Source organism: Providencia sp. PROV175 (assembly GCF_032707045.1).
GTDB lineage: Bacteria > Pseudomonadota > Gammaproteobacteria > Enterobacterales > Enterobacteriaceae > Providencia > Providencia hangzhouensis.
The window spans coordinates 57,672-115,342 of sequence record NZ_CP120533.1; the positions used below are offsets into that span (position 1 = coordinate 57,672).

General features: G+C 41.1%; 45 protein-coding genes, 2 tRNA genes, 3 rRNA genes and 1 pseudogene (2 of these 51 cut by a window edge). 22 read left to right on the forward strand and 29 right to left on the reverse strand.

What is annotated here, in order from left to right; genetic code table 11:
• Both viaA and ravA read right to left on the reverse strand, forming a co-directional pair.
• Positions 1 to 905, reverse strand: partial view of an ATPase RavA stimulator ViaA gene (gene viaA / locus P3L44_RS00235; protein ID WP_272662511.1) — the 5' portion only. Its footprint begins 553 nt before the window's first position; only the first 905 of its 1,458 coding nucleotides appear in the window; the start codon lies at positions 903 to 905; the stop codon falls past the left edge of the window.
• A 2-nt stretch (positions 906 to 907) separates the two neighbouring features.
• Positions 908 to 2,425 (reverse strand): ATPase RavA, encoded by a 1,518-nt coding sequence (gene ravA, locus P3L44_RS00240; RefSeq protein WP_096863683.1) that lies wholly within the window; start codon positions 2,423 to 2,425, stop codon positions 908 to 910.
• Positions 2,426 to 2,705: 280 nt separating this feature from the next.
• On the opposite strand from ravA, the gene rbsD reads away from it, so the two are divergent.
• The 6 genes from rbsD to rbsR all read left to right on the forward strand — a co-directional run bounded on the left by rbsD (position 2,706) and on the right by rbsR (position 8,530).
• Positions 2,706 to 3,125, forward strand: coding sequence for a D-ribose pyranase (rbsD, locus tag P3L44_RS00245; protein WP_004906336.1), 420 nt, complete (start codon positions 2,706 to 2,708; stop codon positions 3,123 to 3,125).
• Positions 3,126 to 3,132: 7 nt separating this feature from the next.
• Positions 3,133 to 4,647 carry a ribose ABC transporter ATP-binding protein RbsA gene (rbsA, locus tag P3L44_RS00250; RefSeq protein ID WP_096863684.1) on the forward strand — a complete coding sequence of 505 codons (1,515 nt, stop codon included), beginning with the start codon at positions 3,133 to 3,135 and terminating at the stop codon, positions 4,645 to 4,647.
• Entirely contained in the window at positions 4,644 to 5,606 is a 963-nt protein-coding gene (gene rbsC, locus P3L44_RS00255) for a ribose ABC transporter permease (protein ID WP_004906340.1), read from the forward strand. The genes rbsA and rbsC overlap by 4 nt, the downstream gene beginning before the upstream one ends.
• An 18-nt stretch (positions 5,607 to 5,624) precedes the next feature.
• On the forward strand, positions 5,625 to 6,515 hold the full coding sequence (gene rbsB, locus P3L44_RS00260) for a ribose ABC transporter substrate-binding protein RbsB (RefSeq protein WP_004906343.1): 891 nt from the start codon (positions 5,625 to 5,627) through the stop codon (positions 6,513 to 6,515).
• A gap of 80 nt (positions 6,516 to 6,595) precedes the next feature.
• A complete protein-coding gene (rbsK, locus tag P3L44_RS00265; RefSeq protein WP_004906346.1) occupies positions 6,596 to 7,525 on the forward strand; it encodes a ribokinase in 930 nt (309 codons plus the stop codon).
• A 3-nt stretch (positions 7,526 to 7,528) separates the two neighbouring features.
• Positions 7,529 to 8,530: a ribose operon transcriptional repressor RbsR gene (gene rbsR, locus P3L44_RS00270; protein ID WP_164564183.1), complete on the forward strand. Its 1,002-nt coding sequence runs from the start codon at positions 7,529 to 7,531 to the stop codon at positions 8,528 to 8,530.
• Here rbsR and mdtD read toward each other — a convergent pair.
• Both mdtD and P3L44_RS00280 read right to left on the reverse strand, forming a co-directional pair.
• Positions 8,527 to 9,930 carry a multidrug transporter subunit MdtD gene (gene mdtD, locus P3L44_RS00275; protein WP_272662513.1) on the reverse strand — a complete coding sequence of 468 codons (1,404 nt, stop codon included), beginning with the start codon at positions 9,928 to 9,930 and terminating at the stop codon, positions 8,527 to 8,529. The genes rbsR and mdtD overlap by 4 nt on opposite strands.
• A 47-nt stretch (positions 9,931 to 9,977) precedes the next feature.
• A complete protein-coding gene (locus P3L44_RS00280; RefSeq protein WP_004906351.1) occupies positions 9,978 to 10,676 on the reverse strand; it encodes a FadR/GntR family transcriptional regulator in 699 nt (232 codons plus the stop codon).
• A 547-nt stretch (positions 10,677 to 11,223) separates the two neighbouring features.
• Between P3L44_RS00280 and P3L44_RS00285 the strand changes: the two genes are divergently transcribed.
• The 7 genes and pseudogenes from P3L44_RS00285 (at position 11,224) to P3L44_RS00315 (ending at position 19,561) form a co-directional block, all read left to right on the forward strand.
• Positions 11,224 to 12,764: ribosomal RNA gene (locus tag P3L44_RS00285) — 16S ribosomal RNA — on the forward strand.
• Between the two features lie 65 nt (positions 12,765 to 12,829).
• Positions 12,830 to 12,906, forward strand: a tRNA-Ile gene (locus tag P3L44_RS00290).
• 138 nt (positions 12,907 to 13,044) lie between these two features.
• Positions 13,045 to 13,120: transfer RNA gene (locus P3L44_RS00295), tRNA-Ala, on the forward strand.
• Between the two features lie 325 nt (positions 13,121 to 13,445).
• Positions 13,446 to 16,641: ribosomal RNA gene (locus P3L44_RS00300) — 23S ribosomal RNA — on the forward strand.
• Positions 16,642 to 16,790: 149 nt separating this feature from the next.
• Positions 16,791 to 16,906: ribosomal RNA gene (rrf, locus tag P3L44_RS00305) — 5S ribosomal RNA — on the forward strand.
• The 16S, 23S and 5S rRNA genes sit together here with 2 tRNA genes alongside, the layout of an rRNA operon.
• A 481-nt stretch (positions 16,907 to 17,387) precedes the next feature.
• Positions 17,388 to 18,605, forward strand: a pseudogene (locus P3L44_RS00310) (IS3 family transposase).
• Positions 18,606 to 19,132: 527 nt separating this feature from the next.
• On the forward strand, positions 19,133 to 19,561 hold the full coding sequence (locus P3L44_RS00315; RefSeq protein WP_215954321.1) for a hypothetical protein: 429 nt from the start codon (positions 19,133 to 19,135) through the stop codon (positions 19,559 to 19,561).
• Positions 19,562 to 19,676: 115 nt separating this feature from the next.
• Here P3L44_RS00315 and P3L44_RS00320 read toward each other — a convergent pair whose 3' ends face one another.
• From P3L44_RS00320 to acs, 7 genes are all read right to left on the reverse strand, one after another.
• Positions 19,677 to 21,065 (reverse strand): 3-deoxy-7-phosphoheptulonate synthase class II, encoded by a 1,389-nt coding sequence (locus tag P3L44_RS00320; protein ID WP_215954322.1) that lies wholly within the window; start codon positions 21,063 to 21,065, stop codon positions 19,677 to 19,679.
• Positions 21,066 to 21,109: 44 nt separating this feature from the next.
• Entirely contained in the window at positions 21,110 to 21,505 is a 396-nt protein-coding gene (locus tag P3L44_RS00325; RefSeq protein ID WP_094962899.1) for a cupin domain-containing protein, read from the reverse strand.
• 34 nt (positions 21,506 to 21,539) lie between these two features.
• Positions 21,540 to 22,067 carry a prephenate dehydratase domain-containing protein gene (locus P3L44_RS00330; RefSeq protein WP_215954323.1) on the reverse strand — a complete coding sequence of 176 codons (528 nt, stop codon included), beginning with the start codon at positions 22,065 to 22,067 and terminating at the stop codon, positions 21,540 to 21,542.
• A gap of 18 nt (positions 22,068 to 22,085) precedes the next feature.
• Positions 22,086 to 22,784 (reverse strand): RraA family protein, encoded by a 699-nt coding sequence (locus P3L44_RS00335; protein ID WP_272662754.1) that lies wholly within the window; start codon positions 22,782 to 22,784, stop codon positions 22,086 to 22,088.
• Between the two features lie 313 nt (positions 22,785 to 23,097).
• Complete coding sequence (gene actP / locus P3L44_RS00340; RefSeq protein ID WP_215954325.1) at positions 23,098 to 24,747, reverse strand: cation/acetate symporter ActP; 1,650 nt, start codon at positions 24,745 to 24,747, stop codon at positions 23,098 to 23,100.
• The gene (locus P3L44_RS00345) at positions 24,744 to 25,055 is read right to left on the reverse strand and encodes a DUF485 domain-containing protein (protein ID WP_004906633.1); all 312 of its coding nucleotides are present in this window, start codon (positions 25,053 to 25,055) and stop codon (positions 24,744 to 24,746) included. The genes actP and P3L44_RS00345 overlap by 4 nt, the downstream gene beginning before the upstream one ends.
• A 195-nt stretch (positions 25,056 to 25,250) precedes the next feature.
• The gene (gene acs / locus P3L44_RS00350) at positions 25,251 to 27,206 is read right to left on the reverse strand and encodes an acetate--CoA ligase (protein WP_096863473.1); all 1,956 of its coding nucleotides are present in this window, start codon (positions 27,204 to 27,206) and stop codon (positions 25,251 to 25,253) included.
• Positions 27,207 to 27,623: 417 nt separating this feature from the next.
• Between acs and sodA the strand changes: the two genes are divergently transcribed.
• Together sodA and yiiM are read left to right on the forward strand one after the other, a co-directional pair.
• Complete coding sequence (sodA, locus tag P3L44_RS00355; protein ID WP_094962904.1) at positions 27,624 to 28,250, forward strand: superoxide dismutase [Mn]; 627 nt, start codon at positions 27,624 to 27,626, stop codon at positions 28,248 to 28,250.
• A 138-nt stretch (positions 28,251 to 28,388) separates the two neighbouring features.
• A complete protein-coding gene (gene yiiM, locus P3L44_RS00360) occupies positions 28,389 to 29,066 on the forward strand; it encodes a 6-hydroxyaminopurine reductase (RefSeq protein WP_125894594.1) in 678 nt (225 codons plus the stop codon).
• 65 nt (positions 29,067 to 29,131) lie between these two features.
• On the opposite strand, the gene P3L44_RS00365 is transcribed toward yiiM, so the two are convergent.
• Together P3L44_RS00365 and P3L44_RS00370 are read right to left on the reverse strand one after the other, a co-directional pair.
• On the reverse strand, positions 29,132 to 30,751 hold the full coding sequence (locus P3L44_RS00365; protein ID WP_252728644.1) for an ATP-binding cassette domain-containing protein: 1,620 nt from the start codon (positions 30,749 to 30,751) through the stop codon (positions 29,132 to 29,134).
• A 7-nt stretch (positions 30,752 to 30,758) separates the two neighbouring features.
• The gene (locus P3L44_RS00370) at positions 30,759 to 32,444 is read right to left on the reverse strand and encodes an ABC transporter ATP-binding protein (RefSeq protein ID WP_272662752.1); all 1,686 of its coding nucleotides are present in this window, start codon (positions 32,442 to 32,444) and stop codon (positions 30,759 to 30,761) included.
• Positions 32,445 to 32,621: 177 nt separating this feature from the next.
• On the opposite strand from P3L44_RS00370, the gene P3L44_RS00375 reads away from it, so the two are divergent.
• Positions 32,622 to 33,527: a LysR substrate-binding domain-containing protein gene (locus tag P3L44_RS00375; RefSeq protein ID WP_272662751.1), complete on the forward strand. Its 906-nt coding sequence runs from the start codon at positions 32,622 to 32,624 to the stop codon at positions 33,525 to 33,527.
• A gap of 44 nt (positions 33,528 to 33,571) precedes the next feature.
• Here the strand turns inward: P3L44_RS00375 and P3L44_RS00380 are convergent, their stop codons facing one another.
• On the reverse strand, positions 33,572 to 34,447 hold the full coding sequence (locus P3L44_RS00380; RefSeq protein ID WP_215954329.1) for a pirin family protein: 876 nt from the start codon (positions 34,445 to 34,447) through the stop codon (positions 33,572 to 33,574).
• 266 nt (positions 34,448 to 34,713) lie between these two features.
• On the opposite strand from P3L44_RS00380, the gene P3L44_RS00385 reads away from it, so the two are divergent.
• A complete protein-coding gene (locus P3L44_RS00385) occupies positions 34,714 to 35,391 on the forward strand; it encodes a hydrolase (RefSeq protein WP_140171896.1) in 678 nt (225 codons plus the stop codon).
• Positions 35,392 to 35,486: 95 nt separating this feature from the next.
• On the opposite strand, the gene trpS is transcribed toward P3L44_RS00385, so the two are convergent.
• The 11 genes from trpS to P3L44_RS00440 form a co-directional block, all read right to left on the reverse strand.
• A complete protein-coding gene (gene trpS, locus P3L44_RS00390; RefSeq protein ID WP_004263211.1) occupies positions 35,487 to 36,527 on the reverse strand; it encodes a tryptophan--tRNA ligase in 1,041 nt (346 codons plus the stop codon).
• Positions 36,528 to 36,543: 16 nt separating this feature from the next.
• Positions 36,544 to 37,236 carry a phosphoglycolate phosphatase gene (locus P3L44_RS00395; RefSeq protein WP_140171897.1) on the reverse strand — a complete coding sequence of 231 codons (693 nt, stop codon included), beginning with the start codon at positions 37,234 to 37,236 and terminating at the stop codon, positions 36,544 to 36,546.
• Entirely contained in the window at positions 37,233 to 37,907 is a 675-nt protein-coding gene (gene rpe / locus P3L44_RS00400) for a ribulose-phosphate 3-epimerase (protein WP_004263207.1), read from the reverse strand. The genes P3L44_RS00395 and rpe overlap by 4 nt, the downstream gene beginning before the upstream one ends.
• 15 nt (positions 37,908 to 37,922) lie before the next feature.
• The gene (gene dam / locus P3L44_RS00405; protein WP_004263205.1) at positions 37,923 to 38,825 is read right to left on the reverse strand and encodes an adenine-specific DNA-methyltransferase; all 903 of its coding nucleotides are present in this window, start codon (positions 38,823 to 38,825) and stop codon (positions 37,923 to 37,925) included.
• Between the two features lie 82 nt (positions 38,826 to 38,907).
• Entirely contained in the window at positions 38,908 to 39,813 is a 906-nt protein-coding gene (locus P3L44_RS00410; RefSeq protein ID WP_140171898.1) for an SPOR domain-containing protein, read from the reverse strand.
• Between the two features lie 261 nt (positions 39,814 to 40,074).
• On the reverse strand, positions 40,075 to 41,163 hold the full coding sequence (gene aroB / locus P3L44_RS00415; protein ID WP_004263201.1) for a 3-dehydroquinate synthase: 1,089 nt from the start codon (positions 41,161 to 41,163) through the stop codon (positions 40,075 to 40,077).
• A gap of 45 nt (positions 41,164 to 41,208) precedes the next feature.
• Entirely contained in the window at positions 41,209 to 41,730 is a 522-nt protein-coding gene (gene aroK, locus P3L44_RS00420; RefSeq protein ID WP_004263200.1) for a shikimate kinase AroK, read from the reverse strand.
• Between the two features lie 507 nt (positions 41,731 to 42,237).
• Positions 42,238 to 43,302: a transporter gene (locus tag P3L44_RS00425; protein WP_410480041.1), complete on the reverse strand. Its 1,065-nt coding sequence runs from the start codon at positions 43,300 to 43,302 to the stop codon at positions 42,238 to 42,240.
• Complete coding sequence (locus P3L44_RS00430; RefSeq protein ID WP_110592746.1) at positions 43,295 to 43,843, reverse strand: hypothetical protein; 549 nt, start codon at positions 43,841 to 43,843, stop codon at positions 43,295 to 43,297. The genes P3L44_RS00425 and P3L44_RS00430 overlap by 8 nt, the downstream gene beginning before the upstream one ends.
• Entirely contained in the window at positions 43,836 to 44,381 is a 546-nt protein-coding gene (locus tag P3L44_RS00435; protein WP_140171899.1) for a PilN domain-containing protein, read from the reverse strand. Before P3L44_RS00435 ends, P3L44_RS00430 begins: the two co-directional genes overlap by 8 nt.
• Positions 44,382 to 44,384: 3 nt before the next feature.
• The gene (locus P3L44_RS00440; RefSeq protein WP_215954330.1) at positions 44,385 to 45,215 is read right to left on the reverse strand and encodes a pilus assembly protein PilM; all 831 of its coding nucleotides are present in this window, start codon (positions 45,213 to 45,215) and stop codon (positions 44,385 to 44,387) included.
• Positions 45,216 to 45,331: 116 nt separating this feature from the next.
• Between P3L44_RS00440 and mrcA the strand changes: the two genes are divergently transcribed.
• Complete coding sequence (gene mrcA / locus P3L44_RS00445) at positions 45,332 to 47,848, forward strand: peptidoglycan glycosyltransferase/peptidoglycan DD-transpeptidase MrcA (protein WP_140171901.1); 2,517 nt, start codon at positions 45,332 to 45,334, stop codon at positions 47,846 to 47,848.
• A 156-nt stretch (positions 47,849 to 48,004) separates the two neighbouring features.
• Here the strand turns inward: mrcA and nudE are convergent, their stop codons facing one another.
• Positions 48,005 to 48,556 (reverse strand): ADP compounds hydrolase NudE, encoded by a 552-nt coding sequence (gene nudE / locus P3L44_RS00450; RefSeq protein WP_004263174.1) that lies wholly within the window; start codon positions 48,554 to 48,556, stop codon positions 48,005 to 48,007.
• Positions 48,557 to 48,881: 325 nt separating this feature from the next.
• On the opposite strand from nudE, the gene P3L44_RS00455 reads away from it, so the two are divergent.
• The 4 genes from P3L44_RS00455 to pckA all read left to right on the forward strand — a co-directional run bounded on the left by P3L44_RS00455 (position 48,882) and on the right by pckA (position 54,185).
• Entirely contained in the window at positions 48,882 to 50,975 is a 2,094-nt protein-coding gene (locus P3L44_RS00455; protein ID WP_215954332.1) for an IgaA/UmoB family intracellular growth attenuator, read from the forward strand.
• A gap of 64 nt (positions 50,976 to 51,039) precedes the next feature.
• Complete coding sequence (hslR, locus tag P3L44_RS00460) at positions 51,040 to 51,450, forward strand: ribosome-associated heat shock protein Hsp15 (RefSeq protein WP_004263168.1); 411 nt, start codon at positions 51,040 to 51,042, stop codon at positions 51,448 to 51,450.
• A gap of 39 nt (positions 51,451 to 51,489) precedes the next feature.
• Positions 51,490 to 52,362 carry an Hsp33 family molecular chaperone HslO gene (gene hslO / locus P3L44_RS00465; protein ID WP_215954333.1) on the forward strand — a complete coding sequence of 291 codons (873 nt, stop codon included), beginning with the start codon at positions 51,490 to 51,492 and terminating at the stop codon, positions 52,360 to 52,362.
• 203 nt (positions 52,363 to 52,565) lie between these two features.
• Positions 52,566 to 54,185 carry a phosphoenolpyruvate carboxykinase (ATP) gene (pckA, locus tag P3L44_RS00470; RefSeq protein ID WP_004263163.1) on the forward strand — a complete coding sequence of 540 codons (1,620 nt, stop codon included), beginning with the start codon at positions 52,566 to 52,568 and terminating at the stop codon, positions 54,183 to 54,185.
• A 67-nt stretch (positions 54,186 to 54,252) separates the two neighbouring features.
• On the opposite strand, the gene P3L44_RS00475 is transcribed toward pckA, so the two are convergent.
• The 3 genes from P3L44_RS00475 to P3L44_RS00485 form a co-directional block, all read right to left on the reverse strand.
• Entirely contained in the window at positions 54,253 to 54,951 is a 699-nt protein-coding gene (locus P3L44_RS00475) for a pirin family protein (RefSeq protein ID WP_215954334.1), read from the reverse strand.
• 730 nt (positions 54,952 to 55,681) lie between these two features.
• Positions 55,682 to 56,314 carry a retron system putative HNH endonuclease gene (locus P3L44_RS00480; protein WP_140171905.1) on the reverse strand — a complete coding sequence of 211 codons (633 nt, stop codon included), beginning with the start codon at positions 56,312 to 56,314 and terminating at the stop codon, positions 55,682 to 55,684.
• On the reverse strand, positions 56,314 to 57,671 hold the 3' portion of the coding sequence (locus P3L44_RS00485) for an AAA family ATPase (protein ID WP_140171906.1). 4 nt of this gene lie beyond the right edge of the window; 1,358 of the gene's 1,362 nt are visible here — the last part of the coding sequence; its start codon lies beyond the right edge, outside the window; its stop codon occupies positions 56,314 to 56,316. Before P3L44_RS00485 ends, P3L44_RS00480 begins: the two co-directional genes overlap by 1 nt.

A 57,671-nucleotide genomic window follows, 5' to 3' on the forward strand; every position in this document is an offset into this window, starting at 1 on the left:
CAGCTATCTCCTTGTAACCGATAAGTTAGAAGCTGTTTTTCGAGTAATTTTCGATAGAACTCAAATTCAATATCTTCAAGGCCTAACATAGCGAGTTCTGCAGGTAATAACCGTAAAATATCATCACTCTGATTTAAGCCATTAACTTGCTCAGGAACCGTTTCTGGCACTTTTTCCATGATAGTCATTGGTTCAAGAAAAACACTATCATCAGGAATGGATTGAGCGGATTGGCTACGGCCTAATAATTGGGCTATTTTTTCTAATTCAGGCTGCTGACGTAAAAATTCACTGTATCGGCTTAATAATTGGTCATTATAAGCGGAAGTCATGTTCACACCTTTGGTTAAATCCCACAGCCGGCCAGCAGCACGATCATTTTCGCCAAGAATATCTTCTAAATTACCACTTAGAGCCAGTCGGCGTTGTAATTCTGCCAATAATTGTTCTTTTTCCTGTTCTAGTAGCTCTTTATGTAGTGTTGTAACTTGTAAAATTAAGCTAATACGCCATCTTTGAACAAACAGTGATTGCCTTGCACTGCGGTTTTCTATTTTCCCACTCTGTAGCTGATATGCCTCACGGTAAAAAGGGGAATCCAGTTGGTGAAGTTTTGCGATGACATTAGGTAATCGGATAAAAAAGGCATCTGTCGAAATCCCAAGGGACTGACGATAAAGTTCAAATTCTTCTGAAAGTTGTGCGGGAACAAGCGCATCTTGCATACGCTGTTTGAGATCCTTTTTCCAACCCGATAAATCTTTGAGTAAAGCTTTTTTTAATCGAGGATGTTTTTCAAAAAATACCGCCAATTGAGGAGTTGCTAGCAAAGATATAATTATCTCTTCAATTAATTGGCCTTCATTAACCGAAAGCAGCATTTCTAATGTGGCTAAACTCATCATCGCTATTCGGCCACTTTACCCGTGATTTGGTTACGTAATTGGTTTAGCTTTTCAGTGAGCTTTATAAAACTTTGTTCAATATCCGCAAGCCAGTGTGGTTCAATAAATAAGTTGGGCTGCTGTTTTTCAAACTGATAGCGTGCGGCTTGAATCTCACCTTGAATTTTATCTAGCTTGTCTAGCCACTCTTGGTTATTTGTATTTGGCGCAAGTGACGAGGTTTTATCTTGAATATATAAAGTAGATGATTGATGACTTACATCTAATAACTGTATCTGGTTTAAATTATTTACCTCAGCAGCAATGTCTTGCGCAAAACCAATCCCATTTAGATGAGCGGACAGTGTCGTTCCTTTATTTAAGAAGGTTATTAGTGACTTTTTATCAGTTGTTACAAAGGTAACTTTCATATTATGCAGTTGAAGTGGACGATGTAAAAACAGGGTAATTCGACCGTCACTGATATTTTCGGGCAATACGTAAGACGCTTTACGAGCAAACATCGCATTGTTTTTATTGACTTTAAATGCATCTTGGTTGTTTTGGTCTTGGGTCGATGACATCCATTGCTGATAAATTTGCTCTATTTCGCGAGTTAACTTTCTCTGTTGCCAGCCATCTTCTTGTAATAATGACTGCAATAGTTGCGGTAAAGTATTCATCGATTGCATGTCATGCCACAGACAATCCTTTAATAACACAAGATCTAGAGGAGATACGCTGTTGCGACCATTAAAGAAAGCACTTGCTTGTAATAGGTAAACTGCTTTTTTCCAGCGCCTATCGGAAACATAAAGTTGTTTATCTGTAGCATCTAACTGCTGGCGTAATTGGTAAATAAGTTCAAAACAGTGATCGGGTAGCGTAATTTTAGGAATTTCTTGTTGCCACTGTTGGTACTCTTCATCACTGATTTTTAAATGCTCTGGCATTTGAGATTCATTCAGCGATGATTTTCCTGTTAACAGTGCGCGAAAATTTTGTTTCTCTTGCACTTTATCCAGCCAAATACGTACTAGCATTCTGTCAAATAGCGCCTCGAGGCTATTATCTGCATCGGGTAATTCATTTGATGCAGTTACTAATAATCGCATAGGGATGGATTTTTCTTCATCACCATTACGGAACTTGCGCTCATTAACCGCCGTTAATAAGGTATTTAAAATGGCTGGGCCCGCTTTCCATATTTCATCAAGAAATACGACTTCAGCGTCTGGTAAATAACCTTTGGTTAAACGTTCATATCGTCCTTCATCTTTTAGCGCCTGTATTGAAAGAGGACCAAAGATTTCTTCCGGTGTTGAAAATCGCGTCATTAAGTATTCAAAAGCGTTTGCGTGACGAAAAGCATATTTCATTCTTCGTGCAATTAAGCTTTTGGCAATACCTGGAGGGCCTAATAGAAATACGCTTTCACCGCTTAATGTGGCTAATAAGCACAAACGAATAGCTTGCTGGCGTTCATATAAACCGCTTTCAAGGTAATTGCTTAATTGGGCTATTCGTTCAGCAAGCTGCATATTCATTCCTTTTATTATAGAAGCGTTGATATTAAAACTATCAATTTCTTTTATTACATACTGCGACCTATTTTTCCATTTTTCTTTGATATGCCCCAAGAAATCAGAAAAAACGATTCAGCTATAAGTGATTCAATAAGTTATTTTTTTTAAACTTTCTCAACACGAACGAAACGTTTCGATATTGATCACAAATATTAATCATCAATATTGAGTTGTGACTTATCTTTACTATTATTACATGAGCGAAACGTTTCGCTTACTGGAATGGCGGTGAAAAATGAAAAAGGGTGTTTTACTTAATGCCAACGTTACCTCTGTAATCGCAAGATTAGGTCATACAGACCAAATAACGCTTGCTGATGCAGGTTTACCCATTTATCAAGGAACGGAACGTATTGATTTAGCCATTACGCAAGGCTTACCAGATTTCATGTCAGTTTTAAGTGTCATCACCCAAGAGATGCAAGTTGAAAAAGTCATTCTAGCAGAGGAAATCAGCACCATTAACCCACAAATGGAAGCTGCTATTTTGGCTCACTTACAACAGTTAGAAGTCACTCAAAACAATACGATTGAAATTATTTATTGCAGTCATGAACGTTTTAAACAACTGACTCATGACAGTAAAGCGGTGATCCGAACAGGGGAATGTTCACCGTTCGCTAACGTTATTCTTTGTTCTGGTGTGACTTTCTGAGGTGACTATGCAACCTTTATTAGAACTTATCGGGATTGATAAATCATTTCCAGGGGTAAAAGCCCTCAGTGGTGCGACATTGAATGTCTATCCAGGGAAAGTCATGGCGCTGGTGGGGGAAAATGGGGCTGGCAAATCAACCATGATGAAAGTGCTGACAGGTATTTATAAAAAAGATGCCGGGCAAATCCGCTATTTAGGCAAAGAGGTGGCGTTCAATGGGCCCAAAAGTTCCCAAGAGGCGGGTATTGGGATTATCCACCAAGAACTCAACCTGATCCCTGAATTAACCATCGCTGAAAATATTTTTCTAGGCCGAGAGTATGTTAATGCATTTGGCAAAATTAACTGGAAAAAAATGTTCAGTGAGTCTGACAAACTGCTTAAACGGCTTAACCTTGATTATGATAGCCATCAAACTATTGCAGAGCTTTCTATTGGCGAACAACAAATGGTGGAAATCGCCAAAGTCCTTAGCTTCCAATCACAAGTGATTATCATGGATGAACCCACTGATGCGCTAACGGACACGGAAACAGAATCCTTATTTAGAGTTATCGAAGACTTAAAAGCTCAAGGCTGTGGCATTGTTTATATTTCTCATCGTTTAAAAGAAATTTTTGAAATTTGCGACGATGTAACGGTGTTTCGCGATGGCCAGTTTATTGGTGAGAAACCCGTGAGTGAATTAGAAGAAGAAAAACTCATTGAAATGATGGTTGGTCGTAAACTTGAAGACCAATATCCAAGGGTTGAGGTAGAAACTGGAAAAATTAGGCTGCAGCTTGAAGATGTATCTGGACCAGGTGTAACAAATGCCAATTTCACCCTGAAGAGTGGGGAAATTTTAGGTGTATCTGGTTTGATGGGCGCGGGGCGTACAGAGTTGATGAAAATCATCTACGGCGCGGCGACAAAAAAATCAGGCACGATAAAACTGGAAGGCAAACCCGTAACACTGAAAACACCACAAGATGGCTTAAACAGTGGCATTGTTTATATTTCAGAAGACCGTAAACGTGATGGATTAGTATTAGGCATGTCAGTGAAAGAAAATATGTCATTGACGGCATTACGTTATTTCAGTCGTGCGGGGGGAAGCCTCAAGCATGGTGAAGAGCAGCAAACCGTTAGCGATTTCATACGATTATTCAATATTAAAACCCCGTCTATGGACCAAATAATTGGTAATCTTTCTGGTGGAAACCAGCAAAAAGTGGCCATTGCGCGCGGTTTGATGACAAGACCAAAAGTACTGATCCTCGATGAGCCAACTCGTGGTGTAGACGTTGGTGCTAAAAAAGAAATCTATCAACTAATTAACCAGTTTAAAAAAGAAGGGCTGAGTATCATTTTAGTTTCTTCAGAAATGCCTGAAGTAATAGGAATGAGTGACCGCATTTTGGTGATGCACGAAGGTCATATCAGCGGCGAATTTTCAGCCAAAGACGCGACTCAGGAAGCCTTAATGGCTGCCGCAGTGGGTAAAAATTATGGCTCAGTTCAGGAGTTATCAGTATGAGTTCAACTACCGCATCATCAAAACGCTGGTTCAGCAAAGCATGGCTGATGGAGCAAAAATCATTAATCGCACTATTAGTTTTGATTGCAATCGTATCAACATTAAGCCCGAATTTTTTTACGGTTAATAACCTATTCAATATATTACAACAAACCTCCGTCAACGCCATTATGGCGGTTGGGATGACATTAGTTATCTTAACGTCAGGAATCGACCTTTCTGTTGGGTCCTTATTGGCCTTAACGGGAGCGGTTGCGGCCTCAATGGTTGGAGCGGAAGTTAACGCATTAGTGGCTGTTGCGGGAGCACTAGCACTTGGTGCTGCTATCGGTGCATGTACAGGAGTGATTGTTGCAAAAGGAAAAGTCCAAGCTTTCATTGCGACTTTAGTCATGATGCTACTACTGCGTGGTGTGACACGAGTTTACACAGACGGCAGCCCTATCAATACAGGATTTAGTGATAACGCAGACTTATTTGGTTGGTTTGGTATTGGCCGCCCATTTGGTATTCCTACCCCAGTCTGGTTAATGATCATCGTTTTTGCTGCGGCATGGTATATGTTGCACCATACTCGCCTTGGTCGTTACATCTACGCACTTGGTGGGAATGAAGCGGCTACCCGTCTTTCTGGTATTAATGTCGACCGCATTAAAATAGTGGTTTATGCCTTATGTGGACTGCTAGCGGCATTGGCGAGTGTCATTGAAGTTGCACGTTTATCATCAGCTCAGCCAATGGCAGGTAATGGGTATGAACTTGATGCTATCGCTGCGGTTGTACTTGGTGGTACCAGCCTTGCTGGTGGTAAGGGGCGTATCGTCGGAACATTGATTGGTGCGCTTATCCTTGGTTTCTTAAACAATGGATTAAACTTATTAGGTATTTCGTCAAACTACCAGATGATTGTTAAAGCTGTCGTCATCTTACTCGCTGTACTTGTTGATAATAAAAAGTAACCCTACAGGAAAATTATTATGAAACTGAACAAACTAGCAACGTTATTATCTGCAGTTGCACTGAGTGCAACCGTTAGTGTCAATGCGATGGCGAAAGATAGCATTGCACTCGTAATTTCTACATTGAATAACCCGTTCTTTGTGACGATGAAAGATAGCGCACAAAAAGAAGCGGATAAATTGGGTTATGAGCTGATTGTTTTAGATTCCCAAGATAATCCAGCTAAAGAATTAGCCAACGTTCAAGATTTAACCGTTCGTGGTACAAAATTAATGTTAATTAACCCAACGGATTCAGATGCGGTGGGTAACTCAATATTAATGGCTAATAAAGCAAATATACCTGTCATCACTTTGGATAGAGCAGCTAACAAAGGTGAAGTTGTCAGCCATGTGGCATCAGATAACCGCATGGGCGGGAAAATGGCTGCCGACTATATTGCACAAAAAACAGGCAATGAAGCGAAAGTGATTCAATTAGAAGGTATTTCAGGTACATCAGCAGCGCGTGAGCGCGGTGAAGGTTTTAGTACTGGAGCAAAAGAGCACAAATTCAATTTACTGGCGAGCCAACCTGCTGATTTCGATAGAACAAAAGGCTTGAACGTAATGCAAAACTTGTTAACGGCACATCCCGCTGTTCAAGCGGTATTTGCTCAAAATGATGAAATGGCATTAGGGGCATTAAGAGCTTTACAAACCGCAGGCCGTACTGATGTTCTGGTTGTCGGTTTTGATGGAACAAATGATGGTATCAAAGCTGTTGAAGGTGGAAAATTAGGTGCAACTATTGCACAGCGTCCAGACCAAATTGGGATTGTTGGTGTTCAGATTGCAGATAAAGTCTTAAAAGGCGAAAAAGTGGATTCAACGGTTCCGGTTGAATTAGAATTAGTGGTAAAACAATAAGATAAAAACCGCCGCGGCATACTGCGGCGGTTTATTTTAGTTTGCAATTCATTGGGTCATCAAAAAAGGAAATAAACGTTATGGGTACAGCAAAACTGGTGGTTCTCGGTAGTATCAATGCGGATCATATATTAAATGTTAAGCATTTCCCTCAGCCGGGTGAAACCGTTAGAGGCGATCATTACCAAGTTGCATTTGGCGGGAAAGGCGCCAACCAAGCTGTTGCAGCAGGTCGCAGTGGTGCTGACATAACGTTTATTGCTTGTGTTGGTGATGACGATATTGGTGTGAGTATAAAAAAACAGTTATCTCTCGATAATATTAAAACTGAATGTATTGATGCAATTGAAGGTGAAACGACAGGTGTCGCCCTCATTTATGTGAATCAACAAGGGGAAAATACAATTGGCATCAATGCAGGTGCAAATGCGCAACTAACCAAGGCAAGGTTAGCTCATTATCAGCAAAAAATTGTGGAAGCGGATGCGGTATTGATGCAACTGGAATCTCCCATTGAAACAGTACAAATGGCCGCTGAAATAGCTAAGAAAAACAATACGAAAGTCATTTTGAACCCTGCACCTGCTCAATCATTACCTGATTCATTATTATCATTAGTTGATATCATCACACCAAATGAAACAGAAGCTGAACACTTAACAGGTATTGCGGTTAATGATAATCAAGGTGCTCAGGATGCAGCTGAAGCCTTACATCAAAAAGGTATTAGTAAAGTGATGATAACACTTGGTTCTCGAGGTGTTTGGTATAGTGAAAAAGGTGCAGAAGGTAAAATAATTTCTGCATTTCGCGTAAAAGCAGTGGATACTATTGCCGCAGGTGATACATTCAATGGGGCTTACGTTACTGCACTGCTTGAAGGTAAGGCTGACGAAGAAGCGATTATTTTTGCTCATGCGGCGGCGGCGATAGCTGTGACTCGCCCAGGAGCTCAACCGTCTGTTCCATGGCGTAAAGAAATTGACCAGTTTTTGACTCAACAGGATTAACTTGTGGCAACAATGAAAGATGTGGCACGCCTTGCGGGGGTGTCGACATCCACCGTCTCTCACGTTATTAATCAAAATCGCTATGTCAGCGAGAGCATTACCACTCGCGTTAAAAATGCGATTGAAGAGTTAAACTATGCCCCTTCTGCGTTAGCGCGTAGTTTAAAAATGAATCGTACTAATACGATTGGGATGTTACTGACAACAAGTAATAACCCATTCTACGCAGAAGTAGTGCGGGGGGTAGAGCGGAGTTGCTACGAACGCGGTTATAGTTTGATTTTGTGCAACACTGAAGGTGACCTTCAGCGGATGAATCATAGTTTAGAAACGTTGCTACAAAAGCGTGTTGATGGGCTATTGATTATGTGCACAGAAGTTCAAGGGCCATCAAAAAATGTTTTGGCTCGTTACCCTGCTGTGCCAACGGTTATGATGGACTGGTCACCATTCGAATCAGATGGCGATATCATTCAAGATAACTCTTTTCTGGGGGGGGAAATAGCCACTCGTTACCTTATTGAATCTGGCTTTACCCGTATTGCATGTATTGCAGGACCACAAGACAAATCACCAGCAAGGGCACGCCATCAAGGTTTTATTCAAGCCATGACAGATGGCGGCATTAATATTTATGATGATTATATCATTTTCAGTGATTTTGAATTTGCTGGTGGGTTTGAGTCTATGAATAAACTGCTTAGCTTACCTGTCCCTCCCGAGGCTATTTTTGCCGGTAATGATGCGATGGCGGTGGGAGCTTATCAAGCGATATACCAAAAGGGCTTGAAAGTACCTGATGATATTTCAATTATTGGTTATGATGATATCGATCTTTCACCTTATATGATCCCACCACTAACAACAATTCATCAGCCAAAAGATAAGTTAGGCCAACAGGCTGTTGACCAACTTATTTATCGTATGGATAACCCAGAAGCAAAGGCGAGCGTTTTGGTTCTTACCCCTGAGCTAATTGAGCGCCAATCGGTTAAAAAATATTAATTCTTCGCTTTTTTGGTTTTGTTTTTTATTAAATTATCACCATCTGTCTTACTTAATAATAAGAAGACAAAAGCTGAGATAAGCGTAATGACACCAACGGTAATAAAAGTGTAGTGAAAATTATCGACCGTATTGCTATTAGGTTGTCCACCATAGAAGTTTAAGATTGCAGCACTGACTGCAATACCGAAGCTTATCGATAGTTGCTGAGTCACCGCTAACATACTATTTCCCGCACTCGCATTATTGTCTGTTAAATCAGCCAAGCAAATAGTATTCATTGCGGTGAACTGCACTGACATCACCATTCCTAAAATGAATAAAGGTACGATTAACAGGTAAATCGACATACTTGGTGATTGTAAGGAAAACTGTGCGATCATTAATCCAATAATAATGGTGATAACAAATAATGTATTACGGTAGCCATACTTAGTTAGGACCCGAGTAACTCCCGATTTAGCAGTGATTGACCCTATTGCTAGTGGTGCCATCATCATTCCTGCCACAACGGCTTCGTAACCAAAACCCACCTGCAACATTAATGGCATTAAAAATGGAATACTGCCTGTTCCTAAGCGTGTCGCGATATTACCGCTGATCCCAATAGAAAATGTACGCGTTTTAAATAAATTCAATGGGATTATTGCGTGCTTAGTGCGTCTTGCATGGAAAATATAAACAAATAAGAGGAGAAAGCCGACTAAGACAATAGTGACTGGAATCGATGTTGAAAGAGATTTATCACTGAATAAGTCTAAGCTGACAGATAGCATGACTAAGCCGGAACCAAACAATAAGAACCCTAAAGTATCAAATTTACGTTTTGGCATTTTAAAGTCAGGCATATGTTTTAAGGCATAAAAAATACCTAAAACACCAATAGGAATATTAATAATAAATATCCAATGCCAAGTTGCATAGGTTACTAAGATACCACCTAATAGAGGCCCCAATATTGGCCCTACTAAACCAGGGATGGTGACGAAATTTAAGATAGGTAATAACTCACTTCGAGGGTAAGCCCTTATTAAGGCTAAGCGGGCGACTGGCATCATCATTGCCCCACCAATTCCTTGAATAACCCTAGAGGTCACTAAGAAATTTAAGGAAGGCGAAAGGGCACAAAGTAATGAACCAAGAGAAAATAAAGAAACCGCTAAAATAAATATACGTCTTGTACCAAATCTATCTGCAAACCAGCCGCTAACAGGAATCAATAGAGCAACAGTAAGCGTATAACTGACTACGGCTGATTGCATCGCAAGCGGCGAGTGATCGAGGCTTCTTGCAATATCAGGTAAAGCCGTATTCAAAATTGTGGCATCAAGCGCTTGCATGAAAAAGGCCATTGCCGCAATCCATGGAAGGCCAGACATATTTTTCGCTGTTTTGAACATCAGTTACCTATACAAATAAATGAAAGCTTTAATGGAATATTGTTTTGTTAGTCTTGCTTTTGGGTAATCGTTAGTAAGTTATAGCAAAGGTCGAGTGCTACTGTACTTTTACCATGAATAATTGCATTGGCAAGTTGTTGATGAATTTCGACCTCTATAACCTCATTATTAGTAATGACATCAAAGTAACGCAGATAAATAGAACGGAATAAATTAGCAAAAGAAATTAAGAAAGGATTGGCACAAGCTTTGTAAATAGTTAAATGGAAATGATAATCAACTTTCACCCAATGCGCTCTGTCAAATTCTTTGGCGAGTAACTGCATTTCACTTGCTAATAATTGTAATGATTGTTTTTGTTCTTTTGTCGCATGTATAGCCGCAAGATAACAAGCTTGAGGTTCTATTGCGAGTCGAACCATTTTAAAGTGTTCCATCACGACCGATTGCTCTTCACTATTGGACCACCATGTTAAGAGATCTTGGTCTAAAAAATTCCAATTTGAGGGAGGCATAACACGGGTACCTATTTTGGGGCGTGCTAATACCATTCCTTTTGCCGCTAATATTTTTATTGCTTCTCTTATTGCTGTTCGACTCGCTTGGAATTGTTCTGATAATTCTAATTCGCTGGGTAAAATGGAATCAGGTAAATAGGCGCTGGTTAAAATCAACTGGCCAAGATTTTCTGCAATAATATAAGAGCGATTTTTTTGTGAGGCTGTTTGTTGCTTACTTAATTCCATAATTCATCTCAAAGCATAATTCTTAGATGCATATATTACGTGAGTAGATGTGTGATTGTTGCTTAAATAGTCAACATATAGACCTAATTTAACTTATAAATATGTTTTTGGCTAAAAAAAACACGAACAAGATAAAAACTCAAAAAAACACTTGCGAGAATTTTTCGACTCCCTATAATGCGCATCCGTTGTCACGACAAACCGGTTAGAAGAAAACTTCATAACCCAGTGATAACAGAGGTGAGAAAGAAAAAAGTTGAAAATAAACGCTTGACTTTCTAAATAAAAAACGTAATATACGACACCTCGCGACAACGACCTAAGTTAATAAAAATTGAGTCGAATTTCAAAAAAAAGAAATGTCGCAACGCTCTTTAACAATTTATCAGACAATCTGTGTGGGCACTCACAGGACACTATCAAAAAAATATTTGATTTTAAGTCTTGAAGAGTGACTAACACGTTAATTCATATATATGAACTAATAGGTAATATGTTTTCGCAAGAAGACATACGACAGTAAACATTCTTTGAGCATCAAGCTTTTTAATTGAAGAGTTTGATCATGGCTCAGATTGAACGCTGGCGGCAGGCCTAACACATGCAAGTCGAGCGGTAACAGGGGAAGCTTGCTTCTCGCTGACGAGCGGCGGACGGGTGAGTAATGTATGGGGATCTGCCCGATAGAGGGGGATAACTACTGGAAACGGTAGCTAATACCGCATAATCTCTAAGGAGCAAAGCAGGGGAACTTCGGTCCTTGCGCTATCGGATGAACCCATATGGGATTAGCTAGTAGGTGAGGTAATGGCTCACCTAGGCGACGATCCCTAGCTGGTCTGAGAGGATGATCAGCCACACTGGGACTGAGACACGGCCCAGACTCCTACGGGAGGCAGCAGTGGGGAATATTGCACAATGGGCGCAAGCCTGATGCAGCCATGCCGCGTGTATGAAGAAGGCCCTAGGGTTGTAAAGTACTTTCAGTCGGGAGGAAGGCGTTGATGCTAATATCATCAACGATTGACGTTACCGACAGAAGAAGCACCGGCTAACTCCGTGCCAGCAGCCGCGGTAATACGGAGGGTGCAAGCGTTAATCGGAATTACTGGGCGTAAAGCGCACGCAGGCGGTTGATTAAGTTAGATGTGAAATCCCCGGGCTTAACCTGGGAATGGCATCTAAGACTGGTCAGCTAGAGTCTTGTAGAGGGGGGTAGAATTCCATGTGTAGCGGTGAAATGCGTAGAGATGTGGAGGAATACCGGTGGCGAAGGCGGCCCCCTGGACAAAGACTGACGCTCAGGTGCGAAAGCGTGGGGAGCAAACAGGATTAGATACCCTGGTAGTCCACGCTGTAAACGATGTCGATTTGAAGGTTGTTCCCTAGAGGAGTGGCTTTCGGAGCTAACGCGTTAAATCGACCGCCTGGGGAGTACGGCCGCAAGGTTAAAACTCAAATGAATTGACGGGGGCCCGCACAAGCGGTGGAGCATGTGGTTTAATTCGATGCAACGCGAAGAACCTTACCTACTCTTGACATCCAGAGAATTTAGCAGAGATGCTTTAGTGCCTTCGGGAACTCTGAGACAGGTGCTGCATGGCTGTCGTCAGCTCGTGTTGTGAAATGTTGGGTTAAGTCCCGCAACGAGCGCAACCCTTATCCTTTGTTGCCAGCGACTCGGTCGGGAACTCAAAGGAGACTGCCGGTGATAAACCGGAGGAAGGTGGGGGATGACGTCAAGTCATCATGGCCCTTACGAGTAGGGCTACACACGTGCTACAATGGCGTATACAAAGAGAAGCGACCTCGCGAGAGCAAGCGGAACTCATAAAGTACGTCGTAGTCCGGATTGGAGTCTGCAACTCGACTCCATGAAGTCGGAATCGCTAGTAATCGTAGATCAGAATGCTACGGTGAATACGTTCCCGGGCCTTGTACACACCGCCCGTCACACCATGGGAGTGGGTTGCAAAAGAAGTAGGTAGCTTAACCTTCGGGAGGGCGCTTACCACTTTGTGATTCATGACTGGGGTGAAGTCGTAACAAGGTAACCGTAGGGGAACCTGCGGTTGGATCACCTCCTTACCATTGAAGTGTTTTTGTGAAGTGCTCACACAGATTGTCTGATGAAATAGAGTAGCGGTATCGATAGGCTTGTAGCTCAGGTGGTTAGAGCGCACCCCTGATAAGGGTGAGGTCGGTGGTTCAAGTCCACTCAGGCCTACCACTTTTCTCTTATGCTGCGTTATGGCTCAGCTCGTTTACCCAAAAGTAAACTTCGCTAATCCACGCCTTGCCTAAGAAAAAAGACCTCCGAATAAGAAAATCTTATAAAGAGATTCATTGATACCGAAAATACCTTTATGGGGCTATAGCTCAGCTGGGAGAGCGCCTGCCTTGCACGCAGGAGGTCAGCGGTTCGATCCCGCTTAGCTCCACCATAATTTTTCTGATTATTCAGAATAGATTAGTAATAGTCTATTGCGAATAATTATGCTCTTTAACAATCTGGAACAAGCTGAAAATTGAAAACAACGCACATTGTTTATCGCTTAAACAATGTGAGAGTCTCTCAAAATTTCAGACCTGAAATTTTCGGTCACTTTAGCGAGTGGCATGAGCGAGCAGTCAGTCCTTCGCGGCGGCCAGCGCACAGCAAGCGCAACATACATAAGTATGTGAGCATTGCGAGCACTGCCCAACAAAGAAGGAATGCACGCACAGCCATGACAGTAAGGTGAACGTTGAAACAATTTCGGGTTGTGAGGTTAAGCGACTAAGCGTACACGGTGGATGCCTAGGCAATCAGAGGCGATGAAGGACGTGCTAATCTGCGATAAGCGTCGGTAAGGTGATATGAACCGTTACAACCGACGATTTCCGAATGGGGAAACCCAGTGCAATTCGTTGCACTATCGTTTGATGAATACATAGTCAAACGAAGCGAACCGGGGGAACTGAAACATCTCAGTACCCCGAGGAAAAGAAATCAACCGAGATTCCCCTAGTAGCGGCGAGCGAACGGGGAGCAGCCCAGAGTCTTAATCAGCATTAGCATCAGGAGAACGGTCTGGAAAGTCCGGCAGTAAAGGGTGATAGCCCCGTATCCGAAGGTGTTAGTGTTGTGAACTCGACGAGTAGGGCGGGACACGTGTTATCCTGTCTGAATATGGGGGGACCATCCTCCAAGGCTAAATACTCCTGATTGACCGATAGTGAACCAGTACCGTGAGGGAAAGGCGAAAAGAACCCCGGCGAGGGGAGTGAAATAGAACCTGAAACCGTGTACGTACAAGCAGTGGGAGCCCCATCACTCAAGTGCCTCGGCAATTGAGTGAGGGTGTAAAACCATCACAATAACAGCGCAGGATTTGCCAACAAGATTGGCTGATTTTTTCAAGCCGCAGCGCAGTGGACATCGAAGTCCATGAGCAGCGGAAGTTAAAAAATCGGGCAAGATTGGCCGCAAAGCCAAGCGGGACATTTGAGGATGGGGTGACTGCGTACCTTTTGTATAATGGGTCAGCGACTTATATTCTGTAGCAAGGTTAACCGAATAGGGGAGCCGTAGGGAAACCGAGTCTTAACTGGGCGAATGAGTTGCAGGGTATAGACCCGAAACCCGGTGATCTAGCCATGGGCAGGTTGAAGGTTGGGTAACACTAACTGGAGGACCGAACCGACTAATGTTGAAAAATTAGCGGATGACTTGTGGCTGGGGGTGAAAGGCCAATCAAACCGGGAGATAGCTGGTTCTCCCCGAAAGCTATTTAGGTAGCGCCTCGTGAACTCATCTTCGGGGGTAGAGCACTGTTTCGACTAGGGGGTCATCCCGACTTACCAACTCGATGCAAACTACGAATACCGAAGAATGTTATCACGGGAGACACACGGCGGGTGCTAACGTTCGTCGTGAAGAGGGAAACAACCCAGACCGCCAGCTAAGGTCCCAAAGTCATAGTTAAGTGGGAAACGAAGTGGGAAGGCTCAGACAGCCAGGATGTTGGCTTAGAAGCAGCCATCATTTAAAGAAAGCGTAATAGCTCACTGGTCGAGTCGGCCTGCGCGGAAGATGTAACGGGGCTAAACTATGCACCGAAGCTGCGGCAGCGAACGTATCACTTAAACTGATTAAGTGATACTCAAATGTATCAAAACGATTGACGGAGCGAAGCGACGTCAATGCGTCCAACAAAGTCGAGGCGGAAACGTCAGGCAGTCAGTTTAAGGATACGTTCGTTGGGTAGGGGAGCGTTCTGTAAGCCTGTGAAGGTGTGCTGTGAGGCATGCTGGAGGTATCAGAAGTGCGAATGCTGACATAAGTAACGATAATGCGGGTGAAAAACCCGCACGCCGGAAGACCAAGGGTTCCTGTCCAACGTTAATCGGGGCAGGGTGAGTCGACCCCTAAGGCGAGGCAGAAATGCGTAGTCGATGGGAAACGGGTTAATATTCCCGTACTGGTGATAATTGCGATGGGGGGACGGAGAAGGCTAGGCTATCCGGGCGACGGTTGTCCCGGTTTAAGGATGTAGGCAGGTGAATTAGGCAAATCCGGTTCACTACATGCTGAGGTCCGATGACGAGTCACTACGGTGATGAAGTAGCTCATGCCCCGCTTCCAGGAAAAGCCTCTAAGCTCTAGATTATCATTAATCGTACCCCAAACCGACACAGGTGGTCAGGTAGAGAATACTCAGGCGCTTGAGAGAACTCGGGTGAAGGAACTAGGCAAAATGGTGCCGTAACTTCGGGAGAAGGCACGCTGGCATTAGGTGAAGTGATTTACTCATGGAGCTGAAGCCAGTCGCAGATACCAGCTGGCTGCAACTGTTTATTAAAAACACAGCACTGTGCAAACACGAAAGTGGACGTATACGGTGTGACGCCTGCCCGGTGCTGGAAGGTTAATTGATGGGGTTATCCGTAAGGAGAAGCTCTTGATCGAAGCCCCAGTAAACGGCGGCCGTAACTATAACGGTCCTAAGGTAGCGAAATTCCTTGTCGGGTAAGTTCCGACCTGCACGAATGGCGTAATGATGGCCAGGCTGTCTCCACCCGAGACTCAGTGAAATTGAACTCGCTGTGAAGATGCAGTGTACCCGCGGCAAGACGGAAAGACCCCGTGAACCTTTACTATAGCTTGACACTGAACATTGAGCCTTGATGTGTAGGATAGGTGGGAGGCTTTGAAGTGTGGACGCCAGTCTGCATGGAGCCAACCTTGAAATACCACCCTTTAATGTTTGATGTTCTAACGTTGCCCCATTATCGGGGTGCGGACAGTGTCTGGTGGGTAGTTTGACTGGGGCGGTCTCCTCCCAAAGAGTAACGGAGGAGCACGAAGGTTGGCTAAGCATGGTCGGACATCATGCGGTTAGTGCAAAGGCATAAGCCAGCTTGACTGCGAGAGTGACGGCTCGAGCAGGTACGAAAGTAGGTCTTAGTGATCCGGTGGTTCTGAATGGAAGGGCCATCGCTCAACGGATAAAAGGTACTCCGGGGATAACAGGCTGATACCGCCCAAGAGTTCATATCGACGGCGGTGTTTGGCACCTCGATGTCGGCTCATCACATCCTGGGGCTGAAGTAGGTCCCAAGGGTACGGCTGTTCGCCGTTTAAAGTGGTACGCGAGCTGGGTTTAGAACGTCGTGAGACAGTTCGGTCCCTATCTGCCGTGGGCGTTGGAAGATTGAAAGGGGCTGCTCCTAGTACGAGAGGACCGGAGTGGACGCACCACTGGTGTTCGGGTTGTCATGCCAATGGCATTGCCCGGTAGCTAAGTGCGGAAGAGATAACCGCTGAAAGCATCTAAGCGGGAAACTTGCCTTGAGATGAGTCTTCCCTGACTCTTTAAGAGTCCTAAAGGAACGTTTAAGACTAAGACGTTGATAGGTTGGGTGTGTAAGCGTAGCGATACGTTGAGCTAACCAATACTAATGAACCGTGAGGCTTAACCTGACAACACCGAAGGTGTTTTAGAGAGATAGAGTTGTTTTCGAGAAGTGAGAAGCCGGAAGGTGAAGGACACAGCAGCTTGTTCAAGATTGAAGTTTAGGTTTAGCAAATACCGAAAGTGTGTTGAGCTAAACGTGAACAAACAGAATTTGTCTGGCGGCAATAGCGCGGTGGTCCCACCTGACCCCATGCCGAACTCAGCAGTGAAACGCCGTAGCGCCGATGGTAGTGTGGGGTCTCCCCATGTGAGAGTAGGGAACTGCCAGACATTAAATTAGTGAGAAAGCCACCCATTGGGTGGCTTTTTTGCGTTTGGGGGAAACTAATTTATTGTTGATGTTAGCGTTGAAGCCCCTTAATGTCTCAACTCTCAACTCTCAACTCTCAACTCTCAACTCTCAACTCTCAACTCTCAACTCTCAACTCTCAACTCTCAACTTCCAACTCTAACTCCAACTTAACGACTCACTTAATTTAATCCTTTTACACAGGGCGATTAGTCATGAATATAACCATCGTAATCATGAATATAACAGTCGCAAATGGAAGTTCATGATACAAAGTAGTGAGTAACAGCTCACGTATTATTGATTTAGTCGTAGTTAATCCCAGTAAAATTAACGGGATATGGTGTGGTGGTGGTTATCTATTACTGCTGTGAATGGAAGCTCTGGAACCAAAGTAGTGAGTAACAGCTCACAAGTTGTTGGTGGTGAAGTGGCATAGTTAATTTGGTCACCAACTCAGAGGTGATATCATCACCTCACAAACAGATAGGTGACAATTATGGCGAAACGTATAAGACGACTTTTCAGTGCTGAATTTAAACTTGAAGCAGCTCAACTGGTTCTTGATCAAAACTATTCCGTGGTCGACGCTGCCAACGCGATGGGCGTCGGTAAATCCACCATGGACAAATGGGTTCGGCAACTCAAGCTAGAACGCAAAGGGATTTCACCGAAAGCGTCACCCATGACGCCAGAACAAGTCGAGATCCGTGAATTGAAAAAGAAAATTGCACGACTTGAAGAGCATAATGAGATATTAAAAAAGGCTACAGCGCTGGTGATGTCGGACTCTCTGAACAATTCTCGTTGATCGAGAAACTCAGTCGGCGCTTTAGCATTAAACAACTGTGTAACGTGTTCAGTGTTCATCGCAGTAGCTATCAATACTGGCGTTATCGCTCAAAAACGCCGTCAGTGGAACAAATACGGCTTCGGGCTCTTGTTCGAGAAGCTCATGAAAGCAGCCACGGTTCTGCTGGTGCTCGTACTATTGCTGACATTGTATCGAATACAAAACAGGTTCCTTTAACGCGCTATCGGGCAACTAAGTTAATGAAATTACTTGGCTTGGTGAGTTGCCAAACACCGAAGCATAGATATGCAAAAGCGCCTCAAGAGCACGTTGAAATACCGAATCATCTCGGGCGGCAATTTGCGGTCACAGAGCCAAACCAAGTTTGGGTGGGTGACGTGACCTATATTTGGTCAGGTAACCGCTGGATATATCTTGCTGTTGTGATGGATTTATTTGCTCGAAAACCTGTTGGTTGGGCGATGTCATTTTCACCGGATAGCCAACTAACCGGAAAAGCCTTATCAATGGCTTTTGAATCAAGAGGTAAGCCAAGAAATATCCTGTTTCATTCAGATCAAGGAAGTCATTATACAAGCCGCCAATATCGACAATTATTATGGCGTTATCAGATAAAACAAAGTTTATCTCGGCGGGGTAATTGTTGGGATAATGCGCCGATGGAGCGATTTTTTCGAAGTTTAAAAACAGAATGGGTACCCATTTTAGGCTACCGTAATTTTATAGATGCACAGCGAGAAATAACACGATATATCATCGGGTATTATAGTCAGCTTAGACCCCATCAATATAACGGTGGTTTAACACCCGATGAATCAGAACGATTGTGTTGGGAAAACTCTAAAACGGTGACCAATTTTTGTTGACCACTACAAACCGTCATCTCTTAAATAGGTATGAAATGCATTCATTTATATACCCTACCGATAGATAAATTATAATTTATTAAAATAAATAATGAATTAGTAAGATTAGTTCATCAATTTACTCTATTTTGCTTGTTTGGATTTTTTTTGTTTTATGGTTTTTATGGTGTTAATTAGTCTGTAAAAACGGTATGTGTTTATTATTTAAATATGAATAATATCAATAGATAAAATATTATAAGCCATTTTTTTTGATAAAAAAGCCGTTCATCATCATTTTAAATCTTCGTCTAAAATTCATTCAAATGGTTATTTTTATATATAAAAATTGTTAAATTGATGTTTTATTTTATTGTGCTTATAATGAGTAAATTGACTTAAGGTATTACATTAGATATTAAATTTGTTTATAAATAGAATTTTCAATGGAAAAAAATCAGTCTAAGGTGTTGTCAATAACACAAGCTGTAATCATTAACTGACTGTATTTCATATAAATATTGTTTTATGTGCCAAAGGTGGATCACATGAAAAAGGCAAAAAGCGCTAATCATAAGATTTTTGATCAAATTCTTTCTGTCAATAAGCAGAAAGAAAACGAATTTAACAATGGGCAAGATGGTGCAATTATTCTTTCTATACTTGTAATGTTTTTTGTACCATTTTTACTATTAAATGCAGCAAGAATTTTTTTTGGAATAGATTACAGTTTTGTTGCTGTGATCTCCATGTTGGCGGTTAGTGCCATCATCACATACACATTGTATAAGCGTCTAAAAATTGATTCTGAATTTGCTGAGAAGCATATTGTGTTAGACCAATTATTGATGCGTTATACGCCAAAAAATAAAGCAGAGTTTAAGAGCTTTCAAGAAGAGAGAAAGGCAAACCCATCAAGTACTTATTCACTTGTTGAAGATTGGGCTAATAGAGAAAGGCTGCACTATGCAAATTAGCATACACTAATAATCTAATAAATGTTTGCATATCCCTCGGCTATTTTTAGTCGGGGGATTTTTTTATCTATTGCAAAGGCTAGCCCTACATTGAGGGCTAGGTTAGTAAAAATAACTAATTCCAGTTTTTACCTAGAAGATATGCAATTTCGAGAGATTGCATTCTGTTGAGTCTAGGGTCACATAATGATTGATACCTATAACTAATATCTTCTTCGCTGATTTCAGGAATACCCCCTGTGCACTCAGTAACATCGAGTCCTGTCATTTCTAAGTGAACACCTCCTGGATGTACCCCTTCCTCCTTTAAAATATGAATAAATTGAATCATTTCATCAGTAATATCAGTAAAATAGCGTGTTTTATATCCTTCTTTGGCATTTTTAGTATTACCATGCATAGGGTCAATCATCCAAATGACGGGCTCACCACTGGACTGAATTGATTTTATGAGAGCTGGGAGTTTTTGTTTAATAACACCCGCTCCCATTCTAATGATGAGAACTATTTTTCCTTTCTCTTGACTAGGGTTTAATTTCTTTATTAATTTCATCAACGTATCTGATGTGATATTTGGCCCACATTTGATACCAATAGGGTTTTCTATCCCTCTTAAATATTCGATATGTGCTTGTTTTAGATCTCTAGTTCTTTCTCCGACCCAAACCATATGCGCAGAGCAGTTATACCACTTGTTATCTTTAGAGTCTTTTCGTGTCATGGCTTCTTCATAAGGAAGTAAGAGCGCTTCATGACTGATATACATCGGCTTTGCAGCGTTTTCTTTCTGCGAAAGATAATTTGCAGTTTTATATAAGTCCTCTAGAAATGACATATAGTGCGTTTGCTCTGTCGAACCGGGATAAACTTTGATATTTAATCTATATTGATATTCAGTAGGGTCAGATGTGTTGATAGCCCGAATTAAATTGAGCGTAGCAGATGAGTAATGATAAGCGCTAAGCATTCTTTGGGGGTCAGGTGTTCGGCTTTTTTCTGAAAAGTCTGCACCGTTAATGATCTCACCTCTAAAGCTTGGTAGCTCAATACCATTTTGTATTTCAAAAGCGTTACTTCGAGGTTTAGCGTATTGACCTGCTATGCGGCCAATTTTGATAACAGGAAGGTGAGTTGCCTGATTTATCAGTCCTGCCATTTGGTTAAAAGTGAACATAAAGTCACGGATAACCGTTGATTGGCAATTATTAAAAGATTCTGCACAGTCCCCTCCCTGTAAAATAAACGCCTTTCCTTCAGTTACTGAACTTAGTATGTTTTTAAAGCTACGAATTTCTGAAGCTAATACTAAGGGCGGGTGGTTATGTATGTTATTTTGAAAATACTCTAATGCACATTTATCTGGGTAATGCGGATTTTGTTCTATGGGGAAGTCCTTCCATGAGGAAGGGCTCCACAATGTTGACTGGTTATAAGATCCCTTTTTATGATGAGAAATATCATTATGTTTCCCTATAATGACGTCATAATCATAAGAAAGTAACATATCAACTCCTAGACCATGAGAGTAAAAGTGAGAATGAGGAAAGATTATTTTGACTGAGATGTGTTTAGGTACGTTGTGAGAGTACCATTTTGTCTTGCAAGGTAATCTTCACGCACTGGTGTATATACATCGATAACTTCTGAAGGCTCAAGTGCTTCCGCATCATGAACAGCCCAAGAAGGGATGATAAAAGAGTCACCAGCGTGTAAGAAAACTGTTCGGCCATCAACCGTTAGTCTTAACGAACCTTTTAATATTGTTGTTGCAGTTTCATGTTCATGGACATGTTCTGGGATAATCGCTTTTGGTTTGAATGTCCAAAAGGCGATGGTAAAACCAGTACCATGAATGAATTTTGCTTGTATTTTGCTTTCCTCTCCTTCATTACGGTTTAGGTCCATATCATAGGAGATCATTTCTTTAGACAAAAAGAGGCTCATATTGTTACCTTATATAAAAGTAGGGGATAAATGATTAATTAATTTTTGAGTGAATCGAGAAACCCATAGGAACGGGGCCAAAGTCATGTAATATATTGAGGTTATGGCTTTTGGCTGCTTTTAGCGTAGTGATACATGCATCAACAGTTCCATTGGCACATTGTAAAGCTGCTTCACTATTTGAATTAAACAATAGAGATTCAATTGGTTTATTTAAACCATTAACCTCTGAAAATAAGTCTTTGGGTGCAGGATGTGAACCGATTTTTTTAATTTTACTCAGATCAGTATAGCGGCTTGCAAATAACATATTATGAGTATCTAAAACAAAACAATCGGTCAGTTTTAACAACGTTAAGTTTTGAAAGACAATATTATGTAAATAAGGATAAACAATACAACCTAGTAATATACAATTATTATCCTTTTTTATTTCTTCTACAGCGACTTCAAGTGTTTCATGTAATATAACATTTCCATCTAAGTCGTTTTTTTCTAAATAATAATGTGCAGCTTTCTCGCAATTTGTTCCTTTAGGACCTAATGTATGGATAGTAAACATGGTATTACCTCATATAGATTATATTCTTCCTGTTTCGTTTATTAAATCAGGGAGTCTTTTCCCTGATTTTATTTGAGCTAGCATTGTATTCTCAGTGTTGTTAATTTTTACAGCTTCTTCAAAGACTTTATCAATCAGATCTAATGGAATAACAACACTCCCATTTGCGTCTGAAATGATGAGATCCCCTGTCTGGATGATATTGTCTTCAATTCTGCATGAAGTGCCTGTCTCACTGACACAGTAGGCACCTTGAGTGTCTGATGGTATTATATTACTCGCGATAACAGGGATGTTCAGATCTCGCAATTCTTGAATATCCCTAACGGCGCCACCTAAAATAATACCGTTGAAGCCGAGTTGTTGAAAATAGGTGCAACTCATTCCTCCGGCTAGAGCGGCATGTTTCATTAAATCGCCATAGCCAGCTACATAAATAAGTCCGCTTGCGTTATGTAATTCAGGTACGAGAAATTGTTGGACCTGCTCCCATGTTGATGATTGTTTCTCTATGATACATTTTCCTTTTTTAACTAATTTCCATTGAACGGTATATGCATGTCCAACAATATAAAAATCGTCAATATTAAGTGAATGTAGCTCATGAGATAAAACACTACCTGCTTTTAATCCATCTAGAATATCAATAATTGTAGATGTACTTATTTTTAAACGCTTTATCATTTCTATTTTGTTTATATCGGGTTTGTAAGACATAAATTTTCCTTGTTTAGCTAGAGAAAGGTTTATTAGCTTTTTAATTAATAGGTATAAACCACAGGAAGGTCAAGGATAAAAAATAGATAAATCTATCAATTATTAGTATTTGCATGATATGAATGATTATTTATTTAAAATTAATTTTTAATTACAATGATTTTAATATTGATGTTTTAGTGATGATAATTGAATTTATTATAAATAGGTGTGATTGTTATTTATTGTTATTTGATATTTACGTTATTAATGGAATAAAAAAAACGGCATAAATAGCCGTTTTTTTATTCTATATTATTATGAGAGATGGATGTTAATGCGATTTTCCTTGTTCAATACCAAGCCCAATCTGTGAACGAATAAACTGCTCTTTAAAGCGTTCTCTTTCCATTTTTCCTTGTTCTGAATTATCTGTCACAGAGAATAACCATGAAGCAATAAATGCAACGGCCATGGAGAAAATAGCTGGATATTCATAAGGATAGATTGGTTTTTCATGATGAAGAATGCTAACCCAGATAGTTGGCCCTAAGATCATCAAGACAACGGCAGTAATTAAACCGAACCAACCACCTGCCAATGCCCCACGAGTGGTCAGTTTGCGCCAGTACATTGAGAGTAGGATGATTGGGAAATTGCAACTTGCTGCAATTGAGAAGGCTAAGCCAACCATGAAGGCAATATTTTGTTTTTCAAACAGAATACCTAATCCGATAGCAACAAAACCTAAAATAACAACGGTAATTTTAGATACGCGTAATTCATCTTTTTCATCAGCTTTACCATTTTTTATTGCCATCGCATAGAGGTCATGAGAAACGGCAGAGGCACCTGCTAAGGTTAAACCAGCAACAACGGCAAGGATGGTGGCGAATGCAACTGCAGAAATAAAGCCTAAGAAGAAATTACCACCAACTGCATCAGCAAGGTGTACTGCAGCCATATTGGTGCCACCAATTAATGCACCAGCAGCATCTTTGAATGCAGGGTTAGAGCTAACCAGGACAATTGCACCGAAACCGATAATAAAGGTTAATATGTAAAAGTACCCAATAAAGCCTGTTGCATAGAACACGCTTTTACGTGCTTCTTTTGCATCACTAACGGTGAAGAATCGCATAATAATGTGAGGAAGACCTGCGGTACCAAACATTAGTGCAAGGCCAAGGGATAAGGCGGATATTGGGTCGGCAACCAGTCCCCCTGGACTCATAATGGCAATACCATTTTTATGGACAGCAACCGCTTCTTTAAACAGGGTATTAAAGTTAAAACCTACGTGCTTCATAACCATTACAGCCATGAATGTTGCACCAGCTAGTAACAAGATGGCTTTAATAATCTGCACCCAAGTCGTGGCTAGCATGCCACCAAATAGGACATATAGCACCATCAAGATGCCGACAATGACAACAGCAACATGGTAGTTCAGACCAAATAATAATTCGATCAATTTACCTGCCCCTACCATTTGCGCGATAAGATACAAGGCAACAACAACCAAGGATCCAACTGCGGATAGGATACGGATGGGCCTTTGCTTTAACCGATAGGATGCAACGTCAGCAAAGGTGTAACGACCTAAATTACGTAAGCGCTCAGCAATTAAGAATAGAATGATCGGCCAGCCAATTAAGAAGCCAATCGAGTAAATTAAGCCATCATAGCCAGAGGTATAGACTAATGCGGAGATCCCTAAAAAAGAGGCTGCGGACATAAAGTCACCCGCAATAGCCATCCCGTTTTGAAAGCCTGTAATTTTCCCGCCTGCAGTATAGTAATCAGAGCGGGAACGAGTTCTTTTTGACGCCCAGTAGGTAATGTACAAAGTAAAGCCGACAAACAGTAAGAACATCACAATCGCCTGAACATTTACAGGTTGGCGTTCAACATCCCCTGTCAATGCATCGGAAAACGCCATTGATGAGGTAAAAAAGAGAATGAGTGAGAGCAATATTTTCATTTTTCTACCTCTTTTAAAATTTCTGCCGTTAAACGGTCGTATTCACCGTTGGCACGGATAACGTAAAGCCCAGTGAGTACAAACGAAATGACAATTAGCCCTACACCAACAGGAATTCCCCTTGTAATATATGAACCTTCGGATATCGGTGTTCCAAGCCAGCTTGGGTCAAAAGCGATAAGAAAAATAAAACCAACATACAGCACTAGCGTTATTATTGATAACAACCATGAAAAGCGACTACGTTTCCTAACTAGTTCTTTAAAGCGAGGGTTATCCTCTACCTTTTCGTAAGCAGTAGCATTCATCAGAGTTCTCCTCTGTTTTACTTGTCATACTTCAAGTTGCAGCTTTGTTGACTGTGCTAACTCACGCTAGTCACATACTTGTGTATGCTCCTAGCGATTCGTTCGCTTGTCGCCTCGCCGCATCTCGAAGTATTTAAAGTAAATTCTCTTAGTGGGATGTATGTAAGGCCACCTCTATGAGTTGGCCTTTTGGTGTTATGACATACTCATAGACTGTTTTTCTTCGAGTAGTTTTTCGACAACACCAGGATCGGCCAGTGTGGAGGTATCTCCAAAGTTACTGGTGTCCCCTGATGCAATTTTACGTAGGATACGACGCATGATTTTACCGGAACGGGTTTTCGGTAAAGAGTCCGTCCAGTGAAGAACATCCGGTGTGGCAATTGGGCCAATTTCTTTACGCACCCAGTTGCGAACTTCAGTATATAGCTCAGGTGAAGGCTCAACCCCTGATATTAGAGTGACATAAGCGTAAATTGCCTGCCCTTTAATATTATGAGGAATACCAACAACCGCAGCTTCGGCGACTTTTGGATGTGCAACAAGCGCAGACTCTATTTCAGCCGTACCTAAGCGGTGGCCTGAAATATTGAGTACATCATCTACACGACCGGTAATCCAATAGTAACCGTCTTCATCACGACGAGCACCGTCACCACTAAAGTACATGCCTTTAAATGTGGAGAAATAGGTTTGCTCGAAGCGTTCGTGATCGCCGAATAAGGTACGGGCTTGGCCCGGCCACGAGTCGACAATCACTAAGTTACCTTCTGTTGCGCCTTCAATAGGTTCACCTAGGTTATCGACTAAAGCAGGGCGAACGCCAAAGAAAGGCAATGTTGCTGAGCCAGGTTTTAACATAGTCGCCCCTGGCAGCGGGGTGATCATGAAGCCCCCAGTTTCGGTTTGCCACCATGTATCGACGACTGGACAGCGGCTATTACCGATCTTTTTGTAGAACCATTCCCACGCTTCAGGGTTTATTGGTTCACCGACTGAGCCCAAAATGCGTAATGAGCTACGGTCGGTACCTTCAATTGCTTTATCACCTTCCGCCATTAATGCACGGATAGCTGTTGGAGCGGTATAAAGGATATTGACTTGGTGTTTATCAACCACTTGGCTCATTCGGTTAACTGCTGGGTAATTAGGTACCCCTTCGAACATTAATGTTTTAGCGCCATTGGATAATGGCCCATATAACAAATAGCTATGGCCTGTTACCCAGCCTACATCTGCAGTACACCAATAGACTTCACCTGGATGGTAGTCGAAGGTGTATTTAAATGTCAGTGTGGCATAGACTAAATAACCGCCAGTGGTATGCAGAACGCCTTTCGGTTTACCTGTAGAGCCTGAGGTATATAGAATGAACAGCGGGTCTTCTGCGTTGATTTCTTCTGGAGGGCAATCTGCACTGACGCCTTTGATGACGTCGTGCCACCAGAGATCACGGCCTTCTATCCAGCTCGGCGCGTTGCCTGTGCGTTGGTAAACAATCACATTAGAAACCGTTGTGACTTGTGGGTTGGCGAGTGCGTCATCTACATTTTTCTTTAATGGAATTGCACGGCCAGCACGTAAGCCTTCATCTGCAGTGATGATAAGCTTCGCTTTACAGTCGATAACGCGACCAGAGACCGCCTCAGGGGAGAAACCAGCAAAAATGACCGTATGTATAGCACCAATACGAGCACAAGCTAGCATCGCGACAGCAGCTTCGACAACCATCGGCATGTAAATGGCGACGACATCACCTTTACGGATCCCTTGTTGTTTTAGGACATTAGCAAACTGACAAACATCATGGTGCAGTTCGCGGTAAGTGACATTTTTTGACGATGAAGGGTCATCGCCTTCCCAAATAATCGCAGTTTGGTCGCCTTTTTCAGCCAGATGGCGATCCAAACAGTTAGCACTTAAATTTAATGTACCGTCTTCAAACCAGCGGATATCGATGTGCCCGGGGTCAAAAGAGGTGTTTTTAACACGAGTGTACGGTTTAATCCAATCAACGATTTTTCCTTTTTCGCCCCAAAATCCTTCAGGGTCTTGAATCGAGCGTTGGTACTCATCGTTATACTGTTGTTCGTTTATCAGGGCATTTTTTGCAATTTCAGCAGGAACGGGATGTTTAGTTATTTGAGTCATATTATTATCTCCTTGCAGATGTTAATACTATGTCAAAAAATGGTTAACTAAAGCACGATTTTTAAATTTGTTTTTCTTTTGCGCGGAAGATCACGTATTAATTGTAATGAGATTTGCAGGATTATCATTTGATGCTAAATGTCAAATTGATATATAAATCTAAAAATATAATAAAAGGTGGATTTAAAGAAAAATAAATGGCGGGGTTGTTGGTATTAGTTACTGAATAAACAAGTTCTCATAGCGAATATAAATATCCATACATTCCTCATGGATTTGATAATGATTTTCATTAACAGTAAAATAACTATAATAGATAGTTATTCACAAGGTGCGAAGTTACGCAAGTGTTTACCCTATGAGCCTTGTGGTAAAAATGAGAAACATAGCGGTATTTACGTCACTGGAGACAATAATATGAGTTATACATTACCTGCTTTGCCTTATGCTTATGATGCGTTGGAACCACATTTTGACAAGCAAACCATGGAAATCCACCATACTAAGCACCATCAAACCTATGTGACTAACACCAATACAGCGTTAGAAAAACTACCTGAATTAGCAGGTTTAGATATCGATGTTCTGATTCAAAAATTAGACCAAATCCCTGCTGATCAACGTACGTTTGTTCGTAACAACGCAGGTGGCCACTCAAACCATAGTCTGTTCTGGAAAGGTTTGAAATTAGGTACTGAATTAAAAGGCGAATTAAAAGCTGCGATTGAGCGTGATTTCGGTAGCGTTGATGCATTCAAAGAACTGTTTGAAAAAGCAGCTGCAACCCGTTTCGGTTCTGGTTGGGCGTGGCTGGTTCTGAAAGATGACGGTAAATTAGCTGTAGTTTCAACAGCAAACCAAGACAGCCCATTAATGGGTGAGGCTATTTCAGGCGCATCTGGTTACCCAATCATCGGTTTAGACGTATGGGAACACGCTTATTATCTGAAATTCCAAAACCGCCGTCCTGATTATATTAAAGCATTCTGGTCAGTTGTGAACTGGGATGAAGCAGCGGCACGTTTTGCAGCAAAAGCTAAATAATTTTATAAGATAATTTATTCGTAAAGCGCAGCAGTGTTAATGCTGCGCTTTTTTATTTATACCTCACCCGATTGTTATCTCTGTTGGCATTCTTTATGATGAAGTCTCTGTTACTTTGCTAAGTGGAGAGCACTGTTCATGTCATATATTCCCCAAGTCTTTATCGGTAAAATCCAAGCAACCCAGTCTTGTGGGCACAGTGCTATTCATAAGCAGGCGGCCGATGGGCTATTGATGTTAGGGCAATTGGGGCTTGAGGGGGATGAACAAGCTGAAAAACGCTTTCATGGCGGTCCTGATAGAGCTCTTTGCCATTATCCACGTGACCATTATGATTTTTGGATTAATGCGTATCCGGGTTTAGCGGATCTATTTGTTGCCTCCGCATTTGGAGAAAATATATCAACGCTGGGTATGACAGAAGAAAACGTATTTATTGGGGATATTTTTGCTTGGGGTGATGCGCGCATTCAGGTCACGCAACCTCGTTCCCCTTGTTATAAGCTCAATGGGTTAACAGGAATTGAAAATTTTGCACAAATGATGCAAGACAATGGGCGATGTGGTTGGCTGTATCGTGTGATAAAAGCCGGTAATGTTAGTCAAAATGCGCCATTAACGTTATTGAGCCGCAATAGTGATATCTCCGTACAAGAAGCCATTATGATTGCATTTCACGCCCCTTATGATGAAGAGTTATATCAGCGCCTTTTAAGTTCAGCAGGGTTATCTGCAAGTTGGAGCTTAACCATGCAAAACCGTTTAGATAACCACCGCATTGAAGAATTTAAGCACCGGTTGTTTGGTAAGCGTTAATATAAAGCGATGTGCTTCTGGCAAAGAGAGTATTTGGCCATAAGCACTTGCTAGCAATATGACGCCTAAGTCTTAGGTATTTGTTGTACAAACTGTTGGTACCACGGGATATTCGCCATTAATTCGATATGTGTCCCCTGAGCGATAATTTTTCCTTTTTCCATATACACAATAGAGTCTGCTTGGCGTGCAAGATTGGGCTGGTGGGTGACGATGACCCGTGTTTGCTGTTTGGCTTGAGTTATAAGGTCTATCACTGAAGCGGTATTGACGTTATCAAGGCTTGCCGTTGGTTCATCCATTAAAATGATGTCAGGATGCTGTAACATTAGCCTCGCAATACACAGTCGTTGCCTTTGACCGCCAGAAAGTTGCATACCACCGGCACCGACCTCTTTTTCCAAGAACTCATGATTGGCGGTGAAATTAAGTTGTGTTAGTAACGTGCTGATTGCCTTGTCATCAATATTATCATCATCAAGTATCAAATTTTGGCGTACGCTACCGTAAAATAAACGACTGTCTTGTAATAAGACTCCCCGGCTAGCGCACAACACTGCTTGTGATAGGGTTTTAATATTTTGATTACCATAATTCACACAGCCTTGTGTTGGGTCTTGTAAGCGAGCAAGTAAGCCTAATAATGTACTTTTCCCTGCGCCTGATGGGCCCACAATGACAGTAAGTGCATGTTTTTTAAAAGTCAGATTTATATTTTTTAAAATGCATTTTTTATTATCACTGTAAAATGATAGCTGTTCACAGCTAACGCTATCGATTTTGGGGGGTGATGTACGATAAGGAAACACCAGCACTGGAGTCTGTAAGGCTTTCTCGATTTGTTGAGCTGCTTTTTTCATCTGCCTAATAGATAGGTCTAAATGAGAAAGCAACCATATAGGTTCAATTAAGCGAGCTAATAAAACTAACCCTGCTAGGCACAGGTTTAATGGCATTTCTGCATGTTCAACTAAATAAATACCGTACCCAAAGAGCGTAATAAATACGGTTTGCACCATCAATGAAAATAATAAGTGAAATGGCAAACTTCTTCGTTGTCGCTGTCTTTGAGTTTGATATTGGGACATTAAGGCAAGTTTAGGATGCAGCTGCTCATGGTGAGCACTTGAGCGACGAATTAATGGCTGGTGGAGGGCATATTGATTGAGCGCACTTACTGCTTGTTGTTCTGATTCATGAACGGCTTGCTCAAAAGAGGCCACTTTTGTGGCAGAAAAACGTAAGGATATTAATAATATACTAATTATAAATAGTAAAATGACTCCAAAAATACTTTGATAGATTAAAGCACCAATCACGATAGTGCAGGGTGTGACTAACCCACTGATAATTGGGTGTAATAAATGTGCGGGCACAGACATAACCTGTGAAACAGGCCCTGAAATTAGCTGATTACTGTTTGCTATAGGGTGTAATGAAAGCGGCAGATGGCGAATAAGTGCCGTAGCAAGATAACGCATCACCAACCCCCCAGCAAAATAGCCTTTTTGAGTGGCGATAAATGTTACGGTTAATGTAGATAAACTCGAAAGAGCGAAAAACGTTAATGGCATTGTGGTATCAAGGTGCCAATCTAAAATCACAACAAATAAGAATAACCCGCTAACCCCCTCTAAAACAGCACTTAACGTCATCCAAAAGATGGCACCACGTGCGGCGTACAATAAGCTCCTAAGCACAATCATCCTCCAGGGCGCGTAAAAGTTGCTGATAGGGTTCTGACTGTATTGCAAGTTGTTGATGGGAGCCTTGTGCAATTAATTTTCCGTTGTCTAACAGCAGTACGCGATCTGCTAGGCCTAAGCCGTTTAAGTCATGGGTAATTAATACACAGGTTCGCGGCTCGGAGTGCAATAAATTCAGCACCCGTTGTGCATTTTGTGGGTCAAGCGCGGATGTTGGCTCATCAAGCAGTAATAAAGGCGCTGGTGATAGTAGCGCACGAGCAATGGCAAGGCGTTGAGCCTCCCCACCGGACAGCTGCATATCTTGTCCTATTACGGCATCCAGTCCTTTAGGTTGTTGTTTTGCAAACGGTAATAAGTTGAGTGCATCAAGATAACGATACATTTCATCTTCAGTGGCATTTGGGGCAAACAACTTTAGATTTTCACGTACAGAACAAGGTAAGGGCGGGGTGTTTTGCATGACGATGGAAACTGTATGGTTCAAACTGGTAAATGATAGCTGTGGTAATGGAACTGAGTTAAAGAGTACATTTCCTGCTGTTGGGTCTAAAAATCGTGCCATAAGTTGTAATAAAGTACTCTTCCCCGCACCTGATGCCCCGACAATAGCTATAAATTCGTTGGGAGCCACGGTGATATTAATATTCGATAGTATTGGGCTATGACCTATTTTCACATCAACTTGAACAAGTTTGAGCTTACCTAAAGATGGGCTGACATCTTTTTCTCCGTAATGCATATCTGGTTCAGCGAGAAGTTGGCGAATACGTTCTGATGCACTGACAGCAAGGTTTAAGGCGTCTGTGCCATGCCCCATTGCTGCAACAGGTGCAGCGATACTGCTAATTAATAAAATGAATAAAATTACTTGAGCAAGAGGTAAGGGCTCAGGGAGTAATGAAACCCCAACAATAACCCACAATGAAAGCAATGTGCTGCTGATACCGACTTGGGTCAATGAGCTCAAAGCACCTATTTTTCTTATCCATCGATGAAAGGCGATTTCAAATTGAGATAAAGCGTGTGATGCTTTTTTTTGAATTGATTGGTTGGGGTATTGCCTAGCTTGTAGTGGGTTATCTGCGAGTTCCGCGTATTGTTCATATAGAAAGCCCATTGCCTGATTACGTGAGGTGTAGAGCGCCTGATAGCGTACAGAGCGCATTTGTCTAAATAAAAAAATAGAGGCAATTAATGGCATTAAGCAAAAAAGGGTGAGCAGTACATTTTGCCATAATAGAATGAGAGTTGCTGCTGTGGGGACGATAATCAGTTTTGTGATATCTGCGGGGGCATGAGCGGTTAATTGATGCAGCCCACGAACATCACGATCCACAATTTGCAAAAAACCGTCTCTACCGTGTTGGGCAAAGTGATTTAGTGGGAGTTTTTCTATTTTATCAAGAAGTTGTAGTCTAACGTGGTAGCAGAGATGGTTATCCGTTTGATGCGTTAAATACATAGCAAGAGTTTGGCAAATTAGCCAACTTATACCACCGATGGACGCAATAACGACCCATTCATAATATTGATGAACGGGAGTGGCAGCAACTTGGCTAATAGCTATCAATGGAATGAGTGAACAGAGGCCTGCGATAGCTTGTAAAATAAGTGCAAATAATAATGTGATGCGATAGGGACAAAGTAGTTCCCAAAGTGCGCGGTACATGCGAGACCTCCATTGTGAATTCGTCACTTTAATTTATTTCGCTTTGATATCGTGAATTAGTTGTTTTGCTTGCCAGACTATTTGTTTTGTTTGCAGGCCTTAATTGGGCATATTCATTTTTAAAGCGCTTTAGTAAGATGGCTGTATTGCGATTGGGAATGTTAAGGGGGAGGTGAGATGCAATATGATTTAAACGATCTCTACTATTTTGTGAAAGTTGTCGAATATGGTGGTTTTTCACAAGCGGGTCTGGCGCTAGGGATCCCTAAATCTAAATTAAGTCGTCGCATCGCAGAATTAGAACAAAAGTTAAATATTTCATTGATTTATCGTTCTACTAGGCAGTTTCATGTTACAGAGGTAGGGCAGGTTTTTTATCAACAATGCAAAAGTGTCGTTGATGAAGCTGAAATAGCTCATGAATTGATATGTTCTGTTCAATCTCACCCTAAAGGGATAATTAAATTATCGTGCCCAGTCGCGCTATTGCAAGTTTATCTCAATGAATTACTTGTTGATTTTATGGTGCAATATCCCGATATCGACATCCAAATTTTAGCGGTTAACCGACCTGTTGATGTGATTAGTGAAGGGCTGGATTTAGCTATTCGCGTGCGCTCATTGCCATTGGATGATTCAGGCTTAATGATGAAGGTACTTGGATATTCGCGACGTATATTAGTGGCTAGCCCACAATTATTCGCAGAGCAGGGTGAACTCATAGAACCAGAAAAGCTGGTGAATTACCCGATGTTAGCGAATACAGAGCATTCACAAAATTACACGTTAACCCTCAAAAACAGTGACGACCTTAGCTTTACACAGCATTTTACCCCTAAGTTAGCGACAACAGATATCTTAACGTTATACCGCGCGGCACTAAAAGGTGTCGGGATCGCAAGGCTACCTTATGGTGTGGTAGAAAAAGACATTGAATCAGGGAATTTGATAGAGGTATTACCGCAATGGCAGTTTCCTGAAGATATCATTCATGCAGTATATCCATCACGTAAAGGGTTGTTGCCGTCAATCCAATTACTGTTAAATTATTTAGCAGATAATATTTCGCCGTCAGTGAAATAAATTTCCCCGATAGCACATTAGGCTATCAGGGAAATATTCGTCATTTATTGTGTTTCAGGAATGCGGCCAAATTTCCCACTGTTGAAATCATTTATGGCTTCATTGATTTCTTGAACAGTATTCATCACAAAGGGGCCGTAGCCAACAACTGGCTCATTAATGGGATCACCACTGAGTAACAGCACTAAGGCATCTTCTGTGGCTTCTAACAGAATATTACTGTCTGTATCGTCGAGGATCATCAGTTCCCCTTCGTTTAAAGCGGAGCGGCCATCAACAAATATTGAACCACGTAGCATGACTAAACCGACATGGCGTCCCGCTTTAGTTGGGATACCCACAGTTTTACCTTTGTTAAGCTGTAAATCCCATACATCTAATGGGCTAAAGGTTTGTGCTGCACCTTTATTGCCCAAATAGTCACCGGCAATCACTCGCAATGTACCTGCATCATTGGGTAATGCGACTTTTGGCATGCTTTGGCTTTCTAACAGCTGGTAACTGGGGGCCGCTGATTTGTCTTTTGCTGGCAAATTAACCCACAGTTGCACCATATCAAGTGTGCCACCTTTTTTCATGAAGGCATCAGACTGATACTCTTGATGCAAAATACCCGATGCTGCAGTCATCCACTGAACATCACCTGGGCCTATCACACCACCTTCACCCGTAGAGTCATGGTGGGCGACTTCACCATCATACACAATCGTGACTGTTTCAAACCCACGGTGTGGGTGCTCTCCAACGCCTCTGTTTGCTGAATTTGAGCTTGGGAAATCAAAAGGCCCCGCTCTGTCGAGCAAAAGGAATGGGTTGAGGTATTTCCCATGATCGTTATAGCTAAACATTGAACGGACAGGGAAGCCGTCTCCAACCCAATGGCTACGAGGAGATTGATAGATACCAATAATTTTTTTCATGGTTTTGCTCCTAAAATTGTTTTGATAACTGAATAATAAAGGAGCAAATCATTTGGCTGTAGTGGCAAAAATAGGTTTCATTGTTGCAGTGATAGAACAATAGAATAAAGTCTAATTATTCTATTTATAGAACAGTGTTTACCAAAAACTGGACTACTCAGCCTTAAATCGATGAATTAATCTAAATAACACGAAAACGGAGCGGCTGTCGTTCTATTTTTAAATCAAAAACAGATTCTATATTTTATCGATTGAGAGGTTTCATCATGAGTAGCCCAGCTAATTTTAATGGTCAACGTCCTGCTATTAACCCAGAAGATGCGGTGATGTTATTAATCGATCACCAGAGTGGTTTATTTCAAACTGTAGGTGATATGCCAATGACGGAATTACGTGCTCGCGCCGCTGTTCTGGCTAAAATGGCTTCCCTAGCTAAAATTCCAGTAATAACAACGGCTTCTGTACCTCAAGGCCCAAATGGCCCGTTGATACCAGAAATTCATCAAAATGCACCACATGCACAATATATTGCACGCCGCGGTGAAATTAATGCATGGGATAACCCAGAGTTTGTGGCGGCCGTGAAAGCAACAGGTAAAAAGCAACTGATTATTGCCGGAACTATTACCAGTGTTTGTATGGCGTTTCCTGCAATTAGTGCGGTGATGGATGGTTACCAAGTATTTGTGGTGATTGACGCTTCAGGCACTTACAGCAAAATGGCGCAAGAAATTACTTTAGCGCGTGTCGTTCAAGCGGGTGTCGTTCCAATGGATACTGCTGCGGTTGCTTCAGAATTGCAAGGGACTTGGAACCGCGAAGATGCGGCGGAGTGGGCAATGGCTTACACGCAAATTTTCCCTGCCTATCAATTATTAATTGAAAGCTACAGCAAAGCGCAAGATGTTCTGAAAAATAATGAACAATTAGATTCAGACCGTTAAGGTGAAATAAACAGCATCAATGAATTAATTGGTGAAAATTGATTAGAGTAAAAATGAGGAAAAACCCCATTTTTACTGAGTTAATACAATGATTGTTACTGAGGGCGTTTAACGAAGCCAATAGCTTCGTAAACTTTATCTAACGTTTCTTGTGCGCGAGCAGCGGCTTTGGTTGCGCCTTCATCCATAATTTGGTTTAGCAGCGCTTCATCATTACGGAATTCATGATAACGAGTTTGAAGTGTAGTTAACATACCGGAAACGGCTTCTGCCACGGCCCCTTTAAGATGACCGTACATTTGCCCTTCAAATTCGGCTTCAAGTTCAGCAATTTTCTTACCTGTCACACCCGACATGATATCTAATAAGTTAGAAACCCCTGGTTTGTTTTCTAAATCATAACGAATACGAGGTGGCTCTTCGGAGTCAGTCATTGCGCGTTTGATTTTTTTCACGACAGATTTCGGGTCTTCTAATAAGGCGATAACGTTGTTACGGTTATCATCGGACTTAGACATTTTCTTGGTTGGATCTTGCAGAGCCATAACACGGGCACCACCACCAGTCGGAATGAATGGATCGGGTACAGTGAAAATATCACCATAAATGGCATTGAAGCGTTGAGCAATATCACGGCTCAATTCAAGGTGTTGTTTCTGGTCAATACCAACAGGTACTTGATTCGTTTGATAAATCAAAATATCTGCTGCCATTAGTACTGGGTAATCAAAGAGTCCCGCATTGATATTTTCTGCGTGACGGGCAGATTTATCTTTAAACTGAGTCATACGGCTCAACTCACCGAAATAGGTGTAGCAGTTAAGCGCCCAGCTCAGTTGAGCGTGTTGTGGTACGTGTGACTGCACAAAAATGGTGCTTTTTTTCGGGTCAATACCACATGCTAAATAGAGCGCAAGTGTATCGAGGGTTCTTTTACGCAGTTCAACAGGGTCTTGGCGAACGGTGATGGCGTGCTGGTCAACGATACAGTAAATGCAGTCGTAGTCATCTTGCATTTGTACCCACTGACGTAATGCACCCATGTAGTTACCGATGGTTAATTCACCGGAAGGCTGTGCGCCGCTGAATACGATTGGTTTTTGGGGTTGCTTTAATTTTTCAGTGGGAGTGCTCATTTAGTTATGTCCTTGCTTATTTTATTTCAGATAACCCGATTGCAGGTAATAAATCAGAAAAATGTGTTAATACACAGTTCGGTTCACTCAGTGCAATAGATTCACCATAGTTATAACCGTAGGTCAGACCGACACACGGGCATTCAGCGCTTTTCGCTGCAATAATATCATTACGAGAATCGCCGACAAAAAGCAATTCTTCTTTACGTAAACCGAATGTTCCCATCGTTAGGTAGAGGGGAGCAGGATGCGGTTTTAAAGCTTTGACGTCATCGCTACCCAAGACTAGAGAAAAGTAGTGTTCAATACCTAATTTCTTTAATAATGGCGCAATAAATGGGGTCGCTTTATTAGTAACAATCCCCATAGGTAAGCCATGTTTTGCTAATTGCTCTAAAGTGTCTTTTACTCCAGGAAACAGTTGGCTGCCTGTTGTGACGGACGTTGCATAGAATTTATCAAAACTGGCTCGAGCTTTTTTTTGTCGCTCAGGTGTGATTTCGGCACCCGCCCATGAAAGTGCGCGTTCAACTAACACATCAACACCATTGCCTACCCAAATAGAAACGCGTTCTTTACCTGCAGGGGCAAAATTAAATTCTTTGAGCATGTTGTCGATGGCTTCAGCTAAGCCAGCTGCACTGTCTACGAGTGTGCCGTCTAAATCGAAAGCGATCGCTTTGATATTCTCTAATACCACTTCAGTCATTGAGATACCTTTTGTAATTCGTTACGCATCGCGTCGATGACGGTTTTATAGTCCGGTTGGTCGAAAATAGCAGAACCCGCAACGAAGGTATCGGCACCTGCCGCTGCAATCTCTGCGATATTATTCACTTTGACACCGCCGTCGACTTCCAAACGAATATCATAGCCACTTTCATCAATTAATTTACGGACTTGGCGCAATTTATTGAGTGTTTGTGGGATAAACGATTGGCCTCCAAACCCTGGGTTCACAGACATGAGTAGGATCATATCAACTTTATCCATGACGTAATCAAGATAGCTAAGTGGTGTTGCTGGGTTAAATACTAACCCCGCGGTACAGCCATGTTCGCGAATTAACTGTAGTGAGCGGTCAACATGTTCGCTGGCTTCAGGATGGAAACTAATATGGGTTGCACCGGCCTTAGCAAAATCTGGGATAATACGGTCAACTGGCTTCACCATTAAATGAACATCGATAGGTGCAGTAATTCCGTAGTCTCGCAATGCTTTACATATAGGTGCGCCAAACGTTAAGTTGGGTACGTAGTGGTTGTCCATAACGTCAAAATGCACAATATCGGCACCAGCTGCAAGAACATTGGCGGTATCTTCGCCTAAACGTGCAAAGTCAGCAGATAAAATAGATGGGGCAATGAGAAAGTTTTTCATTATTGTCTCCGATTATTAATCGTTATCTGAGAGCCATTCATCGCTAGGTACAAGGCGCTGCGTTTTTTTCTTATCCGTTTTTCTAGGAGAAAGGCTATTAGGTATACCCGGATATAATGCCAGTAACTCATTGACTTTTGTCCGGTTTAATATATTTCTACTAATGGTGCGACGTACTTTTACAATATGCAATTGAGCTTGATAATACCACTCTCTCGTCATCGGGGTATCATGATTTGAGATCAAGACAGGAATTTTACTTTCTGTTGATAACTTTTGAGCCAAAATAGCTAAGTTTTGTTGTTCGAGCGAATTAAATGCATTCGTGTGATACGCCGTGAAGTTAGCTGTATCTGATAAAGGTGCATATGGTGGGTCACAGTAGACAACAGACCCCTCTTTTGCGTTGAGCAAAGTTTCACCATAATGCTGAGTCATAAACGTGGCATTTTGTGATTTTTCAGCAAACCACAGTAATTCTTCTTTAGGAAAATAGGGTTTTTTATAGCGGCCAAAAGGAACGTTAAATTCACCACGAGAATTATAGCGGCATAACCCATTATAGCAGTGGCGGTTTAAGTATAAAAAAAGGACACTGCGTTTCTCAGTATCGGTAGATTGGTTAAAGGCTTCACGCATTAAATAATATTGTTCGGAAGTATTATATTCAGGTGTGAAGATTTGCTGGGCTTCTTCAATAAAAGCATCAGCGCGGTCTTTAACCGTATTGTAGAGGTTGATGAGGTCACTGTTGATATCTGCCAGTATGTATGAATCATAACTGGTGTTTAAAAACACTGACCCAGCACCAACAAAAGGCTCAATTAAGCAATCACCTTGTGGAAGGTGTTTTTTGATTTCTTCCACAAGGGGGTATTTACCCCCAGCCCATTTTAAAAAAGCGCGTTTTTTTTTCATGCCGTCTTATTATTACAATCGTTTAGAGTAACTGCATTTATACTCTGTCAGGACAACATAATGCGCCCGGGGAAAAACGTTGTTATTTTTGATCCTGTTTGACTTGTTTCATATTTCTAACCCACGGTTTTTTCGCTTGTACTGCAGCAGGTAAGGTCCCTATTGCATTTTTTGCGTCGGTCACTGAACTATAATTTCCGTGAATAAGAACATACCAAGTTTGCCCATTACGTATGGTTTTATAAACTTTGTAATTGGCCAATTTGTTTTCTTTTGCGAAAGCTTCCAGTGTATCAGAGCGGCTTGCACTGCTAAGTTGCAATGTGTAGCTACCTGCTGGTGCAGACATGATATTGCTACCTTGGCTACTTGCCGTTGATTTTGCTGGCTGTTTAGTTTGCACAGGGTGTTTTGGCTCAACGGGTTTTACAGGTGTTTTTTCTGGCGTTACTGGTTTGACTACGGGTTGTTGTTCCACAGGTTTAACGGTTGGTGGCGTTAACGGTGTCGTATTTTGTGGCTGGCTAGTGCCTGGCACAGAAACTTGGCCTTGGTTTAAGGCATCAACTACATCGCCAGGTATTTCGATTCGCTCACCCAGACCATTTGGTTGAGTTTGAGGTTCGCCTTGGGTTGGCGTTGGCGTAATTTGTGAACCAGTGATTTCTTGCGGTTGCCCTGATAGCGTTTGACCTTGTGAATTTGTCAACGATGAGGAGCCCGATAAGTCGATATTCTGTGAATTATTTGCACCCGTTGTTTGTTGCTTTTCATGCTCTGTAGGGGCCTTTAAAGCTGAGCTGATAGCAATAATGAGCAGCAATAGAACCAGAACACCTACACCAATCATAATATGTTGGCGTGAGAGTGCAATTTTAGGTTTTGCAGTAGATGGTGATTGGCGTGAGCGCCCTGTCGGTCTATCTGATGTATCTGGCCTAAGATCATTTTGACCTTGAGGCTGGTTATCTGGTTTAAATTCGTCCATTTTCCTCTCCCGAATAAAATTTGCCTATAGTAGAGATAAAATGTCTCTTATCAGTACAACCTCTAACGACCAAGCAGGACATCGCTGCTTATTTAAAGCATATATCCTTTCGTAATACCACGCTAGCCAAAGTGGTATTGATAATACGCTTTTTCAGAGTTTCGTATATAGGCGTAGGCACACCGTATAATTTAACGACTTTAGTGAACATCTACCAGTAACATTTTAAAACGCCAGTAAAAATTCAGCTTTTTCTTCGTTTTATGACATACAGGATGATATTGCCGCAATGACAGTCTGCGTATCAACATCTGAACGCATTTCCGAATGGCCGATAGTGGTAGGCAAAATTAAATGCAGTTTTCCACCCATCACTTTTTTATCTCGCATCATATGTGGGAGATAATCATCGGGCTTCATTTGTGAAGGGCCTTTGACGGGAAGTGATGCACGCTCTAAAAGTGTGACCACCCGCTGAGTTTGTTCAGGAGTAAATTGACCAAGTAATTCTGCTGTTTTTGCTGCCATAACCATGCCAGCCGCGACAGCTTCACCATGTAACCAGACGCCATAGCCCATATGCGCTTCGATAGCATGACCAAAGGTATGGCCTAAGTTCAATAATGCGCGTAACCCACTGGTTTCTTTTTCATCCGCTGCAACCACTTGTGCTTTTAGTTCACAACAACGGCGAATACAGTAAGCCATCGCTTGGTCATCAAGAGAGACGAGGGCATCAATATTCTCTTCCAGCCAGCTAAAAAATTCACTATCGAGGATAATGCCATATTTAATGACTTCTGCTAAGCCGGAGGCAAGTTCTCTTGGTGGGAGAGTTTTTAAGCAGTTGAGATCAACCACAACAGAAGCGGGCTGATAAAATGCGCCGATCATATTTTTCCCTAGTGGGTGATTGACGGCGGTTTTACCACCGACAGAAGAGTCCACTTGAGATAATAAGGTCGTAGGTACTTGAATAAAACGTACTCCACGCTGATAGCTTGCTGCTGCGAAACCTGTTAGGTCACCAATGACGCCCCCACCAAGAGCGATGAGGGTGGTGTCACGGTTATGGTGTTTTTCAAGTAATGCGGTAAATACATCATTCATGATGAATAATGATTTGTATTGTTCACCATCCGGTAGAATGATGGTATCAACTTTTACGCCTGAAGTTTCAAGGGCATTCTTTATCTTATCGAGATAAATAGGGGCAAGAGTTTCATTTGTCACGATCATTGCTCGTTGACCCGCAGTTAATGGCTCAAATGCCCCCGTTTGTTGATATAAGCCGGGTGCAATATTGATTGGATAACTACGTTCGCCTAGAGTGACGGTGACTTTTTCCATCTTGCTTTACCTTGAGTTCATTTTTGAAAATAACACCATGAACAATTAGTTTTTTTCTAATAGTTCAATGATTTGGTTGGCAACAACTTTTGCACTTTGCTCATCAGTATGAATGGTAATATCAGCAATTTCTTCATACATAGGATTACGTTCGTCAGCCAGTTTCTCAAGAACCTCACGTGCGGGTTCGTCAACTTGTAGCAGTGGACGTTTTTTGTCACGTTGTGTACGAGATAATTGTTTCTCAATGGTGGTCTCAAGATAAACAACGACACCGCGAGCGGATAGGCGATTACGGGTCTCTTTGGACTTAACAGAGCCACCACCTGTTGCTAATACAATGCCTTGTTTCTCTGTAAGCTCATTGATGATTTTTTCTTCGCGATCGCGAAAGCCTTCTTCACCTTCAAGGTCGAATACCCAGCCTACATCTGCGCCAGTGCGTTTTTCTATCTCGTGATCAGAGTCGAAAAACTCCATATTAAGCTGTTGAGCCAACTGACGGCCAATAGTACTTTTGCCAGCACCCATTGGTCCAACCAGAAAGATATTGCGTTTCTCTGCCATGTTTTTTGGTATTACTACGATTATTCGTTAATGATTACCCGCCCCGCCAATCAGATTAGCGGCGGGACCTAAACTGAAACCTCATAAGTGATGATGTGAGATCAGATAAGAAAATTATCTCAATACATCAACCTGAATTGCAACTATATAAATATGGCACTAAGCAAGCAAAGTGCCATATTTAAAATTACAGGTTTCGATACTTGAGCCGTCTATGTTGTCTAATGCCTTGTTTATCATGCTTTTTAACAGTTTCTAGCTATTGGTATCAGCAAGTTATTTCTGTTAAGAATAGAGCAACATTAATTGTGGCTGTTTTATAAGCGACTGACAGCTTGTTCTTTAATCTACGGATAGTTAGAACACTCAATGGATAACCTTGTATGCTAAAACGACGCCAGCGTCAAATTTATCCGGTAGGTTTATGCCATAAAAAATATTTTTTTTTGTCATCTTTGACTTATTGTGTATTCAACTATTTGAAGTATATGCGTTATTTTTTCCATATTAAATATTGATAAGTTTTGGTGTTATAAAAACAATAAGGACACGCTTATCTGTATGCTCTGCCGTATTTGTGAATAACGTACCTAGAAAAGGGATATGAGATAAAAAGGGTAAGCCTATCTCTGTTTTTTCTTGTTTTTGCTGAAAAATTCCCCCAAGGATAAGGGTTTCATTATTTTTGATGGTTACGTTAGTTGCGATTTCTTGTTTATTGATGGCTAAGTGATGATGTTGGTTGCTAGTGAGTGCAGTATCGGGTGAGTTATGACTAATTTTAAGGTTTAACTCAATTTTTTCATCACGCACAATCGAGGGGGTAACATCCATACCCAGAACGGCATCTTTAAATTGTACGTGTGTTTTCTTGTCATTACTGGTGACATAGGGGATCTCTGTACCTTGCTGAATACTTGCGGGTTGTTGATGCGAAGCAACTAAACGAGGACTCGCAATAATAGAAAGCAGATTTTCTTTTTCTAATGCTTTCAGTTTCATTTCAAGTAAACCATCACCAAGACTAAGAACATTGAAGGCAAATTGCCCTGATATTGAAGAGTAACGATTGTAGCGATATAAGTGATTAGCGTTTAGATTTCCACCTGCCATCATTCCCCATTCTAAGCCCAACTCCTGTAATGCAGTTCGGCTGCTACTAATGATATGTGCAGTGATCTGTACTTGTTTATTTGGCTTATCTTGATGTTTTATCCATTCATCAATCAGTGCTAATCGATCTGGATCCTCTTTAATAATGAGGCTGTTTGTCGTGATATCGTGATGGATAGAGGCATTTTTTGATAATAACGAAGTATCTGGATGTTCTAATAGATGACGAACCTCTTGGACATTGGTTGAGATTAATTTAAATATTTTTTGGGTTAATGATGTTTTACTTGGCGTTACCTGCGCTACTGCTGTTTCCGGAGTAGGCTGGTTTTCTGTTACTAAGGGAGGTATCAGTGGTGCAAAGGGATCTCTAACCTCTTCGGCAGAGATTAAAAATGAAGATAAAAAGAAGAGTCCCCCAGCAATCAGCATGAGGATGTTAGTTCGTGAGCTATTCATTGCGGTTTTCATCCTTGATAGCGAGAGTGTCGTTGAACAATGAAAATGAGATGGAGGTGATGATAATCCCTTGTTTTAAATATATTTTTATGTCATGAAAATGCCATCTCTGGGTTTGAGGAAGGGTAAGAAGCTGTTCTATAACGTGATAAATAGGAATGAAGTGGCCTTGAAACTCCATAAAATAGGTATTGGTATCTGTTGGTTGCAATTGATTAAGTGTCACAGATGAATGTGAGAGCAAGGTATTTAACTGTGTCAGTAATTCAAGAGGCGCTTCTTTAATATCAACGGATTGCTTTAGTGATTGAGCTTGTTTTTCAAGTTGTTGTAACGAAGGTGAGTGATAGAGAGCTTTCTTTTCTCTTGTAATTGCTTCAATTAAATTCAGGTTCTCAATGGTTAATTCCATGATCTGATTTTGATTTTTTTTCCAGTATAAAAAATACCCCGCAGTGATACAAAGCACAATTAAGAACCAAACAGGTAGGGTTTGTTGCCAAAATGGGCGATACCAAAAAGAATGTATGGACTCATTCATCGAGCACTCCTTGATATTTGGCTGTGAGGTGTAAACGGTTTAATTGATTCACTCGGCTGATTTTTTTCAATTGAATATCACTCAAACCTGAGTGATTTTTAAGTTGTAAGCCAAGCGAATTGATATCTTGAAAATCATAACTGTTAGCTTTGATCTCTATTTTGTTATTCATTAACTGTAGATTTGTTAGCCAACTTTTGGGTGGAGTTAGAGTTGGAAGGTTTTGTAGTAACTTAAGTAAAAATTGGTTATTTACTATGATGCTATCTATCTTTCTTTTTTTGCTCATTAAGCTATTAATCTGTGTTTGTTGAGTCGCGATTTGCAATACTAATTGTTGTATCTGTTCATATTGTAGTTGGTTATTGTGCTTTCTATTTTTTAGGTCTTTCATTTCAATTTGTTGAAAAATAAATAAAAAAACACACGCTATAATCACTGAGCAGCAAACCACAGAACAAAAGAGTAAAAACTCTCGTATCTTCTTTTTTATTTGCTGTTGGCGCCAAGGGAGAAAGTTAACTTGGTATATTTCCATTAATTAAATATCTCCATGACGTAAAGCAAGACCGGCAGCAATCACAAAATCCCCCAGTAACTGTGGTAATTTAATACTATGCTGTTGAAAAGCTTGGCGTAATTCCCAGTGGTGAGCTACCTCATCAGTACGAAAAATCTGTTCATGATCTGTAATGAGGTAAATAGGTGAGGCTTTTTCTTGATCAATAAAGGGCAGCAAGTGGGAAAGGGTCGGTATATCGGTATCTTGCAAATGGTTATAATTAGCTGGTTGGCTAATTGGCCCTGACCAAAGCCATTCACCTTGTCGATAATGAATAACCCTGCATTCATCGGGTAAACCCGCGTTTCTTGCCACATAACGTAAAGCTATGGGGGCGACATCAATAGCAAGCAGATTGAACCCGCTTTCTGTAAATAGATTTTGCCAAAAAGTAATATCTGACTGGCGGGCCCCATTAAAATAAACCTGTTGTTTGATGACGCGATAGTCGATAACCAACTCTTGGGCGTGCATAGAAAAACGTTTTTCAGCTTGAGATTGTAAATACCATCCTAATTCTGGTTGTGGCAATTTGATTTCACTGGGTAATGAAATTTGTTGTTTTATTGTACGGACAGCGGGTAATGCGAAGGATACGGAACACTTTTTAGGTAATTTCTGACGCCATTGTAATAAAATATTCAGTAAAATTTGATATTGTTCATGGCTAGAATTATCAGTTAGCTCGAATGGTAATTGTTGTTGCCAACATTCACATAAATGCCAGTATTGTCTGCGCCGCTTTGCAGCGACTAGCTGTATTCTATCTCGACAGAGGTCGATCCCAATGTTCCATTTTGATGTATACATAGTTAATTTCCTTATCATTAACAAATAAATTACGATTTCTATTGTGCTGTATAAGCTTTATACTGTGTGTTAGTGATATCTAAACCCTCTTGTTAGCCGAGCATGGGAATTTTCCGGTGAAGTTCGTAAAATATTTTTTTATTCTTGTTTTCTGTTGCATTTTTTTGGGAACCGCCTCGATTTATGGCATGTATAAATATGTGGAAGGTGAGTTACCTGATGTAGCAACAATGAAAGACATTCGTCTGCAAATTCCAATGCAGGTATACAGTGCGGATAACGAATTGATTGCCCAATATGGGGAAAAGCGTCGTATTCCTTTACCTCTGGCAGAAATTCCTCCTTTAATGATCAAAGCGTTTATCGCCACTGAAGATAGCCGTTTTTATGAGCACCATGGGATTGACCCTATTGGTATTTTCCGTGCGGTTACCGTAATGGCGTCTTCTGGCCATGCATCTCAAGGGGCCAGTACAATTACTCAGCAGCTCGCGAGAAATTTTTATTTAAGCCCTGAAAAAACCCTGATGCGTAAAGCTAAAGAGGCATTTTTGGCTATTCGCATTGAGCAGCTTTTTACTAAAGATGAAATTATGGAGTTGTACCTGAATAAAATTTATTTAGGTAACCGTGCTTATGGCGTCGGAGCAGCTGCGTACGTTTATTTTGGTAAGACAGTGGATGAGTTGACGCTTAGTGAAATTGCGATGATTGCAGGTTTACCAAAAGCACCTTCTACATTTAACCCTCTGTACTCTTATGACCGTGCGGTAAGTCGTCGTAATGTGGTTCTTTCTCGCATGTTTGAGGAGAAATACATTACTCAAGACCAGTATGAACAAGCAAAAAATGAAAAAATAGTTGCTTCGTATCATGCGCCGAAAATTGATTTTTCTGCGCCGTATTTAGCCGAAATGGCGCGTCAAACCTTGTTTGATAAATATGGTGAAGATGCGTATACCGATGGGTATAAAGTCTACACTACGGTGATCCGTAAAGATCAGGAAGCTGCAACAACCGCAGTCCGTAATAATTTGATCGACTACGATACTCGCCACGGTTATCGCGGTCCTGCCGAGGTTTTATGGAAACAGAATGAAACGGCTTGGACAGCAGAGCAGATAGTCGAAAAATTGAAAAAAATGCCGGTTTATGGGCCTTTAATGCCTGCAGTTGTGACATCTGCAACAGCTTCAGAAGCGCAAGTGATGTTAGCTGATGGTTCGCAAATTCCTATTACAATGACCGGTGTGCGTTGGGCGCGTAAATTTATTTCAGATACTCAACAAGGTGCCGCGCCAAGAGCTGTAAATGCAGTCATGCAAGTGGGTGAGCAAATTTGGGTTCGAAAAGTTAAAGATAACTGGTGGTTAGGGCAAGTACCTGATGCGAATGCGGCATTTGTTGCTTTAAATCCAAATGATGGGGCGATTATTGCGCTAGTAGGTGGGTTTGACTTCAATATGAGTGAGTTTAACCGAGTCACCCAATCATTACGCCAAGTTGGTTCGAATATTAAACCTTTCCTATATACAGCGGCAATGGATAAAGGCCTGACATTATCATCATTACTTAATGATGTACCAATTAGCCGTTGGGATGCAGGTGCAGGTTCTGATTGGCGCCCTAAGAATTCACCTCCTCGCTATGATGGGCCTATTCGTTTACGTCAAGGTTTAGGCCAATCAAAAAACGTTGTGATGGTTCGTGCGATGAGAGCCATGGGGGTGGATTATGCGGCTGATTATCTGACTCGCTTTGGTTTTCCAGCGGAAAATATTAACCGCACTGAGGCGTTAGCGCTAGGTGCGCCATCATTCACACCAATGCAAATGGTTCGTGGATATGCTGTCATGTCCAATGGTGGGTATTTGATTGACCCATACTACATTTCGAAGATCGAAAATCATAATGATGAGGTTATTTTCGAAGCCAACCCTAAAATAGCATGCCCTGATTGCACGAATATTCCGGTTATTTATGGTGATACGGAACGCACTATTGTGAGCAACGGTATTGATGATGAGTCTACCGAAGAAGTGACACAATCAGGCGATAATACCGTCATAAAAGAGCCAACAATGGAATTAACGACGGCAGCTAACTTAGACGGGAACTCTGGTGACCAATATGCACCTCATGTAATTAATACCCCACTTGCATTCTTAATTAGGGATGCGATGATGACCAATATTTATGGCGAGCCTGGTTGGTCAGGTACAGGTTGGCGTGCAGCGAGAGACTTAGGTGGTCGCCGTGATATTGGTGGGAAAACAGGGACAACTAACAGCTCTAAGGATGCTTGGTTCTCTGGCTATGGCCCAGATGTTGTTGCTTCTGCATGGATTGGTTTCGATGATAATAGGCGAACATTAGGTCGTGGTGAAGCCGGGGCCAAAAGTGCACAACCCATGTGGAACGACTTTATGAAGTCTATTTTGGCAGGGGTACCAGTGAAAACAATGAAACCGCCTAAAGGTGTTATTTCGGTCTCCATTGATAGCAGAACAGGTAAATTAGGTTCCTCCCGTCGTGAGTATTTTATTGAAGGAACTGAACCGAAAGAACATGCGGTACAAGAGGTAGGTACGACAATTTCTACGGAAGGCGGAGCCAGCCAAGAGCTATTTTAAAATTATTGTTGGTTAAATACCTATAATTAGCACCCCATTGTTGGTTTAAAACATGGGGTGTTTTCTATAGAGACGTTTAATATATCAGTAGGTTATATACCCACATTAATGATTAGTTATGGAAATTACATACAGCAGATGTAATGTTAAGTGTTATTACTTAACACTTTTTAGGTAACGTTCTAGATAGAAAAGTGCGCTAATATTCCGAGCTTCGTTGAAATCAGGGTGTTCCAGTAATTCCATCATTCGAGATATTGGCCATAGCTCTTGTTGTAGGGGTTCAGGCTCATCTCCTTTGAGTTTTTCCCTGTATAGGTCTTGAGCGATAAGAATATTCATTTTACTTGAAAAGTATGATGGCGACATCGTCAGTTTGGCGAGCTGAACCATGTGATTAGCGCCATAACCAATTTCTTCTTTGAGTTCACGCTGGGCTGCTTCAATGGCAATTTCACCGGGGTCGATAGCACCTTTGGGAAAGCCTAATTCATAGCTTTCAATCCCGACAGCGTATTCGCGAATGAGGATGAGGTTATCACCCATGATAGGAACAATAAGAACCGCTTCGCGTTTTGCGGGCCGCATTCTTTCATAGACTCGTTTTTCACCATTACTAAATTCGAGGTCAACTGATTGAATGCTGAATAATTTTGATTGAGCAACATCTTGAATATTCAAGATTTTAGGTTTTTTTAACTCTGTCATAACGATTTCCGAACAGGATGAGTGAAATCTATTGCTAAAAGCATATTTCATTGATTTACGAGACGCGTTTTACCTGGCACTGCCCGTATTTCGAAATCATCATACAACTATGACCTATATCAAAATAAAATGATAGATATTATCGAGTAGATAAAATGCTGTTAGTATAATTGACTCAAACAAATAATACGGGTAAACAAATAAAACATTTTTTACAAGATGTTGTAATTTAAAATAAAAACTACAAATAGAATAGGAATCGGCTTATTTTTAGGAAGTGTGAGGGCTGATATGCTTTTCTTATTCATTTTTCATTGGGGAAACAATGCTGAATCATGTCATTATAACGGCTATAATTGTTATTAGCCTGACTATAATGGCTTCCTTCCTATATTTTAGGCGGGGGCGGCATTCTGGCGTCTATCAAATACCTTCTGTAGCATCACCATCATTTAGGAAAATGATTGATTCAGATTACCAAACCATCTCCCAGTATTTAAATTATTGCGCTGCTATATCAACAAATACATCTCAGCATCCATGGCAAATCAAAAAAAACTCAATCATAGCGACAGTTTGCCATTCATTGACACGTTTTAACTTACGCCAAGAGCAAGGAAATAGTTGGCGCTATTTTATTGATACAATTGAGGTTCAGCTCCCTTCACAGCTTGAGCCTTTTTTGCAACGCCAAAATGTTATGGAAATAGTGGAAACAGACCACTTGCCGTTAATTATTTCAATGAATAGCCATTCGCTGAAAGATTTCAGTAGTGAATGGCAAACGGGTATGCCTATCGATTCAACATGGCCTGATGCGGCAATTCAAGAACGTGGCCAGCATAGTATTGAGCGATTGAAAGTTCGTAAAGAGACGAATGAAGAACATCGGTTACACCATTCTACAGGTTGGCTTGGTGCTGCGATTATCTGCCTGAGTTTTTTATTTGGTTATTTAACCCTTGTTTCGATTCCTTTATTACAGGAATCGGGATTAGTGATCACAACGATTACGTTTATTATTGGGTTACTTATTCTCTTTCGCTCTAGGATGTTCCCCCGACAATATCAAGATATTCAATGCATTCATGGCCAACCAAAGCGCTGGGAACTTTATGGCGAACTGGATAAAAAATATTCCACCAATACGTCTATTGCTGGTATTGACTTGCACTACCCTAATCATTGGACGAATTATTTAAAATACGAAGAAAACCAAGCTGTTAATATTGATTTTTATACGACGGGTGAGGTGGTCAGGCACGGTAAGTATCTTTCTTTGCATGAAGAAGAGCGTTATTACCCTTACAAACGGTTCAAAAAGAATGTATTGATGTTAGTTGGGGCTTTATTAACGATGACTCTGATATTTGCATATCAACCGATAGATTTGCCAATAAAACTGGGTTTTGCGTGGGTAGGTGGCACAGAGAAAATCAAGGCTGAGAGTCCTAATGAGCTTGCTTCCCGTCAGCTCAAAGTTGGGGATACATTAGTTGCCCAAGGAAAAGGGATGTGTTACCGCTCACCGAATTTGAATAAAGAAAACCAAGCTCAATTTGTGCCATTTGATTGCTCTGGTATTTATTGGAATGATGTTAGTTTACAGACTGAACCTCAATCAGAGGTTGTTGAACACTCAATATCATTGCTTGATACCGTCAAAAGCCAATTGCATCCAGATAAAAACTCGACAGGAGTTAACCCAAGATTACAGCGGGATATTATGAAATCAGGGATGAATATTATCTTTGATTTTTCGGCTATCATCATGGGGACAGAACAACTGTGCCATAATTCTGATAACTGCCTAAAATTAAAAAATGCACTGACTAACCTAGGGAGTACAGATGATTGGCCTTCTTTAGTAAAGAAAGCGTCTACGGGAAAACTAAAAGGGGCTCATGTTTTATTGCGTGCTGGTAGCGCTGAGGCCTTGGAAAACATCGTGGAAGACACCATATATGATTTTATCAGGACAGAAATAGATAGAGAAGTGCGCAAAATTAATAGTCCGCCTCCTGGTGGTGTTTTATTAATTAGTGATGAAAACAAGCCTTTAGTTGATTCGATACAGGGAGCTTCTTTTAATGAGCTATCGCCATTACGGCGTTGGCAAGAGTTGCAAAGGTTATCAAATCTACTGATCAATACACCGTTCAATATTGAAGGTGTCATTACGGATTTATCAGTAGATGCCAATGGGACATTGCAAATTGTGTTGCATGAAGAACCCAATGAAAAAGTGGTATCTCAGTATATATGTAGTGCGCTTTTTATCCTATTTTTGTTGGTGTGTGCGTTGTTAAATGGTTCGTTGATTGTGCTACGTGTTTTGAATAATAAGAAGCGTTTGCGTAATATCACAGAATATTATGATAAATGCTTTGAGGCTAATCCCCCTTCCTATCGTCGATAGCATCATCCCGGAAGTAGAGGGAGCCTCTTCTTAGTTTGATTCAGACTTATGTTGAGGAGGCCCCATGAATCAATCCATTATAGAACCTGTTCGCCTTGATAAGTGGCTGTGGGCTGCGCGATTTTATAAAACGCGTGCGGTCGCCCGTGAAATGATTGAAGGCGGTAAAGTCCATTACAATGGGCAAAGAACTAAGCCAGGGAAAATTGTTGAGCTGCATGGAATCGTTAAGCTTCGGCAAGGTAATGATGAACGAACGGTTGAAATCATGCAAATCAGTAGCCAGCGCAAAGGTGCACCGGAAGCTCAGTTGCTGTACTGTGAAACGATAGAAAGTATTAATCAACGCGAGAAAATGGCACAAGCGCGTAAGATGAATGCACTGACGATGCCACATCCAGAGCGACGCCCGGATAAGAAAGAACGGCGTACCCTGTTAAAGTTTAAACAAACAAATTCTCATGAGTCGTCTTAATGACGGCCTGAGCAACAGCCCGAGCAATAGAGAGATATTATGGCAAACCAAGACTTACTCCACCGTTTTTTATTTGAACAACATTCTGTTCGTGGAGAAATGATCAGTGTTGATGAAACCTTTGAACATATTTTAGAAAACCATGACTACCCAACAGCGGTAAAAGGGTTGTTGGGTGAGTTACTTGTTGCTACCAGTTTATTGACGGCAACGTTGAAGTTCGATGGTGATATTACTGTGCAAATTCAAGGTGATGGGCCTGTTAATTTGGCGGTTATCAACGGTAATAATTTACAACAGATGCGTGGTGTTGCACGTGTAGATGGCCCAGTTGTGGCGGGTAGCACTCTCAAGCAAATGATTGGTAACGGTTTTATGGTTATTACCATCACACCGAACCAAGGTGAACGTTATCAAGGGATTGTGGCTATTGAAGGGGATTCTATCGAAGAAAGCATTGATGCCTATTTCCGCCAATCAGAGCAATTACCAACCCGTTTATTTATCCGTGTGGGTGAAGTAGATGGGAAACCAAGTGCAGGTGGTATGTTATTGCAAGTTTTGCCAGCAGCAAATGAAACAAGCCATGACTTTTTTGACCACTTAGTGCAACTGACTGCCACGATTAAAGGCCAAGAGCTGAGCACATTGGATGTGAAAGAGGTTTTACATCGTCTTTATCATGAAGAAGATGTCACTTTATATGACCCTCAATCTGTCGAGTTTCGTTGTTCTTGTTCGAGAGAGCGTTGCGAAAGTACGTTAGCCACCTTACCTAAGGAAGATGTTATCGATATTTTGCACAAAGATGGGAAAATTGATATGGAATGTGAATTTTGTGGCTCACATTATGTATTTATTGAATCCGATCTTCAGGGGTTAAATAATGAGCTAAATCAGCAACTTCACTGATACGATTTAGCAACCTAATTATGTGACAAGGGTGCAATTCTGCACCTTTTTCTTATAATTTTAAAGCATTATTACGTGCTCTAAGTCTCATTATGAATTAAAAAAAATCATACATTTTCAATTCTTTGATAGCAATCGCTGTTAATTAGTCGTAAAGAATTATGATCATCCGCAGATTAGTTATGTTTACCAGGAGCAATATAATGAGCGCTAAAAGCATTACCCTGAAGGAACTTGAAAAGTACGGTATTCATGATGTAACTGAAGTGGTTTATAACCCAAGTTACGAGCTATTATTCACGGAAGAAACTAAGCCTGGACTTGAAGGTTATGAGCGTGGAACAGTAACCACTTTAGGAGCTGTTGCGGTTGATACAGGTATCTTTACTGGTCGTTCACCAAAAGATAAATATATTGTACGTGATGACGTGACTCGCGATACAGTTTGGTGGGCAGACCAAGGTAAAGGTAAAAATGACAACAAACCTATGTCACAAGAAGTTTGGGCGGATCTCAAACATTTAGTGACTGAACAACTGTCAGGTAAACGTTTGTTTATCATTGATGCATTCTGTGGTGCGAACGCTGACACTCGTCTAAAAGTACGTTTTATCACCGAAGTTGCATGGCAGGCGCATTTCGTTAAAAACATGTTCATTCGCCCATCTGATGAAGAATTAGTGGGTTTCGAACCTGATTTCATCGTCATGAATGGCGCAAAATGTACTAACCCGAATTGGAAAGCACAAGGTTTGAATTCAGAAAACTTTGTTGCGTTCAACTTAACCGAACGCATGCAACTGATCGGCGGCTCTTGGTATGGCGGCGAAATGAAGAAAGGTATGTTCTCTATGATGAACTACCTGCTGCCATTAAAAGGCATTGCATCTATGCACTGTTCTGCTAACGTCGGCGAAAAAGGTGATGTAGCCATTTTCTTTGGTTTATCTGGAACAGGTAAAACCACACTCTCTACCGATCCAAAACGTAAGTTAATTGGTGACGATGAACACGGTTGGGATGATGACGGCGTATTCAACTTTGAAGGTGGTTGCTACGCAAAAACTATCAACTTATCTAAAGAAGCTGAGCCAGACATCTATGGCGCTATCAAACGTGATGCGTTATTGGAAAACGTGATGGTGTTGGCAGATGGTTCAGTTGATTTCAATGATGGTTCAAAAACAGAAAACACCCGTGTTTCTTACCCAATCTACCACATTGAAAATATTGTAAAACCTGTTTCTAAAGCGGGCCATGCAACAAAAGTTATCTTCTTAACCGCAGATGCATTTGGTGTGTTACCTCCTGTTTCTCGTTTAACGCCTGAGCAAACGCAGTACCACTTCCTATCAGGCTTTACCGCGAAATTAGCAGGTACAGAGCGTGGTGTCACGGAACCAACTCCAACCTTCTCCGCTTGCTTTGGTGCGGCATTCTTATCACTGCACCCAACACAATACGCTGAAGTATTAGTTAAACGTATGGAAGCAGCGGGCGCGAAAGCTTACTTAGTGAATACAGGCTGGAACGGTACAGGTAAACGTATTTCCATCAAAGATACACGTGCCATCATTGACGCTATTTTAAGTGGTGACATCGAAAAAGCAGACATGATTAAACTGCCAGTGTTCGATTTAGAAATCCCAACAGCATTACCGGGTGTGGATACCAATATCCTTGACCCACGTAATACTTATGCAGACAAAGCACAGTGGGATGAAAAAGCGCAAGACTTAGCGGAACGTTTCGTGAACAACTTTGATAAGTACACGGACACCCCAGCAGGCGCTGCACTGGTGAAAGCAGGGCCAAAACTGTAATTGGTTTTGTGAATCAATAAATAATAAAGGCCCTACCAAAGTAGAGCCTTTATTGTTGTGAAAATAATTATTCTGCTGATGGTAAGTCAAACAACAGGATTTCACTATCTTCACTTGCTTTGATGGTGAGCGCTGTTTCTTGCCAAATGGCTAAACCATCGCTGGTGGTTGCTTTTTGGCCATTGATTTCCACATTCCCTTTGACGACTTGAATCCATACAACTCGCTTATCAGCGACCGCATGAGTGTGTGTTTCATTTGCAGGTAATGCCCAGCGCCACAGTTCCATATCTTGATAAACTTTTAATGAGCCATCACGTGCATCCGGTGATAGCACCAATTGCTTGCCTTCTTTGGAATCGAACCGTTTTTGCTCATAACGTGGCTCAATACCCGTTCTCTCAGGAATGATCCAAATTTGGTACAGGTGTAGCTCTTCTTCATTGCTTGGGTTGTATTCAGAATGACGAATACCCGTACCTGCACTCATAATTTGGAATTCACCCGCAGGGATTTGCTCCATATTGCCCATGCTGTCTTTATGTTCGACAGTCCCATTGAGCACATAGGTCAATATTTCCATATCTTTATGGGGGTGGGTTCCAAACCCTTGGCCCGCAGCAATAAAGTCTTCGTTAATCACTCTCAGTGCAGAAAAGCCCATAAATTGCTCATCATAGTAGCTAGAGAATGAAAAAGTATGCCAACTGTCGAGCCATCCATGGTTTGCATGACCACGTTCGTTTGCTTTGCGTAAATAAATCATCGTGTTCTCTCCTGTACGGATTTCAACCTTGGTTGAACTCGCTCTAAATGTGTTGATGACAGTTTAACCAATTTATACGCAGAGAAAAGTAGCTCCCATTAACCATAGGATCCAAAAAATTTGAATAAGATATAAGGTGATTGCAGAGAATGTGGTGTGAATAAAAAAATAGCCAGCGCAAGGCTGGCTAAAGTAAACACTGGAAGCAATGTGAGCAATGTCGTACTCCCTGCAAAGGGTGACTAAGTAACCCTGTTGAGGAAGTGATGATAATGATAATAGTTATCACTATCGTTTGTAAAGCATTATTTTTAACCAAAATAATATATCTTATAATTAAAACTGCAATTATATGATTTATATGAAATTAAATATTAACCATTATTTTTCAATGGATTAAGAGATATTCGGTTAAAAGGACATTAATACTAAAACATTATGAATATCGTTATGACTTAAGTTAATTATGGTTAATACATTTATTTGCTTTGTGCTGAGGTTGCGAGTTTTTGAATGATTTTAACGATAGATATTCAGAAAACGAATGGTCTTTGCTCGTGATATGATAGAATACGCTGTAGTAAATTGGATCAGCGTGCCAGTGTGGGGTACATTCTGCTATGCGGTGTTATTTGGTAAACAAAGAGCTGAAGTTGAGAGTAGAGGGATTAATTCGAATTAACCCCTCTTCGTAATTGAGTAACTCTTAGCTATAATGTTGACTTTATATTTATAATTTTTTTGATAAATAATCAGCTAAAAAGCTGTAATAAGGCATTTTTTGACCATTGTTGTTAATAGCAAGTACTTTGTCATGCAATTTTTGAATGTCTTGCTTACTACGGGTGCCTTTTTTCCGTGAAAGTTGTTCTTGGACAGCTTTTAATGCATGTTGACGATTTTTCACCAATCGAGTTTCATTGAGATTTAAAACCTCATTTAACTCTTTGTCAAAGTTACAGTCATTCGAAGTTACTTTCCCTGAACCATGTATATAGGTAATTCGGCAGTCTATGGCATGTTCTGTATTTGCAGGGGAATAAGTGAGTGCTTTATTTTCTTTCTTTTTATCACAAGTATATGTGTCCTTTCGTTGTCCTTCGTTGCCACAACAGCATGCTAATAAGTTATTATAATCAAGCTCTAAATGTTGGTTGTTATCTTGGCAAGCCCAATGTTCAATTCTCATTTTTTGACTATCGATCCTACTCATGCAGTATGCACAAACATACCCTTGCTCCCTAAGTAGCGAATCTTTCAAATCTTCTCGAACTCTTGTGGGTAAATTATCGTAACGGGCTTGAGGGTCATTTTTATAAGAAGTTAAACTATTAGGTTGAATATGTTTAGTGATTCTATACATTAGTCATCCCACCCAGCCAATTCAATAGATAATTTAGCTTTAACTAATTCTGGAATTTCACCTTCTATTTCCTCTTCTAGCCTCTGGATTTGTTCTTCTGCTTCTGAATACTTTTTATCAGCGATCAATGTATTTATAGACTCTAATTTTGCAAAAACATCTTGGTTTCTCGAAAGTTGTTCATTAACCACATCTGTGTTCATCACTTCATCTAAAATATCATTACTGCTTAATCCATACGATTGCGCTGGGTTTTCTAAAGTATAGTAACCTTCGCTTGTCTGTTTGATTAATTTAATATTTATTGCGGCTACATTTCCTAAGACTTGCGGGCTATGTGTAGTCAGGATAAATTGTATTTTAGGAAATGCTGCTTGAATGCTTTTGACTATATGCTGTTGCCACTGAGGGTGTAGGTGCATATCTACTTCATCAATTAATACTATACCTTCAACCGATTTAAGTATACCGTTGCCAATATGTGGGTTTAGCTTTATTGCACGATAGGCGATATCTGCAATTAAGCCAAGAATATTGCGCACGCCATCACTCAATAAGTTAATTGGGACATCACCTTGCTTTTTATGAGTGGCAACAATTTGCCCCGCTTTTGAAGAATAACGGACATTCGACCAACCCGATGGAAGTAATACTTGGTTTAACGCTTGTTGGAGCTCATCGAGTCGAGCTTGAAAGTGATTACTTTTCACTAAACTACTTGAATGACGTTGCTCCTGAATTTCTAATTCTCGTTCAAAACTTGCCATCGTTTCATGGTAAAGCCAGTTTACAAAATGGCCATAACTTGTTCGTGGTTTGAGCCAGTCGGTGTAACCCTCTAATCGACTTGCATTAGAAAGTTTTGGCATTTTTTTTGTTGGGCCAATATTCTGATTAAACAGTCTATCTGTTCCATAATAAGCAACTACAGGTAGGGTAGGGTTAGCTCCCTCTTGAACCATTTTTTGTAGAAATTGTGCGCTATTTTTTTGTTCTCGTACAATCGTTGTCTTTGTATTCTTTTTGACGCTATTACGAAAGCGCTCCCAATTCATTGGGTACTCTGTATTATGAGGCTCCGCGGTACTTGCAGAAATACGGCATGGAATTTGGTACTCCATGCTAAACTCGTCATTACCAACATTTATTCTGGCAAGGTGTGTTTCACTAATGTGTATGCCTCGATCTGTACTAGTACCAAAACCACTCATAAACTGTCCATAAGCAATAGATATAGCTTCGAGTAAGCTCGTTTTACCAGTGCCATTTAGCCCTACTAGAATATTTACATCAGGCTCAAATTCTCCAGTAAAATGTTTAAAGCCCCTATAATTGTCTAATGTTAAAGTTTTTAACT

Excerpts from the sequence above, each read along its gene's own strand:
- dam (WP_004263205.1), bottom strand. The coding sequence starts at position 38,825 with ATGAAAAAAAAACGCGCTTTTTTAAAATGGGCTGGGGGTAAATACCCC.
- P3L44_RS00330 (WP_215954323.1), bottom strand. The coding sequence starts at position 22,067 with ATGTTTACTATCCATACATTAGGTCCTAAAGGAACAAATTGCGAGAAA.
- P3L44_RS00455 (WP_215954332.1), top strand. The coding sequence starts at position 48,882 with ATGCTGAATCATGTCATTATAACGGCTATAATTGTTATTAGCCTGACT.
- P3L44_RS00345 (WP_004906633.1), bottom strand. The coding sequence starts at position 25,055 with ATGAATGCTACTGCTTACGAAAAGGTAGAGGATAACCCTCGCTTTAAA.
- hslO (WP_215954333.1), top strand. The coding sequence starts at position 51,490 with ATGGCAAACCAAGACTTACTCCACCGTTTTTTATTTGAACAACATTCT.
- ravA (WP_096863683.1), bottom strand. The coding sequence starts at position 2,425 with ATGCAGCTTGCTGAACGAATAGCCCAATTAAGCAATTACCTTGAAAGC.
- aroK (WP_004263200.1), bottom strand. The coding sequence starts at position 41,730 with ATGGCAGAGAAACGCAATATCTTTCTGGTTGGACCAATGGGTGCTGGC.
- acs (WP_096863473.1), bottom strand. The coding sequence starts at position 27,206 with ATGACTCAAATAACTAAACATCCCGTTCCTGCTGAAATTGCAAAAAAT.
- P3L44_RS00385 (WP_140171896.1), top strand. The coding sequence starts at position 34,714 with ATGAGTAGCCCAGCTAATTTTAATGGTCAACGTCCTGCTATTAACCCA.
- P3L44_RS00435 (WP_140171899.1), bottom strand. The coding sequence starts at position 44,381 with ATGGAAATATACCAAGTTAACTTTCTCCCTTGGCGCCAACAGCAAATA.
- P3L44_RS00480 (WP_140171905.1), bottom strand. The coding sequence starts at position 56,314 with ATGTATAGAATCACTAAACATATTCAACCTAATAGTTTAACTTCTTAT.
- sodA (WP_094962904.1), top strand. The coding sequence starts at position 27,624 with ATGAGTTATACATTACCTGCTTTGCCTTATGCTTATGATGCGTTGGAA.
- rbsK (WP_004906346.1), top strand. The coding sequence starts at position 6,596 with ATGGGTACAGCAAAACTGGTGGTTCTCGGTAGTATCAATGCGGATCAT.
- P3L44_RS00440 (WP_215954330.1), bottom strand. The coding sequence starts at position 45,215 with ATGTATACATCAAAATGGAACATTGGGATCGACCTCTGTCGAGATAGA.
- P3L44_RS00475 (WP_215954334.1), bottom strand. The coding sequence starts at position 54,951 with ATGATTTATTTACGCAAAGCAAACGAACGTGGTCATGCAAACCATGGA.
- P3L44_RS00325 (WP_094962899.1), bottom strand. The coding sequence starts at position 21,505 with ATGAGCCTCTTTTTGTCTAAAGAAATGATCTCCTATGATATGGACCTA.
- P3L44_RS00375 (WP_272662751.1), top strand. The coding sequence starts at position 32,622 with ATGCAATATGATTTAAACGATCTCTACTATTTTGTGAAAGTTGTCGAA.
- rbsB (WP_004906343.1), top strand. The coding sequence starts at position 5,625 with ATGAAACTGAACAAACTAGCAACGTTATTATCTGCAGTTGCACTGAGT.
- actP (WP_215954325.1), bottom strand. The coding sequence starts at position 24,747 with ATGAAAATATTGCTCTCACTCATTCTCTTTTTTACCTCATCAATGGCG.
- trpS (WP_004263211.1), bottom strand. The coding sequence starts at position 36,527 with ATGAGCACTCCCACTGAAAAATTAAAGCAACCCCAAAAACCAATCGTA.
- hslR (WP_004263168.1), top strand. The coding sequence starts at position 51,040 with ATGAATCAATCCATTATAGAACCTGTTCGCCTTGATAAGTGGCTGTGG.
- P3L44_RS00280 (WP_004906351.1), bottom strand. The coding sequence starts at position 10,676 with ATGGAATTAAGTAAGCAACAAACAGCCTCACAAAAAAATCGCTCTTAT.
- aroB (WP_004263201.1), bottom strand. The coding sequence starts at position 41,163 with ATGGAAAAAGTCACCGTCACTCTAGGCGAACGTAGTTATCCAATCAAT.
- P3L44_RS00370 (WP_272662752.1), bottom strand. The coding sequence starts at position 32,444 with ATGTACCGCGCACTTTGGGAACTACTTTGTCCCTATCGCATCACATTA.
- P3L44_RS00335 (WP_272662754.1), bottom strand. The coding sequence starts at position 22,784 with ATGTCTTACAAACCCGATATAAACAAAATAGAAATGATAAAGCGTTTA.
- nudE (WP_004263174.1), bottom strand. The coding sequence starts at position 48,556 with ATGACAGAGTTAAAAAAACCTAAAATCTTGAATATTCAAGATGTTGCT.
- yiiM (WP_125894594.1), top strand. The coding sequence starts at position 28,389 with ATGTCATATATTCCCCAAGTCTTTATCGGTAAAATCCAAGCAACCCAG.
- rpe (WP_004263207.1), bottom strand. The coding sequence starts at position 37,907 with ATGAAAAACTTTCTCATTGCCCCATCTATTTTATCTGCTGACTTTGCA.
- P3L44_RS00425 (WP_410480041.1), bottom strand. The coding sequence starts at position 43,302 with ATGAATAGCTCACGAACTAACATCCTCATGCTGATTGCTGGGGGACTC.
- P3L44_RS00315 (WP_215954321.1), top strand. The coding sequence starts at position 19,133 with ATGAAAAAGGCAAAAAGCGCTAATCATAAGATTTTTGATCAAATTCTT.
- rbsA (WP_096863684.1), top strand. The coding sequence starts at position 3,133 with ATGCAACCTTTATTAGAACTTATCGGGATTGATAAATCATTTCCAGGG.
- P3L44_RS00380 (WP_215954329.1), bottom strand. The coding sequence starts at position 34,447 with ATGAAAAAAATTATTGGTATCTATCAATCTCCTCGTAGCCATTGGGTT.
- P3L44_RS00320 (WP_215954322.1), bottom strand. The coding sequence starts at position 21,065 with ATGTTACTTTCTTATGATTATGACGTCATTATAGGGAAACATAATGAT.
- mdtD (WP_272662513.1), bottom strand. The coding sequence starts at position 9,930 with ATGTTCAAAACAGCGAAAAATATGTCTGGCCTTCCATGGATTGCGGCA.
- rbsC (WP_004906340.1), top strand. The coding sequence starts at position 4,644 with ATGAGTTCAACTACCGCATCATCAAAACGCTGGTTCAGCAAAGCATGG.
- P3L44_RS00395 (WP_140171897.1), bottom strand. The coding sequence starts at position 37,236 with ATGACTGAAGTGGTATTAGAGAATATCAAAGCGATCGCTTTCGATTTA.
- rbsD (WP_004906336.1), top strand. The coding sequence starts at position 2,706 with ATGAAAAAGGGTGTTTTACTTAATGCCAACGTTACCTCTGTAATCGCA.
- P3L44_RS00410 (WP_140171898.1), bottom strand. The coding sequence starts at position 39,813 with ATGGACGAATTTAAACCAGATAACCAGCCTCAAGGTCAAAATGATCTT.
- P3L44_RS00430 (WP_110592746.1), bottom strand. The coding sequence starts at position 43,843 with ATGAATGAGTCCATACATTCTTTTTGGTATCGCCCATTTTGGCAACAA.
- pckA (WP_004263163.1), top strand. The coding sequence starts at position 52,566 with ATGAGCGCTAAAAGCATTACCCTGAAGGAACTTGAAAAGTACGGTATT.